The sequence below is a fragment of the Kribbella sp. NPDC026596 genome (genome assembly GCF_040638415.1).
Lineage (GTDB): Bacteria > Actinomycetota > Actinomycetes > Propionibacteriales > Kribbellaceae > Kribbella.
Genome location: NZ_JBEZYF010000007.1, coordinates 165,752 through 211,283, shown reverse-complemented (window position 1 = coordinate 211,283; position 45,532 = coordinate 165,752). Strand labels below are relative to the sequence as shown.

The following is a 45,532-nucleotide window of genomic DNA, read 5'->3' as shown; positions in this document are numbered from 1 at the left end:
TCTTGGGGCCTCCCGGCCTGGACTGAGGAGCGGAGGGAGCGAAGCGACTGGAGTGACGAGGGAAGGCCGGGAGTCAAAGCCCCATGACCCGCCGGCGCCGAAGGCCCGGCCAAAAGCACAGTCATCACGCCGCGGAGCCCTGCGCGTCGTCGGCCGGGACCACGTGGGGTTGTTCGATGGTGTGCAGGATCCGGGCGACCACCGCGCGCGGGTCGACTCCGTCGGCGAGCGCGTCGAACGTCAGGACCAGCCGGTGTGACATCACGTCGAGGGCGACGTCGTACACATCGGCCGGCAGGACGTAGTCCCGACCGCGCAGTAAGGCCAGCGCCCGCCCGGCCGCGACCAGGCCGAGCGTGGCCCGCGGGCTCGCGCCGAACTCCAGTACGCCGGCCAGATCGTCGATCCCGTACTGCGCCGGCACCCGGGTCGCGTGCACCAGGCGTACGACGTACTCCGCCACAGCGTTGTGGACGAAGACGTCGTCCGTTGCCTCCTGCAACTGTGCGACCTGCTCCGGACCAAGTACGGCGTTGGCGTGCGGCCGGTGCGCGCTCATCCGTTGCAGGATGGTCAGCTCCTCGAGCGGGCTCGGGTAGTCGACCGTGATCTTCAGCAGGAACCGATCCCGCTGCGCTTCGGGCAGCGCGTAGACGCCGTCGGACTCGATCGGGTTCTGCGTCGCGAGGACGAGGAAGGGCTCGGGCAACTGGTAGGTGGTGCCGCCAATGCTGACCTGATGCTCGGCCATCGCCTCCAGCAAGGCGGACTGCACCTTGGCGGGTGCGCGGTTGATCTCGTCCGCGAGCACCAGGTTGGCGAAGATCGGGCCGAGCTCGGTGTCGAACCCCTCGGCCGACGGCCGCCAGATCCTGGTGCCGGTGATGTCGCCGGGCACCAGGTCGGGCGTGAACTGCAGCCGTGCGAACTTCCCGCCGATCACCTCCGCCAGCGTCCGTACGGCGAGCGTCTTCGCGACACCGGGCACGCCTTCCAGCAGACAGTGTCCGCGGGCGAGCAAACCGACCAGCATCCGCTCGACCAGGTGATCCTGGCCGACAACGACCTTCTTCACCTCGAACAACGCATGTTCGAGAGTTGCCGCTGTCATGCGTTCCCGGCCGGGTTCTGCTCAGGCTGGGCCGGCTGCTCGCCCTGGTTGCCCTGGCCCTGACCGCCGTTCTTCTCGGGACAGTCCTCCCGCGTCCCGTTCTGCTGCTGGGGCGACGGTGTGGTGGCGTCCTCGTCGACGGTGACGTACCCCTGTTCGGGTGCCGGGTCGTTGCCGGCCGCGTAGGCGACCCCACCGGCACCAAGAGCTGCGACGACGACTGCTGTACCGAGGATGAGCTTCTTCATCGGATCTCCTTCGATCGATTGGTGCTCAGCTCATCAGGTGGGTGCGAAAACGGCCGGAAAGCAGAGCGAAAGTCCGCCGAAAGAGCAGGCCGGATCACGAGGACCGCTTCGCTACCTTGGTTGCGTGCGACTACTGGTGGTGGAGGACGAGGAAGGCCTGGTCAGCGCGCTGCGCTCCGGACTCGGCCGGGCCGGGTACGCAGTCGACGCGGCGACGACCGGGGCCGAGGCGATGGAGAAGCTCGCGACCACGGCGTACGACCTGGCGATCCTGGACATCACGCTGCCGGACACCAACGGCCTGGACCTGTGCCGCGCGGTCCGGCGGGGCGAGATCGAGGTGGCGTCCGGCCGGGAGCTGCGGGTGCTGATGCTGACCGCCCGGGCCTCGCTCGCCGACCGGGTCCGCGGGCTCGACGAGGGCGCGGACGACTACCTGACCAAGCCGTTCGCACTGGTCGAGCTGCTCGCCCGGATCCGCGCGCTGCTCCGCCGCGACGTGACCAACGGCAGCACGCAGTTGCACGTCGGCGACCTCGTCCTGGACTCGTCCCGCCACCTCGCCACCCGATCCGGTCGCGAACTCCCGCTGACGTTGAAGGAGTTCGGCGTACTGCGGTATCTGATGTCGCGGCCCGGTCACGTCGTCTCGGCCGAGGAACTGCTCGAGCACGTCTGGGACGAGAACGCCGATCCGTTCACCCAGAGCGTCCGGGTGACCGTCGGCACCCTGCGCCGCAAACTCACCCAGGACGGCGAAGAACCCGTGCTGGAAACCGTCATCGGCCGCGGCTACCGACTCAGAGGTGACGCATGAAACTCAAGCGGCCGCCGTGGACCCAGACGATCCGGTTCCGGCTCACGGTGACGTATTCCGCCGTACTGATCGTGCTCTCGGCGTTGCTGCTCGGCGGGGTGTACCTCGCGCTGTCGCAGATTCTCGACCCGAAGCCGCTGAACCAGATCGAGGTCCAGAAGTACTACAAGGATCCCCAGGGCAATCTCCATCTCAAGCAGGGCCAGGTGATCCAGGCCGCCGAGATCTCCAGCCTCCAGTCCGCGGTGAACTACCAGACCCTGCAGAGCCTGCGGAACTACTCGGCCGTGGGCATGGCCGGGCTGTTCCTGGTCAGCCTCGGCACCGGCTGGTGGTTGTCAGGGCGGGCGCTGCGGCCGGTACGGCGGATCACCGCGACCGCCCAGGACATCTCGGCGACCGATCTGTCCCGCCGGATCGCGCTGGACGGACCGCGGGACGAACTGCGGAACCTGGCCGACACAGTCGACGACATGCTCGGCCGGCTCGAGTCCGCATTCGTGGCGCAACGCCAACTCGTCGACGACGCGTCCCACGAGCTGCGCAACCCGCTGGCAGTCATCCAGGCGAACGTCGACGCCGTACTCGCGCATGACGACACCCCACCGGAGGACCGCGCCCAGGCGACCGCGATCGTGAGCCGCGCGATCCAGCGGATGACGCGGCTGGTCGAGGATCTGCTTGCCTCGGCGCGGCGGTCGTCACCGGCTTTCGTCGACGCGGACGTGGATCTGGCCACGATCGCGGGCGAAGCGGCCGAGGAGTACGAACTGCTCGCGGCCGATCGCGAGCTGCACGTCGTACGACGTCTCTCCCCCGGACCGACCGCGGCCGGGGACGCGTCGGCGCTGCGGCGCGCGGTCGACAACCTGCTCTCGAACGCGGTCCGGCTGGCCCGCGGTGGCAGCGAACTGGTTCTGGCCGTCGGCAGTCGCAACGGCTGGGCCTGGATCGCGGTCCGCGACGAGGGTCCGGGCATCGCGGCCGACGACGCGGACCGGGTCTTCGACCGCTTCTTCCGCGCGGGCCAACGGCAACATCCCGCGACCGTCCCGTCGACGGGTCAGCGCCGGGCCGGCCTCGGTCTCGCCATCGTCCGCCAGATCGCCGAGTCCCACGGCGGCACCGTTTCCCTCCACTCCGAGCTCGGCGTCGGCAGCACCTTCATCCTCTGGCTCCCCGAACGCTCCCTCACCAACACCACCCGCCGCACCCCCACCCCACCCGACGAAGACCCCCTCGGCCCCCGGTAACGCCGATCCCCACCGCCGCGATATCCGGGGCACACCGCCCACCGCCCCAGGAGTCGTCATGCCGAAGCTGAAGCTGGGTGCCGCGATCTACGGGCTCCTGGCGGTCGTCTGGGCAGTGGGTATCGTTCTGGTCCTTCGGCACCACGGCCCGTATGCCGAGGTCCATGGCGCGCCCCTTGCCGCAACTGTCGTCCTGCTCGCGGCAACGGCTTTGCTGCTGGCGGTCGGCGCGGTGAGCCGGCGGGGCCTCATCGCCGACGACGGACCATGGATCTGCCGGAACGGCTGGATGGCGCTGGTCGGGCTGACCGTCGCCGGTTGGATCGTTGCGTTCCTGAGCAACCAGGACGTCCCGATGTGGCCGACAGGTCCTACCCCGTTCCTCCCCCACTTCATCCGCAGGCAGCAGGAGTCGTACTACGAGGGCAGAGCCGAGGCGGAGCGCGAACTCACAGCAGAGCCTGACGAAGTGCGGCCGCCTGGGTCTTGAACCAGTGGTTGGTTCGGTCGGTGAGTTCGGCTTCGCCGGTGGTCCAGCGTTGGCGGAACCAGGGGTGGCCGGTTTCGGCGCCGCGGCGGACGTAGTCCATGCACCAGATGTGGTTGTGGGCGGCCGCATCGACCAGGCGGAGGCGGTCGGATTCGGTCAGGCCGTAGGCGTCCGCGAAACGCCGGAGACGGGTCAGCGTGCGGCCTCGTCGTACGTCGGCGATGTCCGCGTCGGGCCGAAGCGGTGCCCAGAGGCGGACCGCGGTGGCGACGTCCCACAACGCCGATCCCGGTCCGGCCAGATCGAAGTCGATCAGCGCGACCGCGACACCGTCCCGGAAGATGACGTTGTCGAGGTTCGGGTCGTTGTGGCTGATCAGGCCGGAGACGTACGCCGATGGCACCGGCTCGGCCCATTCCAGCCCGTGCGGCCTGAAGTCCGCGACCGCCTGGTGGTATGAGCGCAGCAGTACGGCGACGCTGTCGAGTGCCTCGGGCGTCATCGACCAGGCCGGGTACGGCGGGGTGACCGTCTCACCAGGGAGATACGACAACACCTCACGCCCCCGGGCGTCGATGCCCAGGAACGTCGGCGCACCGGTGAATCCGACCTGCTCCAGGTGCTTCAGCAGCGCGTGCGTGGCGGTGCTGCTGGCCCGCAGCGGCCGACGGACGGTATCGCCGACCCGCACGACCATCCCACGGTTCGCCGTACCGCCAAGCAGCAGAGTCTCGACCTCGGAAGAGGGCATAGCGCGTCAGTGTGTCTCGTCCAGGAGCGCCTTCGCCAGGGGTGAGTGGGTAACGATCCCGTTGACCAGACCGCTGCGCACGGCGGCCCGGACCGCCTCGACCTTGGCCAGGCCGTACGGAATCGCGATCACCTCGTCGATCTTGTCCATCTGCTCGGAATTGATCGCGATCACCCGGTCGGTGACCCGGCTCTGCACCGGTGCGCCGGCCGCGTCCACGAACACCCCGGAGATGTCCGCCACTACGCCCTGCTTGAGCAACTGATCGCAGGCCTTCGCGTCCATCGCGTCGTACAGCGTGGACTGCCCGGCCGCCCACGACCCGAGCCCGACCACGGCCTTCGTCACCGAGTCGAAGTGGCTGATCGCCTCGGCCACCTCCGGCTGCTGGCGCAGGGCACGCGCGGTGGCCGCATCCGGCACGACCAGCGGCGCATAGAACAGGTACGCCGGTCCGCCGGACAAGCGAGCCGTGTGCCGAACGAGCTCGACCGAGTTCGCCTCGACATCCGGCCGGGTCAGCGCTCCCGTCAACTGCACAACGGGAACGGGAGCCAACGCGATCAGCTGCTCGGTCATCGCGGTGACCGCCCGGGCCCACGCGAGCCCGAGAACGTCTTCTGCCGTGACGATCTCGGAGAGAAGGTCGGCGGCAGCCTTGCCCAGCTGGGTGCGCAGCGCGGCCTCGTCAGCCTCGGGGGTGTCGACCACAATCGCGCGGCGGAGACCGAGCGACTCCTGCAGCCGCGCGGACAGATCGAGGTCGATGGCGCCCGGGTGGCTGATCTCGATCCGCACCAGCCCACTGCTGCGCGCCTGATCAAGCAGCCGCGCCACCTTGAAGCGGCTCAGCCGGAACTCCTCGGCGATCTCCACCTTCGATCGCCCGTCGACGTAGTACCGCCGCGCGATCGACGCCGTCAGGACGAGCTGCGCCGGACCGAAGGTGTTGGTGCTCGGCTCCATGCTGCCTCCACGAATTGCACCCGCTCATATGAGCATGCCTGCGCCCTAGTGTTGCACACACTCTTGACAACGCGCTCGGGCAACAGTTGACTCATGTATGAGCAGCGTGATGCTCATCTGAGCAAGGAAGCGCCATGCCCGGGAAGACGTGCGAGGCCTTCGCGAGAGATCAACATCAGGTGGAGGTAGCTATGCGCAGCAAGTTCACGAAGTTGAGGACAATCGCCCTGGCCCTGCCGGCGGCTGCTGGGCTGGCGCTGTACGGCTGCGCAGGTGCCGGTGGCGGTGGCGGTGGCGGTGGCGACAACGGCGGTGGCGGCGGCGACAAGTCCATCAACGTCCTCATGGTCGGCAACCCGCAGATGGTGGACATCCAGAAGCTCACCGCGGACAGCTTCACCAAGGACACCGGCATCAAGGTCAACTACACCGTCCTGCCCGAGAACGAGCTGCGTGACAAAGTGACGCAGGACGTTGCGACCGGAGCCGGCCAGTACGACATCGCCACTGTGGGCGCCTACGAGGTGCCGATCTGGGCGAAGAACAACTGGCTGCACGAGCTCGGCTCGTACGCCGACGGCGACTCCAGCTTCGACAAGGCCGACCTGCTCAAGCCGATGGTGCAGTCCCTGTCCGGTGAGGACGGCAAGCTCTACGGCCTGCCCTTCTACGGAGAGTCGTCGTTCCTCATGTACCGCAAGGACATCTTCGCGAGCAAGGGCATCACGATGCCTGAGCGTCCCACCTGGCAGCAGGTCGCCGACATGGCCGCGAAGGTCGACGGCGCGGCGCCCGGTATGAAGGGCATCTGTCTGCGCGGTCTGCCGGGGTGGGGCGAGCTGGGCGCCGCGCTGACAACGGTGGTCAACACGTTCGGTGGCACCTGGTTCACCAAGGACTGGCAGGCACAGGTGAACTCCCCGGAGTTCACCGAAGCGACCAACTTCTACGTCAACCTGCTCAAGGCCCATGGCGAGGCGGGTGCCTCGCAGGCGGGCTTCACCGAGTGCCTGAACGCGATGAGCCAGAGCAAGGTCGCGATGTGGTACGACGCGACGTCGGCCGCGGGCTCGCTCGAGGACCCCAATGTCAGCAAGGTCGCCGGCAAGGTCGGCTACGTCTTCGCCCCCGTGAACAAGACCAAGGTCTCCGGGTGGCTGTGGACCTGGGCGTGGGTGATGCCGAAGACCACGAAGAAGGCTGACGACGCCGCGAAGTTCATGCTGTGGGCGTCGGGCAAGGGCTACGAGAAGCTGGCCGGCGAGAAGCTCGGTTGGTCCCGTGTTCCGGCCGGGAAGCGGGCCAGTACCTACGAGATCCCGGAATACAAGCAGGCCTCTGCCGCCTTCGGACAGATGACGCTGAAGTCGATCGAGGAGGTCGACCCGACCAACCCCGGCCTGCAGCCCCGGCCCACGATCGGCATCCAGTTCGTCGACATCCCGGAGTTCCAGGACCTCGGCACCAAGGTGACGCAGGACGTCGCCGCGGCCATCGCCGGACGAGGCACGGTCGAGCAAGCGCTCGCGAATGGTCAGAAGCTCGCCGAGCAAGCGGCGAACAAGCAGAAGTAGACCCGCCGCACGGGGCGGACCGCGCCATCCGGTCCGCCCCTAGCCCGGGACCTCCGTCAGCTGTGGGGTCCCGCACCTGGAGGAACCATGACGGCTCTGGCATCTGAACCGGCTACCACCGCGCCCACGACCCAGCCCCCCACCGCGCGCGAGAGGTGGCGTCGTCGGGGGCCGCTGCTTCCCGCGCTGGTTTTCACCATCATCATCACGCAGATCCCGTTCCTGCTGACGATCGCCATCTCGACGCTGCACTGGAACATCCTGCAACCCGGCGAGAAGAGCTTCCTGGGGCTGGGGAACTACCAATCGTTCGCCGGTTTGCAGAACTACGCGACCGTCTTCAGCGATGCCCGGCTGAGGAACGCGGTCGTCAACACCGTCGTTCTGACCGCATCGGTGGTGATCATCAGTGTGCTGATCGGGCTCGGGCTCGCGATCCTGCTGGACAAGCGCTTCCCGGGACGCGGGCTGGCGAGGACCCTGCTGATCGCACCGTTCCTGGTGATGCCGGTGGCGGCGGCGCTGCTGTGGAAGCACGCGTTGTACAACCCCGACTATGGCCTGTTCAACGGTGTCCTCAACTGGATCTGGCAACTCTTCGGCGCTGAGCAGGGGCCGACGGTGGACTACGTGTCGCGCTGGCCGATGCCCTCGGTGATCGCGGCGCTCGTGTGGCAGTGGACGCCGTTCATGATGCTGATCCTGCTGGCCGGGCTGCAGTCACAACCCGGCGACGTGCTCGAGGCCGCCAAGATCGACCGTGCCGGCAGCTTCCAGACCTTCCGTTTCATCACGCTGCCGCACCTTCGGCAGTACATCGAGCTCTCCGCCCTGCTCGGCTCGATCTACGTCCTGCAGACGTTCGACGCCATCTACACGATCACGCAGGGCGGGCCCGGTTCCGCCACGACCAACCTGCCGTACGAGATCTATCTGACCACGTTCCGCAAGTACGAGTACGGCGAGTCCGCTGCCGCCGGCGTCGTGACGGTGATCGCCACCATCATCGTCGCCACCTTCGCCCTTCGCACCATCTCGTCGCTGTTCAAGGAGGAGATCTCCCGATGACCACCATGGTGGACAAGCCTCAGACGACAGGGCAAAGGACCAGCCGGCGCGGCCGGCGACGCGTGCACCAGGCCGAGCCGAGGAGATCGGGGTTTCCGTGGTGGGCAGTGGGCACCTGGATCGTCACTTTGATCTTCTTCCTGCCCGTTGCCTGGATGGTGCTCACCTCGTTTCACCACGAGGCCGACGCGGCGACGAACCCGCCGTCCGTGTTCGCTCCGATCACCTTCTCCAACTACGGCGATCTCTTCGACCGTGATATCGCCCCCTACCTGATCAACTCGGCGACAGCCAGCGTCGTGTCGACGATCCTGGTGCTGGTCCTGGCTGTGCCGGCGGCGTACGCGTTGTCCATCAAGCCGGTCGAGAAGTGGACCGACGTGCTGTTCTTCTTCTTGTCGACCAAGTTCCTGCCGCTCATCGCCGCGCTGCTGCCGATCTACCTGATCGTCAAGTACCTCGGGATGCTGGACAACATCTACACGCTGGTCATCCTCTACACGTCGATGAACCTGCCCATCGCGGTGTGGATGATGCGCTCGTTCCTGGCCGAGGTGCCCTTCGAGATCCTCGAGGCCGCGCAGGTGGACGGCGCGGGCTTCGTCCGCACCCTGGTCTCGATCATCACGCCCATCGCGATGCCGGGGCTCGCGGCCACCAGTCTGATCTGTTTCATCTTCAGCTGGAACGAGTTCATGTTCGCCGTGAACCTCACGGCGGTGCGTGCCGCGACCTCCCCGATCTTCCTGGTGGGGTTCATCTCCAGCCAAGGCCTCTTCCTCGCCAAGCTCTGCGCGGCCGCGACCCTCGTGTCGCTCCCGGTCCTCATCGCCGGTTTCGCGGCTCAGGACAAGCTCGTCCGAGGACTCTCGCTGGGAGCGGTCAAGTGACGGCACTGACACCGGAGACGCTGGACAAGCTCGAGGTCGCCGTTCCGGAGTACGACCGTGCCCAGGTCCGGGCCGGCATCGTGCACTTCGGGGTCGGCGGGTTCCACCGGGCCCACCAGGCGATGTACCTCGACCGGCTGATGAACGACGGCAAGGCCCTGGACTGGGGCATCGTCGGCGTCGGCGTGCTCCCCCAGGACAAGCGGATGTACGACGTCCTGAACGCGCAGGATCACCTGTACACACTGGTGATCAAGCACCCGGACGGGACACTCGAGCCGCGGGTGATCGGGTCGATCGTCGACTATTTGTTCGCGCCCGACGACCCATCCGCCGTCCTGGATCGTCTGGTCGACCCGGCCACCCGGATCGTGTCGCTGACGATCACCGAGGGCGGCTACAACGTGAACCAGGTGACCGGTGAGCTCGACACCTCCGATCCCGGGCTCACCGCCGATCTCGTACCGGGCGCGGTGCCGGTCAGTGTCTTCGGGTTCATCGTCGAGGCGCTGACCCGGCGGCGGGCGGCCGGGATCCCGCCGTTCACGGTGATGTCCTGCGACAACATCCCGGGCAACGGTCACGTCGCCCGGAAGATGCTCGCCGGGTTCGCCCGGCTGAAGGATCCCGGCATCGCCGACTTCCTCGAGACCGAGGTGCGGTTCCCGAACTGCATGGTCGACCGGATCACGCCGGTGACCACGGACGCCGACCGGGCCGCGCTGACCGAGCGGTTCGGGGTCGAGGACGGCTGGCCGGTGGTGTGCGAGCCGTTCACGCAGTGGGTGCTCGAGGATGATTTCGGCGGCGACCGGCCGCCGTACGAGGATGTCGGCGTACAAATCGTCGGCGACGTGGAGCCGTACGAGCTGATGAAGCTGCGGCTGCTGAACGCGAGTCACCAGGCGCTGTGCTATCTCGGGTATCTGGCCGGCTACCGGTACGCGCACGAGGTGTGCCAGGACAAGCTGTTCGTCGACTTCCTGCTCGGCTATATGGACGCCGAAGGGGCGCCGACGCTGCCGCCGGTGCCCGGCGTTGATCTGGACCTGTACAAGCACCAGCTGATCGAGCGGTTCGCGAACCCGGAGGTCCGCGACACCCTCGCGCGGCTGTGCGCCGAGAGCTCGGACCGGATCCCGAAGTGGCTCCTGCCCGTGGTCCGCGAGCAGCTGGCGGCCGGGCGCGAGATCAAGCGCTCGGTCCTGGTCGTCGCGTCCTGGGCCCGGTACGCCGAAGCCGTCGACGAGGACGGGCAGCCGATCGAGGTCGTCGACCGCCTCCGCGACAGGCTGGTCGAGCGGGCCCAGCACAACCGCGAGGATCCGCTGGTCTTCATCTCCGACCCGGATCTCTTCGGTGACCTCGCCTCCGACGACCGCTTCGTCACCCAGTACAAGGCCGCCCTCCAGTCGCTCCACGAGATCGGCGCCCGAGCAACGCTCGAGGCGCTCTAGTCTGGGAGCCATGACTGAGCTGAGGTTGGTCGCCGGTGTGGACTGCTCCACCCAGGCGACCAAGGTCGTTGTGTGCGATGCCGAGACCGGAGCCGTACTGCGGGAAGGCCGGGCACCGCACCCGGACGGGACCCAGGTGGACCCGGCCGAGTGGTGGAAGGCGTGGGAGATCGCGTCCGACGGCCTGCTCGACGGGGTCGAGGCGATCTCGGTCGGCGGCCAGCAGCACGGCATGGTCCTGCTGGACGAGGCCGGCGAGGTCGTCCACCCGGCAGTGTTGTGGAACGACACCAGCTCGGCGGACGCCACGGACGAGCTCGTCGACGAGCTCGGTGGCCCGGGCGCGTGGGCCGAGGCGGTCGGTTCGGTGCCGGTGCCGAGCTTCACGGTGACCAAGCTGCGCTGGGTGCGCGACAAGGAGGCCGCTGCCCGTGCGGCGGCCGTCGTCCTGCCGCACGACTGGATGACGCAGCGGCTGGCGGCCGACCGGCACGGCATCGAGGGCATCACCACCGACCGCGGCGACGCGTCCGGGACCGGCTGGTGGTCGCCGGCCACGAACAGCTACCGGCCCGACCTGGTCGAGCTCGCCTTCGGTCGGCAGCTCGCCCTGCCGCGCGTGGCCGGCCCGGCCGAGGTCGTCGGGCAGACCGCGTTCGGCGCCGCCATCGCGGCCGGCACCGGAGACAACGCGGCCGCCGCGCTCGGCCTCGATCTGCAGCCGGGTGACGTGGCCGTCTCCCTCGGCACGAGTGGTACGGCGTTCGCCCGGTCGGCGCACCCGACCGCCGACGCGAGCGGCCTGGTGGCCGGGTTCGCCGACGCAACCGGCGAGTACCTGCCGCTGGTCTGCACCCTGAACGCGGCCCGGGTGCTGTCCGCCACCGCGGAGCTGCTCGGCCTCGACCTCGATGCCTTCAACGACGCCGCCCTGGCGTCCCCCGGGAGCGACGGTCTGGTCCTGCTGCCCTACCTCGACGGTGAGCGCACCCCCGACCTCCCCCACTCGACCGGCCTGATCTACGGCCTCACCCGTGCCACGATGCAGCCCGCGACGATGGCCCGCGCTGCCGTCGAAGGTCTGCTCTGCGGTCTGGCCGACGCGGTCGACGCGCTCCGCGCGCAAGGCCTGCCTGTCCAGCGGATCCTCCTGCTCGGCGGTGCAGCCCGGTCACGCGCCGTCCAGGCGCTCGCTCCGGCCCTGCTGGGCGCCGAGGTCACGCTCCCCGAGCCGGCCGAGTACGTCGCCTTGGGCGCCGCCCGGCAGGCCGCCTGGGCGCTGTCCGGCGCGGACACCCCGCCGACCTGGCAGGTCCCGGTCGGCAAGCCCGAGCCCTCGGTCATGACGGACACCCAGGCCGCCGAGGTCCGGGCGCTGTACGAGCAGGTCCTGACGAACACCCGGCCCCTGCTCTCAGCGCCGTACCACCACTAGCCAGGGCAGTGTCAGAATGCTCCGGTGAGTTCACGGGTGGTGTTGCTGGCGGGGCCGTCGGGGGCGGGAAAATCCCGGCTGGCCGAGCTGGTGGGGCTGCCTGTGGTGCGGCTGGACGACTTCTACCGCGATGGCGACGACGATGCGATGCCGCGGTCGCCGCTCGGGATCGTGGACTGGGACGATCCCCGCTCGTGGGACGGCGACCGGGCGGTCGCGGCACTGGAGCAGCTGTGTACGACGGGTGCCGCCGAGCTGCCCATCTACGACATCGCCGCCGACGGTACCGTCGGTCACCGGCCGGTCACCACCGAGGGCTCCCCGCTGATCGTTGCCGAGGGCATCTTTGCCGACCAGATCACCGGTGCGCTTCGTGATCGCGGCCTGCTCGCTGCCGCGATCTGCGTCCGGCACCACCGCCTCGTCACGTTCGTACGGCGTTTCCAGCGCGATCTCCGTGAGCGTCGCAAACCCCCGCTGACGCTGCTCCGCCGCGGCTTGCTGCTGCTCCGTGACGATCCCCAGGTGGTCCGCCGCTGCGTCGAAGCCGGCTGCGAACCCCTGCACCCCAAGGCCGCCCGCCGCCGCATCGAGACCCTTCTCACGCAGACCCGGTCGCAATAGTTGGTTCGTTGTTAACTTTTGTCTGATGGCATCTGGCCCGGAGCCATCTGCGCTCTCGGGGGCGAGTGGCCGGACGGAGAAGAACCGTGAAGCGGACTGCGCCAGGCGTTGCCGCTGTAGTGAGCCTGCTGTTGCTCGGCGTGACCTCCTGCGGGAACCACACCGGCACCTCGGCCGGCACCCTGCAGACGCCCGCCGCGAAGAAGTCGGCGCTGGCGGGTTCGGCGGACAAGGTGTCGCCGAAGGGCACACTGGCCGGCCTGGCCGTGCTCCCCCGCGGCTACGTTGACGACACACAGAACACCACGGGACCGTTCACCGCCACCGCCTTCCTGAACAGCTGGTCCGCCGAGCCCGCGATCGACCGGGCGCTGCTGCTGAACGCGAGCTTCGTCGAGGGCTACCGCGTGACCCGGCTCAGCCCGGACAAGAAGAAGCGCTTCACGCTCCAACTGTTCAAGACCGGCTCCGTGGCCAAGGCCAGGAACCTGCAGCAAGGCTTCTGGGGCCAGGACACCCATGAGCGGTCCTTCGGCGTACCGGGCGCGCTCAGCGACGCCCAGGTCCAGTACGACGGCGGCGCGGGGCAGAACGTGGCCATCGCCGAAGTCAGCTTCGTCGTCGGCGCCCTGGTCGCCGAGCTCAGCGTCCGCGAGACCGGCGCCCTCGGCACCAACCTCGAGCCCGACACCCACCTGCTCACCAACCTGGCCAAGCAGCAACGAGCCCGCCTCACCGCCACCTCCAGCTGACCTCAGCCGACGCGGTCGATCACCAACGGTCCTGGCTGGTACGACGTCGAGACGCCCACCGCGTCCGTCAGTGACTCCAGAGCTCGCTCGATGCGGGCAGGGTCGTCGGTGTGCAGAGTGAGAAGCGGCTGCCCCTCAGAAACCTGGTCGCCCGGCTTCGCGTGCAGCTCCACGCCCGCGACGGCAGACACCGGGTCCTCCTTGCGAGCCCGGCCGGCACCGAGGCGCCACGCGGCCACACCGACGGCGAGTGCGTCCAGTTTCGACAGCACCCCGGACGCGGGCGCGGGTACGACGTGTTGCTCGGGAGCGACCGGGAGTTCGGCGGCCAGGTCTCCGCCCTGGGCCGCGATCATCGTGCGCCAGACGTCCATCGCCGTACCGTCGCGGAGTTTCTCGGCCGGGTCCACGTCGGTCACACCCGCCGCCGCGAGCATCTCGGTGGCCAGGGCAACGGTCAGCTCGACCACGTCGGCGGGACCGCCGCCGGCCAGCACCTCGACGGACTCGCGAACCTCCAGCGCGTTCCCGGCGGTCAGGCCGAGCGGGACGGACATATCGGTGAGCAGGGCAACCGTCTTCACGCCGGCGTCGGTGCCCAGCGCAACCATGGTCTCGGCGAGCTCACGGGCGTCGGCCAGGTCCTTCATGAACGCGCCCGAGCCGACCTTCACGTCGAGCACCAGCGCGCCGGTCCCCTCGGCGATCTTCTTGCTCATGATCGAGCTGGCGATCAGCGGGATCGCCTCGACCGTGCCGGTCACGTCCCGCAGCGCGTAGAGCTTCTTGTCGGCCGGCGCGAGCCCGTCACCGGCCGCGCAGATCACCGCCCCGACCTCGTCCAGCTGACGCATCAGCTCGTCGTTCGAGAGCGCCGCCCGCCAGCCCGGGATCGACTCCAGCTTGTCCAGCGTGCCGCCGGTGTGACCGAGACCGCGACCGGACAGCTGCGGTACGGCGACCCCGCACGCCGCCACCAAAGGGGCCAACGGCAACGTGATCTTGTCGCCGACACCGCCGGTCGAGTGCTTGTCCGCGGTCGGCCGGGACAGCTTGCCGAAGTCCATCCGCTCGCCGGACGCGATCATCGCCGCCGTCCAGCGGGCGATCTCGCGGCGGTTCATCCCGTTCAGCAGGATCGCCATCGCCAGCGCCGACATCTGCTCGTCCGCGACGTCGCCCTTGGTGTAGGCGTCGATGACCCAGTCGATCTGGCCGTCGCTCAGCTCACCCTGGTCCCGCTTGGTGCGGATCACGTCGACGGCGTCGAAGCTCATCAGTTCTCCAGATCGTCCGGCCCGAACGCGTCGGGCAACAACTCACGCAGCGGCCGGGGTCCGGTCGGCGTCTCGAGCAGCAGGCCGGGCCCGCCGTTCTCGTGCAGCAATTGCCGGCAGCGCCCGCACGGCGTGAGCAGATCACCGTGCCGATCCACACAGCTGAACGCGACCAGCCGCCCACCGCCGGATCGGTGCAGCTCGGACACCAATCCGCATTCCGCACACAGTGTCAACCCGTACGACGCGTTCTCCACGTTGCACCCGGCAACGATCCGGCCGTCGTCGACCAGCGCCGCGGCCCCGACCGCGAACCCGGAGTACGGCGCGTAGGCGCGGCCCATCACCTCGAGGGCGACGGCACGCAACGTCTTCCAGTCGATCTCATTCGGTGACGTAGGGCTCACCATCGGCCTTCGGGGCTCTGACCCGGCCGACCAGGCCGGCGACCGCGATGATCGTCGCGAGGTACGGCGCCATCAGCAGCAACTCGCCCGGGATCGGGGTCTGGATGATCTGCAACTGCGACTGCAACTGGGTGGCGAAACCGAAGAACAGCGCGGCGACCATCGCGCCGATCGGGTGCCAGCGGCCCATGATCAGCGCGGCCAGCGCGATGAACCCGTTGCCGGCGGTCATCTCCTTGCTGAACGAACCGGCGTACCCGACCGTGAAGAAGGCGCCGCCGAGGCCGGCCAGCACGCCGCCCCACAGGACCGCGGAGTACCGGACCCGCTTGACCCTGATGCCGACCGTGTCGGCCGCCTTCGGGTGCTCGCCGACGGCGCGGACCCGCAGGCCCCACCGGGTCTGGAACAGCACGAAGGTGACGGCCGCGACCGCCAGGTAGGTCAGGTAGACCAGGATCGTCTGGTTGAACAGGATCGGCCCGATGAACGGGATGTCGCCGAGGCCCGGGATCTTGATCGCCGACAACACGGTCGGCGTGTTCAGCCTCTCCGCGTCGCTTTGCAGGAACTGGTCGAACAGGAAGCCGGTGATACCGGTCGCGAACACCACCAGGACGACGCCGAGGACGACCTGGTTGACCAGGTACTTGATCGAGAACACCGCGAGCAGTGCCGCCATCAGCACCCCGGTCACCGCGGCCGCGATCAGGGCTGCTGTCGCGCTCCCCGTCGTACTGGCGACCACTGCCGCGGTGAACGCGCCGACCAGGAACTGGCCCTCGATCGCGATGTTGATGACGCCGGAGCGCTCGCACAGCACGCCGGAGAGCGCGCCGAGGATCAGCGGGGTGGCGAAGTTCAGCGTGCCCTGGAACTGGTTGGCCAGCGGGAAGGTCTTGCCCGCGGCGGCCCAGCACAGGAACGAGCCGATGAAGCAGATCCCGAGCAGGGCGGCCAGGTAGCCGGAGTACGACTGCGGGACGCGGCGCAGCAGGTACGCCCCCGCGGCGATCACACCAAAGATCCCGAGAACCAGCGCGGTGAACTGCGCGGGGACGCCGAGCAGGTTGTTCTGCAGGTCGCCGGAGACCAGCTGGAACGTCGCCTTGCCACCCTTGGTGAAGATCGCCAGGCCGAGGCCGATCAGGGCGAACACCAGCATCACACCGCCGACCCGCAACCTGCGGGTCCGGTCGGCCGGAGCCTCGATCGCCGCCGGCGCCGGCACCCGAACGGTGTCCGCAGTCGTCTCGCTCATCCGTTCCAGCCTTTCGCGAGGACCGGGCCGGTTCCACGTTCCTTCGGCAGGAACCGGAAGATCGAGCGCACCAGCGCCGGAGCCGCGACGAACAGCACGATCACGGCCTGCAGGACGGTGGTCAGGGTCAACGGCGTCTGGGTGATCAGCTGCATCTGCAGACCGCCCGCGTTCAGCGCGCCGAACAGCAATCCGGCCAGCACCGTGCCGAGCGGCGTACCGCGGCCGAGCAGCGCGACCGTGATCGCGTCGAACCCGACCGAGGCGGCGACGCCGTCGGTCAGTGGCAGGTCGGTGCCGAGCACCTGCTGGGTGCCGGCCAGACCGGCGAGCGCACCGGCCACGACCATCGCGATGATGTACGCGCGGCCGACCGACATCCCCGCGGTCCGCGAGGCATCGGGGTTCGCACCGACGGCGCGCAGCTCGAAGCCGATCGTGGACCGGTTCAGCAGCCACCAGACGAAGACCGCGGCGAGCAGGGAGAGGATGAAGCCCCCGTGCAGCCGGGTGTCGCCGAACTGCGGGTACTGCGCGTTCGAGTCGACGACCGGCGAGATCGGGTCGGTCCGCCCGGGCCGCCGGAAGGTCGTGGTCGTGAGCAACCACGACAGCAGATAGATGGCGACGTAGTTGAGCATGATCGTGACGATCACCTCGTGCGCGCCGGTCCGGGCCTTCAGCAGGCCGACCACACCGCCCCAGATCGCACCACCGATCAGGCCGGCGAGGATCGCGACCAGGAGGTGGATCACCGGCGGCATGGGCCAGGCGAACCCGACGTACGCGGCGAGGATGGCGCCCATGATCAGCTGGCCCTGGGCACCGATGTTGAACAGCCCGGTGCGGAAGGCCAGCGAGACCGCGAGGCCGCCGCAGATCAGTGGAGTTGCCTGGGTCAACGATTCGGTGATCGCGGTGACCGAGCCGAACGCGCCGAGGGCGAGCGCCTTGTAGGCCTCACCGACGGCACTCGCGGCGGCCGAGATGGTGTCCATCGGCGCGGCGCCGAAGTACCCCATGGCGGTCTTCACCTGCTCGTCGCTGATGATGATCAGGATCGCGCCGACCACCAGGGCCAGCACGATCGCGCTCAGCGAGACCAGGCCCTGGACCACCCACGACGGCAGGCCGGACCCCCGCGGTTCCTTGGCCGGAGCGGGCGCCGCCGGCGCCGGCTCGACCGGAGTTTCTGTGCTCATCTAGATGGTTCCCAACGTGGTCGGGTTCTCGATCGCGACGTCGTGCGCCTCGGACTTGGAGGCGCCGGCCATCATCAGGCCCAGTTCGTCGCGCGGGGTGTCGGCCGGTACGACGCCGACCACCTTGCCGCGGTACATCACCGCGACCCGGTCGGTCAGGGCCGCGATCTCGTCCAGTTCGGTGGACACGATCAGCACCGCGGTGCCGTTGTCGCGCTCCTTGACGATCCGGCTGTGCAGGAACTCGATCGAGCCGACGTCGACACCCCGGGTCGGCTGCGAGGCGACCAGCAGCTTCAGCGGCCGGGACAGCTCGCGGGCCAGCACCACCTTCTGCTGGTTGCCGCCGGACAGCGTCGACACCGGCAGGTCGATGCTCTGGGTGCGGATGTCGAACTCCTCCACCCGGGCGGTCGCGTTCTTCTCGATCTCGTCGGTCCGCAGCGCCAGCCGGTTGCCGAACGGCGCCTGCCGGAACAGGTCCAGGATCAGGTTCTCGGCGACCGTGAACGAGCCGACGAAGCCGTCGTGGGCGCGGTCCTCCGGGACGTACCCGATGCCGGCGTCCAGCCGGTGCCGCGTCGACGTACCGGTCAGGTCGTTGCCGTCGAGCGAGATCTTGCCGGCCGCGATCGGCGTCAGCCCGAGCAATGCCTCGGCGAGCTCGGTCTGACCGTTGCCCTGGACACCGGCCACCGCGAGGATCTCGCCGGCCCGGACTTCCAGGTCCACGTTGTCGACGGCGGTGAAACCACGCTCGTCGATCACCGTCAGGCCCTCGACCCGCAGGACGACGTCCTTCGGCTGGGCCGGTTCCTTGTCGACGACCAGGTCGACCGCGCGGCCGACCATCAGCTCGGCGAGCTCTTCCTCACTGGCCGTGGGCGCGGCGTTGCCGACTACCTTGCCGCGCCGGATCACGGTGATCTTGTCCGCGATCGCCTTGACCTCTTTGAGCTTGTGGGTGATGAAGACGATCGACGTGCCGCTCTCCTTGAGCTGGCGCATCACGCCGATCAGCTCGTCGATCTCGGCCGGGGTGAGCACGGCTGTCGGCTCGTCCAGGATCAGCACGCTGGCGTCGTTGGTGAGCGCCTTGATGATCTCCACCCGCTGCTGCACACCGACCGGGATGTTCTCCACCAGCGCCTCGGGGTCGACCTCGAAGCCGTACCGGTCGGACATCTCGGTGACCAGGGCGTGCGCCTTCTTGCGGTCCAGCACGCCGCCGGGGTGGGTGTTCTCCCGGCCGAGCATGATGTTCTCGGCCACGGTGAACACCGGGACCAGCATGAAGTGCTGATGGACCATGCCGATGCCGTGCTTGATCGCGTCGCTCGGCGAGGTGATCTGCACCTTCTCGCCGTCGATCACGATCTCACCGGAGTCGGGCTGCAGCAGCCCGTAGAGCATGTTCATCAGCGTGCTCTTGCCGGCCCCGTTCTCACCGAGCAGGCAATGGATCTCACCCGGCTCGATCACCAGGTCGATGTGGTCGTTGGCGACCAGCGAGCCGAAGCTCTTGGTCAGGCCGGACAGCTCGAGATGCATGCGGGCAGCCTTCCCTCTCAGACGGAGAGCCAGGAAGGCGCGACCTGTAGGTCTGCCTTCCTGGCTCGCACCGTACTACGCGATGTCGCCGTGACTCAGGACGCCGTCGGCTGTGCCTTCGACTGGACCTTGATCTTGCCGCTGATGATGTCGGCCTTGATCTGGTCCAGTTCCTTCTTCGTGTCGGCCGTGACCTTGCTGTCGAAGTCGTGGAACGGGGCCAGCGACGTACCGCCGTTGTCCAGGGTGCCGGTGAACTGGGTGTTGTCGAACTTGTTGTCGACGACGGAGACGATCGCGTCCTTGACGGCGACGTCCATGCCCTTCTGCACACTCGACATCAGCACCGGGCAGTACTCCGCCGCGCTCACGCAGCCGTCGGTGTCGACCCAGATCGCGTTGACCTTGCCGTTGCTCGCCTTGGCCGCCTGCAGACCGCCGAGACCGGCCGGGCCGGCCACCGGGAAGAGAACGTCGGCGCCCTGGGTGATCAGGTTCTGCGCGTTCGTCTGGCCCTTGGCCTTGTCCTCGAAGTCGTTCGTGAACAGACCGGTCTGCTTGGCGTCGTCCCAGCCGAGCACCTGGACGTTCTTGCCCTTCTGCGTGTTGTAGTACTTCACGCCCTCGGCGAAGCCGTCCATGAAGATCGTCACGGTCGGGATCTTGATGCCGCCGAACGTACCGACCTTGCCGGACTGGCTCATCGCCGCGGCCAGGTAACCGGCCTGGAAGCTGGACTGCGCCGTGTTGAACAGCAGCGGCTTCAGGTTCGGGAGCTCCTTGCCCGGGGCCGGGGCCGAGTCGACGATCGCGAACTTGATGTCCGGGTTCGCCTTGGCGGCCGCCTCGGTGGCGTCTTCGAGCTTGAAGCCGACGGCGACGATGACGTTGCACTTGGCGTTGACCATCGCGGTCATGTTCGTCGGGTAGTCGTTGTCGGACTTCGACTCCGCCTTGACCTCGGTCAGGCCCTTCTCCTTGACGGCGTCCTGCAGACCCTTGTACGAGGTCTGGTTGAACGACTTGTCGTCGAAGCCTCCGGAGTCGGAGACCATGCAGGCCTTGAAGTCCTTGTTGGCACTGCCGCCTGCGTTTTCCTCGGTCGGCTTACTGCCACAAGCAGCGACGGCGAGCGTCAGTACGCCCACGATCGCCGTTCCCCGCACGTACTTCTTCACCGGACGTCTCCTTCGTCGACCAGATTGTCTACCCGGCACGCCTGCCCCCACGTGCCGCATCCGCAGACTATAGGGGCGGTCCGTCCTTCTTTGAACGTCAAGAGGGCCTCGATACCGGAAAGTGACCGGCACTTTCGTCACATTTCGACAACTCCTCCTGTGTGGTCACGCCCCGCACCACGGGGGTCACTGTCAGCACGCTCCGTGGTTTCATTTACCGTCTGTGATCATCACGCTGGGTGACCGGCGGGGTGCACCGTGCTCGGAGGTGGTTGCGGGATGAAACAATCGCCGGATGAGTCATCAGTTGCTGGTCGCGGACGTCCTGGCGCGGGTCGAGGCGGTACGCGAGGAGACGGTCGAGGTACGACGCGACCTGCACGCCCATCCGGAGCTCGGCTGGCACGAGGTCCGTACGACGGAAGTCCTCGAGCGGAGACTGGTCGAGGCCGGGCTGTCACCGCGGGTGCTGCCGACCGGGACCGGACTCATCTGTGACATCGGCTCCGGCGACACGTGCGTCGCGCTGCGGGCCGACATCGACGCACTGCCTGTGCCGGACGCGGTCGAGGCGCCATGGCGGTCGACCATCGACGGAGTCGCGCACGCTTGCGGTCACGACGTACACACCTCGGCTCTGCTCGGCGCGGGGCTGGTGCTGGCGGGGATGGCGCGCGACGGGCAGCTGGACCGGCGGGTGCGGCTGATCTTCCAGCCGGCGGAGGAGGTGATGCCGGGCGGAGCCCTTGGCGTCATCGCGGCCGGCGGACTCGACGGGGTCCGCCGTATTTATGGGCTGCACTGTGACCCGCGGCTGCAGGTCGGCCAGGTCGGCCTGCGCACCGGGGCCCTGACCGCGGCCGCCGACCGGATCCTGGTCCGGCTGACCGGGCCGGGCGGTCACACGTCCCGTCCGCACCTGACCGGCGACCTCGTCTACGCGCTCGCCAATCTCGTCGCCGAGCTCCCCGCCGCCCTGTCCCGGCGGGTCGACCCGCGCGCCGGCATGTCGCTGGTCTGGGGCCGCATCACGTCAGGCTCCGCCGCCAACGCGATCCCCGCCCGCGGCGAGGCGGAAGGCACGCTGCGGTGCCTCGACGTCAGCGCGTGGCGCCTGGCCGCGGAGCTCATCCCCACGCTGGCGTCTCAGCTCGTCGCGCCGTACGGCCTCGAGGTCGACACCGAGGTCACCCACGGCGTGCCCCCGGTGATGAACGACGCCGCCGCGGTCGACGTACTCCACAACGCCGTCCACCAGACCCTCGGCGCCGGCGCCATCGCCCCCACCGACCAGTCCCTCGGCGGCGAAGACTTCGCCTGGTACCTCGAACACGTCCCCGGCGCCATGGCCCGCCTAGGAGTCCGCCCACCCAGCCAGGACACCGCCGCAGACCTCCACACCCCCGGCTTCGACCCCTCCGAAGAATCCATCCCCCTAGGCACCACAATCCTCACCTCAACCGCCCTCCTGGACTGAAGGCACACCGCCCGCGAAAGGACACCGCTCCGCGGCGGCTGTCTCGTGCCGCCTCCGGCGGGTGCGCGTCATGCGATAACGCCAGACGGCCGTTGGCGCCAGGTGATGTGTCAGGGAACGGGAAGGACACCGCTGCGCGGCGGCTGCCCTGTCGGCCGCCTTCGGCGGTGTGCGCAGATCCAGTCGCCGGACGGATGCGTTAGGGCGCGAGGCAACGCGCGCCGAGCAGGGTGGCATCTGCAACCGCGAGACCCTTAGGCACCCCGGTACGCCCAGCAGGTGGCTCGGTGTCAGTCCGCAAACCGCCCGGAGCTCGAATTCCGCGTCGACCAGCCGCGGCCGATGGGGCCAGCACCCACTTGCCTGCTGGTCGCCCTGCAGCTGCGCCCAGGGCCGGTCGCTCGAGCGTGCTCGAGCCGGCGCTTCCGCAGGCTGATGTGGAAGTAGACCGGCTCCGCCCGCAGCTCCGGACACCTGCGAGGACGCCAGCCCCAGTGCGTGAGCTCCGCGTTCCACTGGGGCTTTTTACCGAACTGCGACGGCGCCCCGATGCTGCGCAGTCGCCAAGTCCTCTGAAAGGCTGACGGCATGGCAGGACGGCATCGAGATTTCCCTCGGGCTGGCACTTTGGCGCGCGCTGCGGTGCGAGCGTTCCGCGTTGTGCGCGACTTGCCATATGCCACCAATGCTGCGCACGACGCTGATGCGCTGAGAGCTGTGGGTCGTGGGGACTGCCTGGCTAAGTCGGCCCTGCTGATCGAGGAACTCGAGCGTATCGGCCTGCGCGCGCGTCAGGTTCGCTGGCGTTATCTGTTGCCGGAGGAACCGGTCGAGGTCCGTCTGCTTCCCTCGAGGCACGACGTACATTCGGCGGTGCAGGTGCAACTAGGTGAACGCTGGACTCTGGTGGATGCAACACACGATCCGCTGCTGTCAGCGAAGCTGACGGTTGCTGATTGGGATGGGTCGAGCGACACCCCGCCGGCATATGAGCCGGTTGGGCCGATCTGGATCGACGGTCAGCATGACGCTGAGATCCGCGCCGAGATCGAGGAAATCACTCGACATCGGCACGGTGTCTCGCCCCGTGTCGGACCTATCTACCAGCGGGCGTTCAACAGATGGCTCGACGGGCTCCGCTCATCCTGCAGATGAGCTCTTCGCCTTGGCGAGCCTCGTAGTGGCACCACTCGATGCTCGTGATTCAGGTGTCCCGGATGACTGGCATCCCGATATTCGTGAGTCCAGGCTGCTCCGTCCGGGACACGCGGTCGAGCCCCCTTTAGCTTCGTCTTGGCTGCGTCGAGGCTGCTTCCCGGTCATCGGATTCACCGTGCCAGCCGTAGCTGCCGAATGGGTCCGGGCAGTGCTTCGCGATTTGGTGGCCCGCTGCAACCACAGGACGTAGTCCCGTACTTCGTCCACCCTCGCGTGAGACCAGACGACCTTCACCACGTGCAGCCATCGCCACCATCTCAACAGATCGTAGGCATAGCCGCGGACGCGGCCCGGCCGGTTGCCGCAAGCGATGAAGTCGCTGAGATGCGTCCAAACCAGAAGCCCAAGGTCTATCCCGCACATCACGGAACCACTCACGGACGCCGCGGCGTGTCGTCGCGTAGTCCGGTCAACAGGCTGCTGTCGTTCTGGGCGATGGACGTGAAGTCGGCGCGAAGACTCTCCGCACTGGTCAGGCTGTCGTAGAAGAGGTCAGCGGTGCGTGACGGCGTAGTGGAGGCGGACTGAGCCGCCGGTGTCTGTGTGCGCCGAGAGCAACTGCAGTGGGGTCGGGGACTCGCCTACGGCAAGGGGTGGCCCGTCCATGACTGACGGCGTTCCGAGTCCGCCGATCAGAGCTGGCGCCAGCGTGAGGTGCAGCTCGTCGATCAGACCTGCCCGCAGTAACGCACCGTTGAGGCCGCCACCGGCGGCCGACAGGACGCAGCTGATGCCGAGCTCGGTGCCCATCGCGGCCAGCCCTTGCGCCAGGTCGACCCGCTCATCGCCGACGACGAGATAGCAGATGCGTTCCCGGCGGAGATAGCCGAGATAGTCGGCCGGGGTCGACCGCGCCACCAGGACCAGCGCGTCCCAGTTCTCATGTTTCTCGGTCCAGCGCACTCTTCCGCGGCTGTCGACGACGGTGAACCACATGCGCGGTGGCGATGGTAGTCCGGTGATCTCCGGTGGAAGGAAGTGTTGGTAGAGCCCGGCCGTGTCACCGTTGTGAGTGGGCAGTTTCTCCGGAATCTCGCCCTCGGGCACCAGGCTGCCGCTGCCTTCCAGGATGGCGTTGCAGCCGTACTGCTGCCTGACCAACTCGATGACGTCGATCGCCACCGGATCGGCGGCACGCGGCGTCATCTGAGCCCACAGATCCGAACTTGGCTGATGCATCAAGAGCGCATCTCGGGCGAGCGCGACCTTCCCGTCGACACTGGCCCCCACGCTGACCACCACACGCGGTCGCTTCGGCATCACAGCCTCCTTCGGTTCGCTGGACGGCGGACACCAGCTCTACCAGCGGCCACCGACAAGCCGGCCAGGCTGCCGTAGGGCTCTGCCCGAGGAGGACCCGCATCGGACCGTTCCGAACTTGTCCACAGGAGGTCGCACGTGTGGTTGCCCGGGGACCACCTGCTCAGGCAGGCTGACGCCACGAACAGCTGCTGCGGATGCTGGTGGGATCAGAGTAGGATGATGGTGTGACGGAGAAGGACAAGCTCTCGGTGACGGTCGACCACGAGGTCGTGGAGGCCGCACGGGTCGCGGTCTCTTCGGGGCGGGTCGGCAGTGTGAGCGCCTGGGTGAACGAGGCTTTGCACCGGCAGATGGATCACGAGCGGAGGCTCCAAGGGCTCGACCGCTTCCTGGCTGCCTACGAATCCGAGCACGGGGCGATCGGCGAAGAGGAAATGGCGGAGGCCGTGCGCTCGACCCGAGCGGCGGCGATCGTTGTCCGGGGCAAGCGTTCGCACGGCGCCGCATGACGCTGATCCTCGACGCGGGCGCGTTCGTCGCGGTTGAGCGTCGCGACCGGACACTCATGGCTCTCCTCAAAGCCGAACTGTTGGCCGGCCGTACGCCGGTGACCCACGGCGGTGTCGTCGGTCAGGTCTGGCGCGGAGGTTCCGGTCGTCAGGCACCGATAGCTCAACTGCTCGACGGCGTCGAGGTCGAGCCGCTGGACGACAACCTCGGCCGGAAGGCCGGCGTACTGCTGAAGCTCACCGGCCGGCGAGATGTGATCGACGCAGCCGTGATCCTGCTGGCGCGCGACGGCGACCTCGTCCTCACCTCCCACCCCGCCGACCTCACCGCACTCGCAGCCGAGGCAGACATCCACCTGGATCTTGCGGTTGTCTGATCAGGTGTCGGCGGGCATGTAGATGCCCCAGACAGCAGCCGCGCAGCGGTGTGCTTTTTCAGAAGGTGTCGGCGGGGATGTAGTTGCCCCAGACTTCGCGGAGGGTGTTGGAGACTTCGCCTACGGTGGCTCGGGCTTTTAGGGCTTGTTTCATGGGGTAGAGGCAGTTGTCGGTGCCTTCCGCGGCCTTTTTCAGCGCGGCTAGGGCTTCGTCTACGGCGGACTGGTCTCGGGTGGCTCGGAGCGTCGTGAGGCGGTCTACTTGCTGGGCTTCGATGGCGGGGTCTACGCGGAGGGGTTCGTAGGGTTCTTCGGCGGAGATCTTGAACTTGTTCATGCCGACGACAACCCGCTCGGCCGCATCGATCTCCTGGGCGATGCGGTACGCGGACTGCTCGATCTCCTGTTTCTGGAAGCCCTTCTCGATCGCGGCGACGGCACCGCCGTACTCCTCGACCTGGTCCATCAGCTCGACCGAGGCGGCTTCGACCTCGTCGGTGAGGGACTCGACCACATACGAACCCGCGAAGGGGTCGACGGTCGCGGTGATGTCGGTTTCGTAGGCGAGGACCTGTTGCGTGCGGAGGGCGAGTCGGGCGGCCTTCTCAGTGGGGAGCGCGATCGCCTCGTCGTACGAGTTGGTGTGCAGCGACTGCGTCCCACCCAGTACGGCGGCCAGTCCCTGGATCGCAACGCGGACGAGATTGACCTCTGGCTGCTGCGCGGTCAACTGCACGCCGGCCGTCTGCGTGTGGAACCGCAGCATCAGCGACTTGGGATTCTTGGCACCAAAGGAGTCCCGCATCACCCGCGCCCAGATCCGCCGCGCCGCCCGGAACTTCGCCACCTCTTCGAGCAGCGTCGTACGAGCGACGAAGAAGAACGACAGCCGCGGCGCGAACTTGTCCACGTCGAGCCCGGCCGCGAGCGCAGCCCGGACGTACTCGATCCCGTTCGCGAGCGTGAACGCGATCTCCTGCGCGGGCGTCGCCCCGGCCTCGGCCATGTGGTAGCCGGAGATCGAGATCGTGTTCCAGCGCGGCAATTCCGCCTGGCAGTACGCGAAGATGTCGCTGATCAACCGCAGCGACTCCTTCGGCGGGTAGATGTAGGTGCCGCGGGCGATGTACTCCTTGAGTACGTCGTTCTGGATCGTCCCGGTGAGCTTGTCACCGGCGACCCCCTGCTCCTCGGCCACCAGTTGGTACAGCAGCAACAGCACCGAGCCCGGCGCGTTGATCGTCATCGAAGTGGACACCTGGTCCAGCGGGATCTTGTCGAACAGCACCCGCATGTCGTCGATCGAGTCGATCGCCACTCCGACCTTGCCGACCTCGCCGTGCGCGATCGGCGCGTCGGAGTCGTACCCCATCTGGGTGGGCAGGTCGAACGCGACCGACAGGCCCATGGTGCCGTGGTCGATCAGCTGGTGGTACCGCTGGTTCGACTCCGCCGCCGTACCGAATCCGGCGTACTGGCGCATGGTCCACGGCCGCTGGGTGTACATCGTCGGGTACACGCCGCGGGTGAACGGGAACTCCCCCGGCGCACCCAGCTTCTCGTCCGGCTCGAACCCGTCCAGTGCCTCGGCCCCGTACACCGGCGCGAACTCGAACCCCGACTCACTCCGATGACTCATCCCCCAACGGTAGGCCGAACCACACCCGCACTGGTATGACCAGCCGGGTGAGATCCAGCACGCCGTGTGACCGACCACACCCGGCACGCATCAACCTGGCCGCGAGCTGTTGACTTGTGACCTGGGTCACAGGACGCTTCGACAGTATGCACCGTCGACCGGGGAGGGGCGACATGCGTAGATCTCCTGTTCTCATCGCTGTACTGGCCGTCGTGGCGGGGGCACTGGCCGCGGGACCGGCGGCGACCGCCGCACCAGGCCAGGGGGGTGACGGCCTGGAGGTCTACGTCGGCGAACTGGACGCGCAACAGCTGCAGAAGCTCGCGGACATCGGCGTGGACCGCGACGAGCTGATCACCGGCGAGAAGGCGGCCAGCGGCAAGTCGAAGGTCGAGGTCGTCATCACCGACCGGCAGGCCGACAAACTCCGGTCCGACGGCGTCGACCTGAAGGTCAAGAAGGTGAAGGGCCGCGACGCCTCCGACGAGGCCGCCCGGCTCGCGCTGGCCGGCCAGACGGTGTTCCGCACGTACAGCGGGGCCGGCGGCCTCGCAGAAGAGCTGAGCACGACCGCGGCCGCGCATCCGGGTCTGGTCAAGCTGGTCCGGATCGGTACGACGGTCCAGGGCAAGCCGATGCTCGCCGTCAAGGTGACCAAGAACGCCCGCCAGCTCAAGGACGGCGCGCGTACGTCGGTGCTCTACATGGGCGCCCAGCACGCACGTGAGTGGATCACCCCCGAGATGGTGCGCCGGCTGATGCACCAGGTGATCGACAACTACGGCAGCAATGCCGAGATCACCAAGCTGCTCAACACCACCGAGCTCTGGTTCCTACCGGTGGCCAACCCCGACGGGTACGACTACACGTTCACCGGGGACCGGCTGTGGCGGAAGAACCTGCGGGACAACAACGGTGACGGGGTCATCGCCCCCGGCGACGGCGTCGACCTGAACCGCAACCTCGCGACCAAGTGGGGCTACGACAACGAGGGTTCGTCCCCCGATCCGAACAGCGACACCTACCGCGGCACCGGCCCGAACTCCGAGCCGGAGACCCAGGCTCTCGACGGCCTGTTCCGGCAGATCCGCTTCACCGAGATGATCAACTACCACTCGGCCGCGGAGCTCATCCTGTACGGCGTCGGCTGGCAGGTCAGCACTCCGTCACCGGACGACGTGATCTCCGCGGCGATGGCCGGCGACGACGCGAATCCCGCGGTGCCCGGCTACGACCCGGACATCTCCGCCGAGCTCTACACCACCAACGGCGAGACCGACGGACACGCGACGAACAAGTACGGCACGCTCGCCTTCACGCCGGAGATGTCGACCTGCCAGACCGTGTCGGCCATCGATCCAGGAGACCAGTGGCTGCCCGAGGACTGCGTCAGCGTCTTCACCTTCCCCGACGACGAGGGCCTGATCCAGGCCGAGTTCGCCAAGAACGTTCCGTTCGCACTGTCGGTCGCGAAGTCCGCCCACGATCCCGACGATCCGGTCTCCGTGGTCGGCCAGAAGGCCGCGGACCTGGTCGCCGATCCGTTCGAGGTCTCGTACGGCACCACGCAGCCGGTCGCGGTGACGGCCAAGCGGGCCTTGCAGAGCCTGCAGCTCAACTACAAGGTCAACGGCGGTCGCACTGTGACCGACAAGGTGTCGGAGTGGAACGGCGGTGAGCGGTACGGCGACAGCGACGACCACTACTACGCCGAGTTCCGCGGGACAGTACGCGGTACCAAGCCCGGCGACTCGGTCGAGGTGTGGTTCAGCGGCGTCAAGCCGGGGACCGGACCGGTCGCGAGCGATCACTTCACCTACAAGGTTTCCACCGACATCGGCGGGACGGTGCTGATCCTCGCCGCCGAGGACGTCACCGGGATCAGCCCGGCCCAGGGCGTCACGACCGCCAAGTACGCCGACGAGTACGCCGCCACACTCACCGCGGCCGGGATCTCTTCGGACGTGTACGACGTGGACGCGAACAACCGGACCGCACCACACCACCTGGGCGTGCTGTCCCACTACAAGGCCGTCGTGTGGGAGACCGGCGACGACATCATCACGCGGGAGGCCGGCCAGGTCCCTGGCACAGCGGCCGAACTGGCGCTCGACCTCGAGCTGTCCGTCCGTGACTACCTCAACGAGGGCGGCAAGCTGCTCTACACGGGCAAGTACGCCGCGTTCGCGAGCAGTGCGGACGGCGCGTACTTCTACAACCCGTTCGAGGAGCAGCAGGGCGAGTGCACGACGCCTAACCAGTACCCCTGCCTCCCACTGCTGAACGACTTCGAGCAGTACTGGCTGGGTGCCTACAGCTACGTCGACAACAGCGGTAGCGACGTCAACGGGGACCCGGTCCCGATCCGCGGGGAGAGCGGCGCCTTCGACGGGTTCGCCGCAACGCTCAACGGCGGCGACTCGGCGAACAACCAGAACCACACGGCGGCGTTCGTACTGACGTCGAGTGTGTTGCCGAGGGCCCAGTTCCCGCAGTTCGCCAGCTCAGCACCGCTGAAGTGGAACCGGCCTGGAGGTGCGCCGTTCGAGCCGTTCACCGGTTCGCAGTACGTGTACAGCCAGCGCGCGGACATCAGCTACAAGCGGCTGCTCCGGACCGTGGACCTCACCGGAGCGACGTCCGGTTCGCTGTCGTTCAAGTTCTCCTACAACACCGAGGCGGACTGGGACTTCGTGTTCGTCGAGGCCCACACCGTCGGACAGGACGACTGGACGACGCTGCCGGACAGGAACGGCCACACGGCGCAAGACACCGGCCAGAGCTGTCCGGCCGGCTGGGTGGCGGACCTGCATCCGCAACTGGCGCACTACCAGGGCACGGACTGCTCACCCACCGGCACCACCGGAAGCTGGAACGCGTCATCCGGATCCAGCGCGGGCTGGCAGGACTGGAGCATCGACCTCACGCCGTACGCCGGCAAGCAGGTCGAGCTCTCGATCAGCTACGTCAGTGACTGGGGCACGCAGGGCCTTGGTGCGTTCGTCGACGACACCACGGTCACCGGCGCCACCACGGAGCAGACCTCGTTCGAGACCGACTTCGGCGGCTGGACGGTGGCCGGTCCGCCGCCTGGCTCGGCGGCGAACCCGAACGACTGGATCCGCACGACCACCGCCTTCAACGAGGGCGCCGGCGTCACCACGACAGACACGGTGTACGTCGGGTTCGGAGCCGAAGGCCTGACCACACAGGCGATGCGGACCGACCTGGTCCGTCGCTCGATGGCGCACCTGCTCGGATCGCCGTAACCAGACCACCGGCAACCCCGATCACCACCTGGATCGGGGTTGCCGGTGAACCTGAAGTGAACACGAAGTTTGGCGGAGCCGGGATGCCGGTCACCTGACGGCCATCCACCGGCCCCGGACCCGTCGACAGGGCATCCACGCGGGGTCACGAGAGTGTCGCCGAGGGTTCATGCGCGGTGGGGAACCTCCGAGGTGTGCGCATCGTGATGGTGGCTGAGACCTTCCTGCCGCAGATCAATGGCGTGGCGAACACGGCTCGCCACGTCGCCGATCGGCTGCGTGCCCGCGGGCACGAGCTGCTGATCATTGCCCCCGGCCCCGGCCCGGACAGCTACGGCGACGTCGCGGTGATCCGCGCCCGCAGCTTCCGGACGCCCGGCTACAAGGAGTTCCCGGTCGGCCTGCCCGATCCGTCGATCGAGCGGGCGATGGCCGACTTCAAGCCGGACCTGGTCCATCTCGCCTCGCCGTTCATCATCGGCGCCTACGGGCTGCGGGCCGCGCGCCGGCTCGGGCTGCCGACGGTGGCGATCTTCCAGACCGACATCGCCGGGTTCGCCCGCCAGTACCCCTGGTTCGCCGCCGCGGACCGCGGGATCTGGCGCTGGGTACGGCGTACGCACTCGCGGGCCGATCGCACACTCGCACCGTCGACCGCGTCGGTGGAGGCGCTGGTCCAGGGCGGCGTACCCCGGGTTCACCTGTGGGGGCGCGGCGTGAACCTGGATCTGTTCGATCCCCAGCACCGCAACGAGAGCTGGCGCCGGGAGATCTCTCCGGACGGCAGGCCGATCGTCGGGTACGTCGGCCGCCTGGCCGCGGAGAAGAAGGTCCGCCGGCTCGCCGAGCTGACCGACCTGGGCTGCCGGATCGTCATCGTCGGCGACGGCCCGGACCGCGCGTCGCTGGAGCATACGTTGCCCGGCGCAACCTTCCTCGGGATGCGCCGGGGCGCCGACCTGGCCTCGATCTTCGCGTGCCTGGACGTGTTCGTGCACACGGGGGAACACGAGACGTTCTGCCAGACGATCCAGGAGGCGCAGGCGTCCGGCGTCGCGACCGTCGGCCCGGCCGCGGGCGGCCCGCTCGACCTGATCCGCCCGGGCGAGAACGGCCTGCTGTTCGAGCCCGGTCAGCCCGGATCGCTGCGGCAGGCGGTCAAGACCCTGCTCGACCACCCGACAGCTCGCAGCCGGATGGCCGCCGCCGGCCTGGAACGCGTGCAGTCCCGAACCTGGCCGGCGGTAGTCGACGACCTGGTCGACCGCCACTACGCCGAGGTCCGCGAGGCAGCCGCCGTACGGCGGGTCGCATGACAGTACTTTTGGCCGGGCCTCCGGCGCCGGCGGGGTCATGGGGCTTTAACTCCCGGCCTTCCCTCGTCGCTCCAGTCGCTGCGCTCCCTGCGCTCCTCAGTCCAGGCCGGGAGGCCCCATGACCCAACTACGGATCGCTCAGTTGGCCAACTTCGTCGGGCCTACGTCGGGAGGGATGCGGACCGCGATCGAGCATGTCGGTCAGGGGTACGTCGAAGCCGGCGCGGAGCGGATCGTGATCACGCCGGGCGAACGGGACGTGGTGATCGAGACCGAGTTCGGCACGGTGGTCCGGATGAAGGCCCCGAAGGTCGGCGGTGGCTACCGGCTGATCACCGATCCCTGGAAGGTGATCGAGACCCTCGAACGCTTCCGGCCGACGACCGTGGAGATCTCGGACAAGTCGACGTTGCTGCCCGTGGCCCGGTGGGCGCGCAGGAACGACATCGGCTCGGTCCTGTTCAGCCACGAACGCCTGGACGCGATGCTGTCCTTGCGCACCGGCCGGCAGCTCGGCGTTGCGGCCGGAGTGGGCGCGCTCTACAAACTCCTCAGCCGGACGTACGACGCCGTCGTGGTGACGTCCCGCTACGCCGCGGCCGAGTTCGACGAGGTGACCACGCCGCTGGTCCGGATCCCGCTCGGCGTCGACCTGGACACCTTCCACCCGTCACTCGCCGAGCCGGTGGACGACGGCGTACTCAAGCTGGTGCACGCCGGCCGGCTGTCCCGCGAGAAGAGCCCGCACCTCGCGGTCGCCACGGCCGCCGAGCTGTACCGCCGGGGCGTGAACCTGCGGATGGACGTCTACGGCACCGGCCCGCATCTCGACGAGCTCCTCGAGATCGCCGGCTCCGCGCCGGTGACCTTCCACGGGTACGTCGACGGCCGCCGGACGCTGGCCACGCACCTGGCCGAGGCCGACGTCGCCCTGTCCGTGTGTCCGGGCGAGACCTTCGGCCTGGCCGTACTGGAAGCCCTGGCCGCCGGCACCCCGGTCGTCACCGCGAACACCGGCGGCGCCCGCGAACTCGTCGACGAAACCTGCGGCCGCTGGGCACCGGCCAACCCCGGCGCCCTGGCGAACGCCGTACTGGCTCTCGCCCAGCTCCCCGGCCGCAGAGCCGCGGCCCGCCGCCGGGCCGAGCTCTACGACTGGACCACCTGCATCCGCCACATGCTCGCCCTCCACACCCGCCTCGCCGAGGGCCGCCTCGCCGCCTGATTGCACAAAGCTGCAACAGACTTGCGGTCTGGTCCGTTTCCCGATAGTTCTTTGCCTTTCGCCGGTGCGATCTCGGGGTGCGCCGGAGTCCCCTGCCCTGGAGATTCAATGCGCCGCGCCCGCAAACCCGCCCTGTTCCGTGCTGCCCTGGCCGCCGCCCTCGCGGCCATCACGGTCCCCTTCATCGCCCACGCCGCATTCGGTGACGAGACCGCGATGGGCGTCATCACGACGGACGTCCTGCTCCTCGACAACTCCTTTGGCGTCAAGCGGATCACCGACGACACCGAGATCATCTCGGCCACCACCAAGGACGACGGGGAGCTCCACCTGTCGAACACGTGGTTCGGACCACCCATCGGCCAGCGCTTCGCCAACGGGACGACGTACGACGTGGCGGCGGTGCGCACCACATCGGTGGGCAGCATCGGCAACGTGTGCCGTACGTTCCAGAACCAACACGCGGCCGTGAAGTCCGGCACCCTCACCGTCGACAGCGTGGAGTACGACGGCGACACCGTCACCAGCATCGCCGCCAGCTGGATCGTCGAGTGTGCCGCCTCGAACGGCTCGACCTCGTCGCAGGGCTTCCTCCGATTCGCCGGCGACGGCCCGCACCCGCTGGTCACCCCGGCGCCGGTCACCATGCCCGAGGCAGGCCGGTCGAATCCGGTCGAGGCGACGGTGACGCTGACCAACGCCGGCGACGCGGCCACCGGGACACTCGGTGCGGCCACCGTCGACCCGGCCGTCGCCAGCGGCCAGTACTACAAGGTCGCCACCGACCGGTGCGCCGGGACCATCCTCGCGCCGAGCCAGGCCTGCACGGTCGACGTCGTCTACGAGCGGGACACCGCAGGGTACGCGCAGGCCCGCATCGCCGTGGCCGCTCCGGGTTACCCAGGCGGCAAGATCCTGGCGGGCGTGGGCGGGACCGCGGTCGCCGCACCGACTGACGCTCCCATCGCCACGCCGTACCCGATCCTGAACGGGCAGGGCATCAGCTGGTTCGGAGTCCTGCGCGCCGCCTGGTTCCAGGTCGAGCGACGACTTCCCACGGAAGACTGGCAGAACGTCTCCGGCCGGATCAGCGGCAATGCGATGAGTTGGGCGGATCACACCCTTCCGGCAGGCAGCACAGCGGAGTACCGCGTCACCGCCGGTAACGCCGACGGTGCCTCACCGCCCAGTGCGATCGTGACAGCGACGAGGCCGTCCGCCGCCGTCGACACCGGATCCGTGAACGCATTGTCGGTCGATGCCGACGGCGCCGGCCGGACGCTCGACCAGGTGACGACCTCGTTCGACGAGACCTGGGCCTACACGCGTCATCGCACGCTTCACTCCGTCGACTTGTCGGTCACCCTGCCCGATCTCCCCGGCCCGGGGGTGTACGAGGTGGCCCCCGAAGCGGCTCGGCATGTGTCGATTCGCCAGTCAGCCTTCGAATGCCCGTTCGCCGGGACCCTGCGGGTTGATCAGCTCGCCTACGCCGACGACTTCCGGCCGATCACTACGCTGACAGCGACGGCCGATGGCGTCTGCCGGACGGACGAGGGCGACAGTCCGCGCGTGGTCCTGGAACTCAGAGTGAACAGTGCTCAGCCGCTCGCAGCGGTCGCCGTCAGCCCGATCGACGCCGGCCGTGTCGCCGTGGGCCAGCAGTCGGAGCCGAAGGCGGTCACCATCCGGAACACCGGTACCACGCAGGTCGAGCTCGGCCAGCCGTCCGTCGTCGGAACGACGTCAGGCGACTGGACGATCCAAACGAACCACTGCCCGGCAACTCTTGCCGCTGGCGCGACCTGCACCGTTGACGTGGTCGCACGGCCATCGGCAGCCGGAACTCGGTCTGCTCAGTTGGAAATGACGGACAGCACGACCCGAGGGCGGCACCACGCTGCCCTGACCGTCACCGGTCTGGGTACGGCGGGACCGCCGAAGAACTTGAAGGCCATCGGAACGCTCACCGGTGTCGATTTGAGCTGGGACCTGCCCGCCGACAACGGCGAGAGCGAGGTCACCGGCTACACCGTGCACCGCTTGGTCGACGGGATCGAGACGACATTCCAGGCGGCTCGGGTCGAGGAGGAGACGACATCACGCTGGACGGACTCAAACCCGCCGGCCGGCGCGACGTACGCCGTCTCCGCCCGGAACCAGATCGGCGACGGCGAACCGACCACGGCTCAGGCGCCGCGGCGGACCTCGGATGTTCTTGCCTATAGCAACGGTGGGCTGTACCAGTGGGCGTTGCCGGACGGAACACAACCGGTCCCGGTCGGCTCGGGCACCCCGTCGCAGGACGTCGGCGAGATGGCCGCCTCGAGCGACGGCCGGTACCTGGCGTACGCGGCGGACGGAGCTCTGTGGACCGTCAGGGCAGACTCGTCGGCCGTCTCGACGCCGGTCAGGGTGGCGTCGGCCGGCACTGTCTGGGACATCGCCTGGTCGCCCGACCGGAGCAGACTGGCTTACGCACAGGGCGGGAACGGGGAGGAGATCTGCGTCTGGGTGGTCACCCTCCCCACCGGCGACCCCGTCAAGGTCCGCTGCGGTGTCTGGCAGCCGAGCTGGTTGCCCGACATGCAGGCACTGGTGGTCGCGGACGCAGACCATGGCATGTTGGAACGGGTCGAGGCCAAGGCCAACGGCGCCGTGCTCGGCACCTACGCCGGCACGGAAGCTGGGACGACTCCAGTGGTTTCTCCCGACGGGCGCTGGATCGCGTACACGAGCGTCTTGCCGACACACCACGTGAGCCTCGTCCCCCTGGCCGGCGGCGTATCGCCATCGGTGACGGTGTCCTACGCACCGCAGCGGTTGTCCTGGTCGCCCGGTGCCGATCGCCTTCTCCTCTGGGGACACCCCAACGCCTACAGCACGATCGCGGTGGCTGCTGACGGCACGCTCGGAAAGGAGGTCTCGCTCTTCGCAGGCTATGTCGAAGGGATCCGGGCTCCCGTGTGGCAGGGCCTGAGCGTGACGATTCCGCCGACCGCGGCCGTGACGGGTAGGACGGTCAGCATCCCGTTCGACGTCTCCGCCTTGAGCTCCGGCACGCAGACCACGTGCCGTCTCGACGCGGGCGCCTGGGCACCCTGCACGACGCCGTACCGCGCCACCGGCGTGATCGGCGGCGCTCACACCCTCATCGTGAAGGCCACCGAGCCCAGCGGCCGTACGGTCGTGAGCTCCCGCTTCTTCACCGTCGACGCCACCGGGCCGGTGGCTCGGATGATGGGGCCGGCGTATCAGTCGTCGGTCGCCGCGACGGCGACGCTGACGGTGTCGGCCACGGATGCCGGCGGGGTCGCGTCGTACGACGTGCGCTACCGCCGGGCCACCTCCGCCGGGCCGTACGGCGACTATGTGCAGCCGTGGACGAACACGACCGCTACGTCGATGAACCTCGCGGTCGCGGCCGGGTACGAGTACTGCGCCTCCGTTCGGGCGAAGGACAAGTTCGGGAACGTCGGTGGGTGGAGTGCCGACCGGTGCTTCTCCCGGCCGCTCGACGACCGATCGCTGACAATGGCCTCGACCGGCTGGACCCGGGCGACCGGATCGACGTTCTACTACGGCACGACGACGCAGACCACGGCGTACGGCAAGTCCCTGACGCGGAGCGTGCAAGGCAAGCGGTTCTTCCTGGTCGCCACTCGCTGCCCAACCTGTGGGTCGGTCGCGGTGTACGCCGGGAACACCCGCCTGACCACGGTGAACCTGGCCTACCCAACCACGCACCGCCAAGTCCTGCTCGGCCTCCCGGTCCTGAGCACGCTCTTCAGCGGCACGCTGAAGTTCGTCTCCGCATCCAGCGGCAAGCTCGTCCAGATCGACGGCCTCGCAGTCGGCCGCACCTGAGCAGAAGGAAGGAGGTAGTGCCGATTCCCGTGCCCCGGCAGGTCACTCCGAGCGTGATCTGCCGGCCAGTGGGCGTATACGTCCTGTCCTTCTGCGCCGATCAGGTCAGGTGGTCGTAGTCGCCGCGGGTCCAGGCGGCGTGGCGGTCGGCGGAGCGGCGTACGACGGCCTTGGCGTCGACCGGGATCGTGGAGCCGAAGTTGTTGTAGAGGCGGTCGTACTCGAACGGGTCGAGGGCGCGGGCGACCCGGTCGACGACCGCGCCGGACAGCGGGATCCGGTTCGGGTAGCTGCGCATGAAGCTGACCGAGGTGCGGTCCGGGTTGGCGAAGATCGTGTCGCCGGACAGGATCACCCCCTTGCCCTCGGCACCGTTCGCCCAGTGCACGACCGCGCTGCCCGGGAAGTGCCCGCCCGGCTGGATCACGGTCACGCTCGGTAGCGGGATGAGTTTGCCCGACCAGGTCCGGATCACCGGATCCTGCCGGGCCACCCACTCCGCGTCCGGCTCGGACACGTAGACCGGTACGTCGCCGAGCCGGTGGCTCCACTCGACCTGGACGCCGTACATGTGCGGGTGGCTCGCGATGATCCCGACCACGTCGCCGAGCTCACGAACCCGGCGTACGGCGTCGTCGTCGATGTACCCGATCGGGTCCCAGAGCAGGTTGCCCTCGGCCGTCCGGAGCAGCATCGACTGCTGGCCGATCCCGACCGGCGGTTTCGAGCGGACGCCGTACAGATCCGGCTCGACCTCGTCGATGGTGACCTGGGTGCCGGCCGCGGCCAGCTCCTCGAGCGTGGTCCAGTGCTGGCCGTCGGCCGGCACCCACTGGCGCTCGTCGGCGCAGATCGCGCAGACCTCCACCTGCTCGGAGTGCTCGACCGCACAGGTCGCACAGATCCAGAAACTCACCGTAGTTTCTCCCCTCAGCTGTGATGTGCCGTAAGCCAACGCGTTCAAGCTCAGTTGAAGTCAAGAGCATCGAAGGCTCACCGTCGAGGGCCACTGCGGGCCCCGCCCGATGGGCCACTACGCGACCGATCTCACACACATCGCGACCGATGTCACATCTGTCAGGACATTCCACCTCGACGAGCGGGTCTAGCATCGGAACGATTTGGTGTTCTCGACGAGGAGGATCTGGTGCCCAGCAAACCAGCCGGCACGCTCTACCGCGGCCGGGAGGGTATGTGGTCATGGGTCGCGCACCGGATCACCGGTGTGGGGATCTTCTTCTTCCTGCTGGTGCACGTGCTGGACACCGCGCTGGTCCGGGTCTCCCCGGAGGCCTACAACGAGGTGATCGGCACCTACAAGAACCCGATCGTCGGCCTCCTCGAGGTCGGCCTGGTGGCCGCGATCCTGTTCCACGCGTTCAACGGCATCCGGCTGATCCTGGTCGACTTCTGGGCCAAGGGCCCGCGCTACCAGCGCCAGATGATGATCGGCGTCGGGGTGATCTGGGTCGTTCTGTTCGTCCCGTTCGTCATCCGCCATCTGACCCACGTGTTCGGAGGCTGAGATGAGTGAGATCGCGGCTCCCCGGTCGAGCAGCCGGTCGCGAAGCCTGAAGGGCGGCGGCCGGAACCGGTCCGGGCAGACCAACTTCGAGCTGTACAGCTGGCTGTTCATGCGGCTTTCCGGCCTGGCCCTCGTCGTCCTGGTGCTCGGCCACCTGTTCGTGAACCTGATGCTCGGCGGCGGGATCACCGCGCTGGACTTCGGCTTCGTGGCCGGCAAGTGGGCCAACCCGCTGTGGCAGGTCTGGGACCTGCTGATGCTGTGGCTGGCGATGCTGCACGGCACCAACGGGCTGCGCACGATCGTCAACGACTACGCCGAGAAGGACCAGACCCGGTTCTGGCTCAAGGCCTTGCTGATCACGGCGGCGATCGTCATCGTCGTCCTCGGCACCCTGGTGATTTTCACCTTCGACCCCTGCCTCGACCCCAACTCCACGTTGTCGGTCTGCAAATAAAGGAAGTCATGCAGCAGCATCAGTACGACGTCATCATCGTCGGCGCGGGTGGTGCGGGAATGCGCGCCGCCCTCGAGTCCAGCAAGCGGACCCGGACCGCGGTGCTCACCAAGCTCTACCCGACCCGGTCGCACACCGGCGCGGCCCAGGGCGGCATGTGCGCCGCGCTGGCCAACGTCGAGGAGGACAACTGGGAGTGGCACACCTTCGACACGGTCAAGGGTGGTGACTTCCTGGTCGACCAGGACGCGGCCGAGGTGATGTGCCGCGAGGCCGTCGACGCGGTCCTCGACCTGGAGAAGATGGGCCTGCCGTTCAACCGGACCGCCGAGGGCAAGATCGACCAGCGGTTCTTCGGCGGCCACACCCGCAACCACGGTGAGGCCGTCGTACGGCGTTCCTGCTTCGCCGCCGACCGCACCGGTCACATGATCCTGCAGACGCTCTACCAGCAGTGCATCAAGCAGAACGTCGAATTCTTCAACGAGTTCTACGTCCTCGACCTGCTGATGACCGACGGCAAGGCGAGCGGCGTGGTCGCCTACGAGCTGGCCACCGGCGAGCTGCACGTGTTCTCGGCCAAGTCCGTGATCTTCGCGTCCGGCGGCTTCGGCAAGGTCTTCCGTACGACGTCCAACGCGCACACGCTGACCGGTGACGGGATGGGCATCGTCTGGCGCAAGGGCCTGCCGCTGGAGGACATGGAGTTCTTCCAGTTCCACCCGACCGGCCTGGCAGGTCTCGGCGTACTGCTGTCCGAGGCCGCGCGTGGTGAGGGCGGCATCCTGCGGAACAAGGACAACGAGCGCTTCATGGAGCGCTACGCCCCGACCGTGAAGGACCTGGCGCCCCGGGACATGGTCGCCCGCGCGATGGCGAACGAGGTTCGCGAGGGTCGCGGCTGCGGTCCGGACGGCGCGTACGTGATGCTCGACCTGACCCACCTGGAGCCCGCGCACATCGACGCGAAGCTGCCGGACATCACCGAGTTCGCGCGGACCTACCTGGGTGTGGAGCCGTACACCGAGCAGATCCCGGTCTTCCCGACCGCGCACTACGCGATGGGCGGCATCCCGACCAACATCAAGGGCGAGGCGCTGGCCAACAACGACGACGTGATCCCGGGCCTGTACGCCGCGGGTGAGGTCGCCTGCGTATCCGTGCACGGCGCGAATCGGCTCGGCACGAACTCGCTGCTCGACATCAACGTGTTCGGCCGGCGCGCGGGGATCGCGGCCGCGGAGTACGCGGAGACGGCGGTCTTCGAGGAACTGCCTGCCCAGCCCGAGGCGTACGTCGTCGACCTGGTCGAGGGACTGCGGAACTCGGCCGGCGAGGAGCGGATCGCGGCGATCCGGTCCGATCTGCAGGCGACCATGGACCTGAACGCGCAGGTGTACCGGACCGAGGGTTCGCTGAAGCAGGCGCTGGTCGACATCGAGGCGCTGAAGCAGCGGTTCGCCCAGGTCGGGGTCCAGGACAAGGGCAAGCGGTTCAACACCGATCTGCTCGAGGCGGTCGAGCTCGGCTTCCTGATCGACCTGGCCGAGGTGCTGGTGGAGGGCGCACTTGCCCGCAAGGAGTCGCGCGGCGGGCACTTCCGGGAGGACTACGCGACCCGGGACGACGTCAACTTCATGCGGCACACGATGGCGTACCGCGAGATCTCAGTTGCCGAGGACGGTAGCGAAACAGTCAACATCAGGCTCGACTACAAACCGGTGATCCAGACCCGCTACAAGCCGATGGAGCGGAAGTACTGATGGACGTCAAGGTCAAGATCCTGCGGTACAACCCCGAGGTCGTCGACGAGGCCGAGTGGAAGACGTACGCCGTCACCCTGCAGCCGACCGACCGGGTCCTGGACGCCCTGCACAAGATCAAGTGGGAGCAGGACGGCACGCTGACCTTCCGGCGGTCCTGCGCGCACGGCGTCTGCGGCTCGGACGCGATGCGGATCAACGGCCGGAACCGGCTGGCCTGCAAGACGCTGATCAAGGACCTGAACCCGGACAAGGAGATCACCGTCGAGCCCATCAAGGGCCTGCCGGTGCTCAAGGACCTGGTCGTCGACATGGAGCCGTTCTTCGACGCCTACCGCTCGGTGATGCCGTTCCTGGTCACCAGCGGCCACGAGCCGACCCGGGAGCGGATCCAGTCCCAGGCCGACCGGGACCGCTTCGACGACACCACCAAGTGCATCCTGTGCGCCGCGTGTACGACGTCCTGCCCGGTGTTCTGGTCCGACGGCCAGTACTTCGGCCCGCAGGCGATCGTCGGCGCGCACCGGTTCATCTTCGACAGCCGCGACGAGGGCACCGAGCAGCGGCTGGAGATCCTGAACGACAAGGAAGGCGTCTGGCGCTGCCGGACCACCTTCAACTGCACCGACGCCTGCCCCCGCGGCATCGAGGTCACGAAGGCCATTCAGGAAGTGAAGCGAGCGCTCATTTTCCGCCGCGTGTGACGTGATCTAAACTTCACTCCGCAACCAGCCTCTGCCCCCGGGACGTCGAAGGGGGCGGAGGCTGCTGGCTACCCCGGGGGTGACTGTGCCGCGCGTGCGCGCGATCGTCGACCGCTCCTACGCTCACCTGGTCGAGCGGCTGGAGCGTCTCGGCGTACCCCGGCGCTGGCCACCGCTGCTGATCGTCGGCATCGCGGCCGCCACCACAGCCGTCGTACTCGCGCTCGTCGTCGGGATCACCGGCCGGACCGGGGGCATTGACCCACCGACCGCCATCCTTCCCGCGTCCGCCGTGAAGGACGGGTCCACCGTCGTGAACGCGGCGTCGGCCCAGGTGCGGTCGATCACGATGGTGACGCCGAACCGCTGGGCGGCCGGCTGGGCCGACTGCTCCACCGGTCCGAGGTGCCGCTACTCGGCGGTGATCGACCGGGACGGCGCCAAGGCCATCGCTCCGGAGTGGTCGGTGCCGTACGTAACACTACGCACCGGCGATGAGGCGATCGCGGTGGCCCCGCCGCGGGAGGGCACGCTGACCGGAGACACGACCGTGCTGTTCCGGCTGACCTACGACGGCCCGGTGACGTCGCGGCTGCGGTACGTCCTGCCGACCAGGACCTTCCAGCGTGGCGAGATCCTCACCGACCGGATCGTGCCGGGACGGATCGTCGTCGTGAACCCCGAGGAGTGGACCGTCCGCATGCTGCAGACGCAGGGCACGAGGTCACCCTTCTGCGACACCACCGGCCGTTGCTGGATGCTGTCGGGGATCGGCCGGACGGACATCATCTGGACCGACGACGGTGGAACGTCCTGGGAGTCGGCACCGCTCGACGAGACCAACCAGCGCGGACGACTGACGGTCAGCCCGGACGGCAGCACCCTGGTGGCGACCGCGGTCGCCATCGACAGCCGGAGCGAGACGGTCGCATCGATGCGGCTCTCGACCGATCGAGGCGCCCACTGGACGACGGTCCAGCAAGTTCCCCAGAACCTGAAGGCCGCGCCGGTCGCCTTCGACGACGGCACCGCGGTCATGCTCGGCGCCCGATCCGGCCACCGAACACCCCAGCTCTACCGAATCACCACCGACGGCGCCGAACCGGAGCCCGGAACCCCCGGCACCTTCACCCACCTGACCGGCGACACCCAACTCCTCTACGGCCCGAGAGTCTCCAACCAGCGAGCCATCCAGGTAGCCACCAGCACCGACCGAGGCAAAACCTGGCAAACCTTCATCCCCCGCTAGTCCAGCTGGGACGCCAGACAGGCCAGGTAGATGGTGAGGGTGCCGCGGTGATCCCGCCAGGGCCGGCCGGTCAGGCGTTCGACCTTCTCCAGCCGGTAGATCAGGGTGTTGCGGTGGATGTGCAGGGCCTCCGCGGTCCGGACCAGGTTGAAGCCGCTCTCACACCAGGCGATCAGGGTGGTCCGCAACTCCGGCCAGTCCGCGTGCGTCGCCAGGTCGCCCGCCACCAGGCTGAGCAGGCGAGCCCGGGCACGATGACCGACCGCGGCGAGCACCTGATGCCCGCGCAGGCCGTCGATCACGTACGCCGATGCGCCCGGATCGCACCCCTTGCCGAGGCGGAGCGCATCGCCGGCGTCGGCGTACGCCTCGTGCAGCGCGGAGATCCCTCGCGCCGGTCCACCCACGCCCGCCCGCGACACGAAGCCGTGCGCGCTGGTGATGGCCTGGACGGCACGCTCACCGAACTGCAGTCTGCTGTCCCGCTTCAGCACCGGCAGTACGGCGAAGCGCCCAGCGGTCATGCCCGCCACCAGGGCGGCTGACCCGAAAGTCTGCCGCAAAGTCCGGAGCACCTCTGGGCGAAGGGTGGCGACGTCGCCGGTCCCGCCCGGTAGCGGCTCGTCCATCTCGACGACCACGACAGTCCGCGGCACGGTCAGGTCGAAGCCGAGTTCCTTGGCCCGCGCGACCAGGAACGCGGGATCGACCACGTCCGGGTCGAACGAGCCGATGTCGCGGACCAGTTCCTCGAGGGCACGTTCGCGCAGCAGCAGAGACCGGAGCTCGACGGACTCCTGCAGCAGGATCTCGGTCTGCCTGCGGACCACCAGCCCGAACCGGCGGACCTGGCGCGGCGACCCGGTGATGCCGACCGTGCCGACCGCCTCGCCGTCGATCACGATCGGCAGTGTCATCCCGGGCTTCACCCCGCGCAGCCGCTGGGCCTCGGCCGCCGTGTGCCAGGCCGCTTGCTGCGACGCGAGTACGTCGACCGACGCCTCGTGGAAACTACCCAGCCGACTCGGGTCACCGCTGCCGATGACGATGCCATGGTCGTCGGTGATGAGCACGTTGTAGCCGATCACCTCGGAGGTGTCCCGGGCGATCTGCTGGGCCAACGGAGCGGAAAGCATCTTGTACGAAGCGTACGACGCGGGCCGCAGATTTGCGACGAATCATGGATCAGTCGTCCAATGACTCTGGCGACCTGCCTTTCTAGCCTGGAAGAAATCGGGGTCAGGCACGGAAAGGTACGCCATGTCGAGAACCTTCTTGGCCCGCTCCCGGGTCGTCTCCTCACTCACTGCCGCCGCCTTGGTGGTCGCCACGCTGACCGCGTGCGGGGGTGAGTCCAAAGCCCCGGTCTCGGACGCCGCCGCCGCGCTCGGCACGATCGAGCCCGGGGTGCTCAAGGTCGCGATCCAGCCGTACGCGCCGTACACCTCGCTGGTGGGCGACAAGATGGCCGGACTGGACGCCGACATCCTGAATGCCGTGGCCGGCAAGCTCGGGTTGACGGTCAAGCCCGAGGTCACCGACTTCGCCGGCATGCTGGCCAACGTCCAGTCCCGGCGGGTCGACATCACCATCGGCGGGGTCGCCTGGACCGCGGAACGGCAGAAACAGGGGCTGTTCACGGATCCGCCGTACTACTCGCCGCCCGCGATGGCGGTCCGCTCCGGTGAGCACTACCAGACCGTGGAAGACCTTCAGGGTAAGGATCTCGGGACGGTCGAGGGCTATGTCTGGGTGAAGTCGATCCAGGCCGTACCCGGCGCCAAGCTGCACGCGTACCCGGACGGGAACGGTGTCTTCGACGATCTCGGCGCCGGCCGGATCAACGCGGGCTTCCTGGATCCGCTGCTGGTCCTCGCGGCGCAGAAGGAACGGCCCGAGCTCAAGGTGGAGACGCAGTACCTCACTCCCCCGTCGGACGCGGAGGTGAAGGAGCATCCGCAGTACGAGTACTTCCGTTCGTACATGACCGCGTTCTACCTGCCCAAGCAGGCGACCGCGCTGGAGAAGGCGATCTCGGAACAGATCCGGGCCATGTACGGATCAGGCGAGATGACCAAGCTGATCGAGAAGTACGGCGGCGCGCCGGACCAGTTCCTGAAGCCGGCACGGGAGATCGCCGCCACCCGGCGCGGGGTCGACCGGCCCGCCGACTGGCAGCCGCCGAGCATCTCATGATCACCCAACTCTTCGAGGTGCCCTGGTCCGACTACGCGCCCGCTCTGCTGGACGGGCTCGAACGGACGGTCCTCTACACGATCGCCGGCTTCGCGGGCGCCGCCGTACTGGGTCTGGCACTCGCGCTGCTCCGGGTGAGCCGGCATCGCCTGCTCCGGATCCCAGCTGCGATCTACACCGAGCTGTTCAAGAACATCCCGCTGCTCGCGATCATCTTCGTGACGTACTTCGGCCTGGCATCGGCCGGCCTGAAGCTGGACGTCTTCAGCGCCGGCTGTGTGAGCCTGATCGTGTTCTACGCGGCGTACCTGTCGGAGATCTTCCGGTCCGCGATAGCCGGCGTCCACAGCGGTCAGCAGGAGGCGTCGGAGGCGCTCGGCCTGAGCCGGGTCAGCACCTTCGCGTACGTCGTGTTTCCGCAGGCACTGCGGTCCGCGCTGCCAGGCACGAACACGATGCTGGTGGATCTGCTCAAGTCAACGTCGTTGCTGGTCACCATCTCGGCAGCGGAGCTGATGTCAGAGGGCCGATTGATCACCTCGGCGACGTTCCGGGCGCTGGAGGTCTATCTGGTCATCGCGGCCATCTACTTCGTGCTGTGCTACCCGCTGTCGCAGGGCCTGCTGTGGCTGGAGCGGCGGATCCGCGCCGGAGTGCCGTTGACCCCAAGGCGCCGGCGGCGGCTCAAGGCCGCACGTGCTCTGCTGGAAGGGGCCTCGGCATGACCGTGCGCGCGTTGAGCGATGTCGTCGTACGGATCGAGAACCTGAGCAAGTCCTTCGACGGACGACTGGTGCTCGACGGTGTGAGCCTGACCGTCCGGCACCAGAAGATCGTCGCGATCATCGGCCAGAGTGGTGGCGGCAAGACCACATTGCTGCGGTGCCTGAACCTGCTCGAGCGACCGGACCACGGTCTGCTGGAGGTAGCGGGCGAGACGATCTTCAGCGGAGACGACGTGCAGTGCCGTGATCTCGCGCGGTTGCGGCAGTCGGTCGGCATGGTGTTCCAGCGGTTCAACCTCTTCCCGCATCTGACCGCGGTCGAGAACGTGATGCTCGCGCAACTGCGGGCCGGCGTACCCGAGCAGGCCGCGTTGGAGCGGGCCGTGCAGTTGCTGCGCCGGGTCGGGCTCGCTCATCGCGGAGTGGCGTACCCGGAGCAGA

41 protein-coding genes (1 of these 41 only partly in view) are annotated in these 45,532 nt (G+C 68.2%); 26 read left to right on the top strand and 15 right to left on the bottom strand.

Going from position 1 to position 45,532, the window contains the following annotated elements; translation table 11 throughout:
- Nucleotides 1-124: 124 nt before the first annotated feature.
- Both AB0E63_RS08615 and AB0E63_RS08610 read right to left on the bottom strand, forming a co-directional pair.
- Nucleotides 125-1,111 (bottom strand): MoxR family ATPase, encoded by a 987-nt coding sequence (locus AB0E63_RS08615; protein ID WP_360363267.1) that lies wholly within the window; start codon nucleotides 1,109-1,111, stop codon nucleotides 125-127.
- A complete protein-coding gene (locus AB0E63_RS08610) occupies nucleotides 1,108-1,359 on the bottom strand; it encodes a hypothetical protein (protein ID WP_360363265.1) in 252 nt (83 codons plus the stop codon). The genes AB0E63_RS08615 and AB0E63_RS08610 overlap by 4 nt, the downstream gene beginning before the upstream one ends.
- Nucleotides 1,360-1,483: 124 nt before the next feature.
- Here AB0E63_RS08610 and AB0E63_RS08605 point away from each other — a divergent pair, with 124 nt between their 5' ends.
- Genes AB0E63_RS08605 through AB0E63_RS08595 form a run of 3 tightly spaced genes read left to right on the top strand, consistent with a single transcriptional unit; the run spans nucleotide 1,484 to nucleotide 3,919 of the window.
- Nucleotides 1,484-2,176 carry a response regulator transcription factor gene (locus tag AB0E63_RS08605; protein ID WP_360363263.1) on the top strand — a complete coding sequence of 231 codons (693 nt, stop codon included), beginning with the start codon at nucleotides 1,484-1,486 and terminating at the stop codon, nucleotides 2,174-2,176.
- Complete coding sequence (locus tag AB0E63_RS08600; RefSeq protein WP_360363262.1) at nucleotides 2,173-3,429, top strand: HAMP domain-containing sensor histidine kinase; 1,257 nt, start codon at nucleotides 2,173-2,175, stop codon at nucleotides 3,427-3,429. The genes AB0E63_RS08605 and AB0E63_RS08600 overlap by 4 nt, the downstream gene beginning before the upstream one ends.
- A gap of 58 nt (nucleotides 3,430-3,487) precedes the next feature.
- Nucleotides 3,488-3,919 (top strand): hypothetical protein, encoded by a 432-nt coding sequence (locus tag AB0E63_RS08595; protein WP_360363260.1) that lies wholly within the window; start codon nucleotides 3,488-3,490, stop codon nucleotides 3,917-3,919.
- On the opposite strand, the gene AB0E63_RS08590 is transcribed toward AB0E63_RS08595, so the two are convergent.
- Together AB0E63_RS08590 and AB0E63_RS08585 are read right to left on the bottom strand one after the other, a co-directional pair.
- Nucleotides 3,879-4,670, bottom strand: a complete 792-nt coding sequence (locus AB0E63_RS08590; protein ID WP_360363258.1) for a phosphotransferase — start codon at nucleotides 4,668-4,670, stop codon at nucleotides 3,879-3,881. The two genes, AB0E63_RS08595 and AB0E63_RS08590, sit on opposite strands and share 41 nt — an antisense overlap.
- 6 nt (nucleotides 4,671-4,676) lie before the next feature.
- A complete protein-coding gene (locus AB0E63_RS08585) occupies nucleotides 4,677-5,636 on the bottom strand; it encodes a sugar-binding domain-containing protein (protein WP_360363257.1) in 960 nt (319 codons plus the stop codon).
- A gap of 191 nt (nucleotides 5,637-5,827) precedes the next feature.
- Here AB0E63_RS08585 and AB0E63_RS08580 point away from each other — a divergent pair, with 191 nt between their 5' ends.
- From AB0E63_RS08580 to AB0E63_RS08550, 7 genes are all read left to right on the top strand, one after another.
- Nucleotides 5,828-7,210: a sugar ABC transporter substrate-binding protein gene (locus AB0E63_RS08580; RefSeq protein WP_360363255.1), complete on the top strand. Its 1,383-nt coding sequence runs from the start codon at nucleotides 5,828-5,830 to the stop codon at nucleotides 7,208-7,210.
- A gap of 87 nt (nucleotides 7,211-7,297) precedes the next feature.
- Nucleotides 7,298-8,278: a sugar ABC transporter permease gene (locus AB0E63_RS08575; protein WP_360363253.1), complete on the top strand. Its 981-nt coding sequence runs from the start codon at nucleotides 7,298-7,300 to the stop codon at nucleotides 8,276-8,278.
- Entirely contained in the window at nucleotides 8,275-9,168 is an 894-nt protein-coding gene (locus tag AB0E63_RS08570; protein WP_360363251.1) for a carbohydrate ABC transporter permease, read from the top strand. Before AB0E63_RS08575 ends, AB0E63_RS08570 begins: the two co-directional genes overlap by 4 nt.
- Entirely contained in the window at nucleotides 9,165-10,625 is a 1,461-nt protein-coding gene (locus AB0E63_RS08565) for a mannitol dehydrogenase family protein (RefSeq protein WP_360363249.1), read from the top strand. The genes AB0E63_RS08570 and AB0E63_RS08565 overlap by 4 nt, the downstream gene beginning before the upstream one ends.
- Before the next feature lie 10 nt (nucleotides 10,626-10,635).
- The gene (gene xylB / locus AB0E63_RS08560) at nucleotides 10,636-12,060 is read left to right on the top strand and encodes a xylulokinase (RefSeq protein WP_360363247.1); all 1,425 of its coding nucleotides are present in this window, start codon (nucleotides 10,636-10,638) and stop codon (nucleotides 12,058-12,060) included.
- Between the two features lie 24 nt (nucleotides 12,061-12,084).
- The gene (locus tag AB0E63_RS08555) at nucleotides 12,085-12,684 is read left to right on the top strand and encodes an ATP-binding protein (protein ID WP_360363245.1); all 600 of its coding nucleotides are present in this window, start codon (nucleotides 12,085-12,087) and stop codon (nucleotides 12,682-12,684) included.
- 86 nt (nucleotides 12,685-12,770) lie between these two features.
- A complete protein-coding gene (locus tag AB0E63_RS08550) occupies nucleotides 12,771-13,436 on the top strand; it encodes a hypothetical protein (protein WP_360363243.1) in 666 nt (221 codons plus the stop codon).
- A 2-nt stretch (nucleotides 13,437-13,438) separates the two neighbouring features.
- Here the strand turns inward: AB0E63_RS08550 and AB0E63_RS08545 are convergent, their stop codons facing one another.
- From AB0E63_RS08545 to AB0E63_RS08520, 6 genes are all read right to left on the bottom strand, one after another.
- Nucleotides 13,439-14,713: a thymidine phosphorylase gene (locus AB0E63_RS08545; protein ID WP_360363241.1), complete on the bottom strand. Its 1,275-nt coding sequence runs from the start codon at nucleotides 14,711-14,713 to the stop codon at nucleotides 13,439-13,441.
- Nucleotides 14,713-15,123 (bottom strand): cytidine deaminase, encoded by a 411-nt coding sequence (locus tag AB0E63_RS08540; protein WP_360363239.1) that lies wholly within the window; start codon nucleotides 15,121-15,123, stop codon nucleotides 14,713-14,715. Before AB0E63_RS08540 ends, AB0E63_RS08545 begins: the two co-directional genes overlap by 1 nt.
- On the bottom strand, nucleotides 15,098-16,381 hold the full coding sequence (locus AB0E63_RS08535) for an ABC transporter permease (protein ID WP_360363237.1): 1,284 nt from the start codon (nucleotides 16,379-16,381) through the stop codon (nucleotides 15,098-15,100). Before AB0E63_RS08535 ends, AB0E63_RS08540 begins: the two co-directional genes overlap by 26 nt.
- Nucleotides 16,378-17,583, bottom strand: coding sequence for an ABC transporter permease (locus AB0E63_RS08530; RefSeq protein ID WP_360363235.1), 1,206 nt, complete (start codon nucleotides 17,581-17,583; stop codon nucleotides 16,378-16,380). The genes AB0E63_RS08535 and AB0E63_RS08530 overlap by 4 nt, the downstream gene beginning before the upstream one ends.
- On the bottom strand, nucleotides 17,584-19,134 hold the full coding sequence (locus tag AB0E63_RS08525) for an ABC transporter ATP-binding protein (protein ID WP_360363233.1): 1,551 nt from the start codon (nucleotides 19,132-19,134) through the stop codon (nucleotides 17,584-17,586).
- Between the two features lie 95 nt (nucleotides 19,135-19,229).
- On the bottom strand, nucleotides 19,230-20,312 hold the full coding sequence (locus tag AB0E63_RS08520; protein WP_360363231.1) for a BMP family ABC transporter substrate-binding protein: 1,083 nt from the start codon (nucleotides 20,310-20,312) through the stop codon (nucleotides 19,230-19,232).
- A gap of 295 nt (nucleotides 20,313-20,607) precedes the next feature.
- On the opposite strand from AB0E63_RS08520, the gene AB0E63_RS08515 reads away from it, so the two are divergent.
- Together AB0E63_RS08515 and AB0E63_RS08510 are read left to right on the top strand one after the other, a co-directional pair.
- Nucleotides 20,608-21,789 (top strand): amidohydrolase, encoded by a 1,182-nt coding sequence (locus tag AB0E63_RS08515; protein WP_360363229.1) that lies wholly within the window; start codon nucleotides 20,608-20,610, stop codon nucleotides 21,787-21,789.
- A gap of 660 nt (nucleotides 21,790-22,449) precedes the next feature.
- A complete protein-coding gene (locus tag AB0E63_RS08510) occupies nucleotides 22,450-22,944 on the top strand; it encodes a hypothetical protein (protein ID WP_360363227.1) in 495 nt (164 codons plus the stop codon).
- Here the strand turns inward: AB0E63_RS08510 and AB0E63_RS08505 are convergent.
- The gene (locus AB0E63_RS08505; protein ID WP_360363225.1) at nucleotides 22,930-23,370 is read right to left on the bottom strand and encodes a site-specific integrase; all 441 of its coding nucleotides are present in this window, start codon (nucleotides 23,368-23,370) and stop codon (nucleotides 22,930-22,932) included. The genes AB0E63_RS08510 and AB0E63_RS08505 overlap by 15 nt on opposite strands.
- Before the next feature lie 129 nt (nucleotides 23,371-23,499).
- Nucleotides 23,500-24,267, bottom strand: a complete 768-nt coding sequence (locus AB0E63_RS08500; protein WP_360363223.1) for a RibD family protein — start codon at nucleotides 24,265-24,267, stop codon at nucleotides 23,500-23,502.
- A gap of 227 nt (nucleotides 24,268-24,494) precedes the next feature.
- Here AB0E63_RS08500 and AB0E63_RS08495 point away from each other — a divergent pair, with 227 nt between their 5' ends.
- Both AB0E63_RS08495 and AB0E63_RS08490 read left to right on the top strand, forming a co-directional pair.
- Complete coding sequence (locus tag AB0E63_RS08495) at nucleotides 24,495-24,779, top strand: hypothetical protein (protein ID WP_360363221.1); 285 nt, start codon at nucleotides 24,495-24,497, stop codon at nucleotides 24,777-24,779.
- Nucleotides 24,776-25,156 carry a hypothetical protein gene (locus tag AB0E63_RS08490; protein ID WP_360363219.1) on the top strand — a complete coding sequence of 127 codons (381 nt, stop codon included), beginning with the start codon at nucleotides 24,776-24,778 and terminating at the stop codon, nucleotides 25,154-25,156. Before AB0E63_RS08495 ends, AB0E63_RS08490 begins: the two co-directional genes overlap by 4 nt.
- 58 nt (nucleotides 25,157-25,214) lie before the next feature.
- Here AB0E63_RS08490 and AB0E63_RS08485 read toward each other — a convergent pair whose 3' ends face one another.
- Nucleotides 25,215-26,795: a methylmalonyl-CoA mutase family protein gene (locus AB0E63_RS08485; protein ID WP_360363217.1), complete on the bottom strand. Its 1,581-nt coding sequence runs from the start codon at nucleotides 26,793-26,795 to the stop codon at nucleotides 25,215-25,217.
- Nucleotides 26,796-26,968: 173 nt separating this feature from the next.
- Between AB0E63_RS08485 and AB0E63_RS08480 the strand changes: the two genes are divergently transcribed.
- The 4 genes from AB0E63_RS08480 (at nucleotide 26,969) to AB0E63_RS08465 (ending at nucleotide 36,472) form a co-directional block, all read left to right on the top strand.
- Entirely contained in the window at nucleotides 26,969-30,064 is a 3,096-nt protein-coding gene (locus AB0E63_RS08480; protein ID WP_360363215.1) for a M14 family zinc carboxypeptidase, read from the top strand.
- A 194-nt stretch (nucleotides 30,065-30,258) separates the two neighbouring features.
- Nucleotides 30,259-31,380, top strand: coding sequence for a glycosyltransferase family 1 protein (locus tag AB0E63_RS08475; RefSeq protein ID WP_360363214.1), 1,122 nt, complete (start codon nucleotides 30,259-30,261; stop codon nucleotides 31,378-31,380).
- A gap of 118 nt (nucleotides 31,381-31,498) precedes the next feature.
- Complete coding sequence (locus AB0E63_RS08470; protein ID WP_360363212.1) at nucleotides 31,499-32,605, top strand: glycosyltransferase; 1,107 nt, start codon at nucleotides 31,499-31,501, stop codon at nucleotides 32,603-32,605.
- 108 nt (nucleotides 32,606-32,713) lie between these two features.
- Nucleotides 32,714-36,472, top strand: a complete 3,759-nt coding sequence (locus AB0E63_RS08465) for a choice-of-anchor D domain-containing protein (RefSeq protein ID WP_360363210.1) — start codon at nucleotides 32,714-32,716, stop codon at nucleotides 36,470-36,472.
- A gap of 100 nt (nucleotides 36,473-36,572) precedes the next feature.
- Here AB0E63_RS08465 and AB0E63_RS08460 read toward each other — a convergent pair whose 3' ends face one another.
- Nucleotides 36,573-37,388: an MBL fold metallo-hydrolase gene (locus AB0E63_RS08460; RefSeq protein ID WP_360363208.1), complete on the bottom strand. Its 816-nt coding sequence runs from the start codon at nucleotides 37,386-37,388 to the stop codon at nucleotides 36,573-36,575.
- 231 nt (nucleotides 37,389-37,619) lie between these two features.
- Here AB0E63_RS08460 and sdhC point away from each other — a divergent pair, with 231 nt between their 5' ends.
- The 5 genes from sdhC (at nucleotide 37,620) to AB0E63_RS08435 (ending at nucleotide 42,170) form a co-directional block, all read left to right on the top strand.
- Nucleotides 37,620-37,997: a succinate dehydrogenase, cytochrome b556 subunit gene (gene sdhC / locus AB0E63_RS08455; protein ID WP_360363206.1), complete on the top strand. Its 378-nt coding sequence runs from the start codon at nucleotides 37,620-37,622 to the stop codon at nucleotides 37,995-37,997.
- 1 nt (nucleotide 37,998) lies between these two features.
- A complete protein-coding gene (locus AB0E63_RS08450; protein ID WP_360363204.1) occupies nucleotides 37,999-38,454 on the top strand; it encodes a succinate dehydrogenase hydrophobic membrane anchor subunit in 456 nt (151 codons plus the stop codon).
- 8 nt (nucleotides 38,455-38,462) lie between these two features.
- Entirely contained in the window at nucleotides 38,463-40,217 is a 1,755-nt protein-coding gene (gene sdhA / locus AB0E63_RS08445) for a succinate dehydrogenase flavoprotein subunit (RefSeq protein WP_360363202.1), read from the top strand.
- Nucleotides 40,217-40,921, top strand: a complete 705-nt coding sequence (locus tag AB0E63_RS08440) for a succinate dehydrogenase iron-sulfur subunit (RefSeq protein WP_360363200.1) — start codon at nucleotides 40,217-40,219, stop codon at nucleotides 40,919-40,921. Before sdhA ends, AB0E63_RS08440 begins: the two co-directional genes overlap by 1 nt.
- A 94-nt stretch (nucleotides 40,922-41,015) precedes the next feature.
- Nucleotides 41,016-42,170, top strand: a complete 1,155-nt coding sequence (locus tag AB0E63_RS08435) for a sialidase family protein (RefSeq protein ID WP_360363198.1) — start codon at nucleotides 41,016-41,018, stop codon at nucleotides 42,168-42,170.
- Here AB0E63_RS08435 and AB0E63_RS08430 read toward each other — a convergent pair.
- Nucleotides 42,167-43,306: a sugar diacid recognition domain-containing protein gene (locus AB0E63_RS08430; protein WP_360363196.1), complete on the bottom strand. Its 1,140-nt coding sequence runs from the start codon at nucleotides 43,304-43,306 to the stop codon at nucleotides 42,167-42,169. The genes AB0E63_RS08435 and AB0E63_RS08430 overlap by 4 nt on opposite strands.
- Nucleotides 43,307-43,430: 124 nt before the next feature.
- On the opposite strand from AB0E63_RS08430, the gene AB0E63_RS08425 reads away from it, so the two are divergent.
- The 3 genes in view from AB0E63_RS08425 to AB0E63_RS08415 are tightly spaced (each overlapping or abutting the next) and all read left to right on the top strand, a layout consistent with a single transcriptional unit that may run on beyond the window.
- Nucleotides 43,431-44,366, top strand: coding sequence for a transporter substrate-binding domain-containing protein (locus tag AB0E63_RS08425; protein ID WP_360363194.1), 936 nt, complete (start codon nucleotides 43,431-43,433; stop codon nucleotides 44,364-44,366).
- On the top strand, nucleotides 44,363-45,091 hold the full coding sequence (locus AB0E63_RS08420; RefSeq protein ID WP_360363192.1) for an amino acid ABC transporter permease: 729 nt from the start codon (nucleotides 44,363-44,365) through the stop codon (nucleotides 45,089-45,091). The genes AB0E63_RS08425 and AB0E63_RS08420 overlap by 4 nt, the downstream gene beginning before the upstream one ends.
- On the top strand, nucleotides 45,088-45,532 hold the 5' portion of the coding sequence (locus tag AB0E63_RS08415) for an amino acid ABC transporter ATP-binding protein (protein ID WP_360363190.1). It continues 323 nt past the right edge of the window; 445 of the gene's 768 nt are visible here — the first part of the coding sequence; its start codon is at nucleotides 45,088-45,090; its stop codon lies off the right edge, out of view. Before AB0E63_RS08420 ends, AB0E63_RS08415 begins: the two co-directional genes overlap by 4 nt.

What these genes read in the sequence shown, in the direction of transcription:
- AB0E63_RS08545 (WP_360363241.1), bottom strand. Translation starts at nt 14,713, where the DNA reads ATGAGCTTCGACGCCGTCGACGTGATCCGCACCAAGCGGGACCAGGGT.
- AB0E63_RS08590 (WP_360363258.1), bottom strand. Translation starts at nt 4,670, where the DNA reads ATGCCCTCTTCCGAGGTCGAGACTCTGCTGCTTGGCGGTACGGCGAAC.
- AB0E63_RS08430 (WP_360363196.1), bottom strand. Translation starts at nt 43,306, where the DNA reads ATGCTTTCCGCTCCGTTGGCCCAGCAGATCGCCCGGGACACCTCCGAG.
- AB0E63_RS08500 (WP_360363223.1), bottom strand. Translation starts at nt 24,267, where the DNA reads ATGCCGAAGCGACCGCGTGTGGTGGTCAGCGTGGGGGCCAGTGTCGAC.
- AB0E63_RS08485 (WP_360363217.1), bottom strand. Translation starts at nt 26,795, where the DNA reads ATGAGTCATCGGAGTGAGTCGGGGTTCGAGTTCGCGCCGGTGTACGGG.
- AB0E63_RS08470 (WP_360363212.1), top strand. Translation starts at nt 31,499, where the DNA reads ATGACCCAACTACGGATCGCTCAGTTGGCCAACTTCGTCGGGCCTACG.
- AB0E63_RS08515 (WP_360363229.1), top strand. Translation starts at nt 20,608, where the DNA reads ATGAGTCATCAGTTGCTGGTCGCGGACGTCCTGGCGCGGGTCGAGGCG.
- AB0E63_RS08490 (WP_360363219.1), top strand. Translation starts at nt 24,776, where the DNA reads ATGACGCTGATCCTCGACGCGGGCGCGTTCGTCGCGGTTGAGCGTCGC.
- AB0E63_RS08465 (WP_360363210.1), top strand. Translation starts at nt 32,714, where the DNA reads ATGCGCCGCGCCCGCAAACCCGCCCTGTTCCGTGCTGCCCTGGCCGCC.
- AB0E63_RS08580 (WP_360363255.1), top strand. Translation starts at nt 5,828, where the DNA reads ATGCGCAGCAAGTTCACGAAGTTGAGGACAATCGCCCTGGCCCTGCCG.
- AB0E63_RS08505 (WP_360363225.1), bottom strand. Translation starts at nt 23,370, where the DNA reads ATGTGCGGGATAGACCTTGGGCTTCTGGTTTGGACGCATCTCAGCGAC.
- AB0E63_RS08450 (WP_360363204.1), top strand. Translation starts at nt 37,999, where the DNA reads ATGAGTGAGATCGCGGCTCCCCGGTCGAGCAGCCGGTCGCGAAGCCTG.
- AB0E63_RS08440 (WP_360363200.1), top strand. Translation starts at nt 40,217, where the DNA reads ATGGACGTCAAGGTCAAGATCCTGCGGTACAACCCCGAGGTCGTCGAC.
- AB0E63_RS08425 (WP_360363194.1), top strand. Translation starts at nt 43,431, where the DNA reads ATGTCGAGAACCTTCTTGGCCCGCTCCCGGGTCGTCTCCTCACTCACT.
- xylB (WP_360363247.1), top strand. Translation starts at nt 10,636, where the DNA reads ATGACTGAGCTGAGGTTGGTCGCCGGTGTGGACTGCTCCACCCAGGCG.
- AB0E63_RS08610 (WP_360363265.1), bottom strand. Translation starts at nt 1,359, where the DNA reads ATGAAGAAGCTCATCCTCGGTACAGCAGTCGTCGTCGCAGCTCTTGGT.
- AB0E63_RS08535 (WP_360363237.1), bottom strand. Translation starts at nt 16,381, where the DNA reads ATGAGCGAGACGACTGCGGACACCGTTCGGGTGCCGGCGCCGGCGGCG.
- AB0E63_RS08540 (WP_360363239.1), bottom strand. Translation starts at nt 15,123, where the DNA reads ATGGTGAGCCCTACGTCACCGAATGAGATCGACTGGAAGACGTTGCGT.
- AB0E63_RS08595 (WP_360363260.1), top strand. Translation starts at nt 3,488, where the DNA reads ATGCCGAAGCTGAAGCTGGGTGCCGCGATCTACGGGCTCCTGGCGGTC.
- AB0E63_RS08480 (WP_360363215.1), top strand. Translation starts at nt 26,969, where the DNA reads ATGCGTAGATCTCCTGTTCTCATCGCTGTACTGGCCGTCGTGGCGGGG.
- AB0E63_RS08525 (WP_360363233.1), bottom strand. Translation starts at nt 19,134, where the DNA reads ATGCATCTCGAGCTGTCCGGCCTGACCAAGAGCTTCGGCTCGCTGGTC.
- AB0E63_RS08615 (WP_360363267.1), bottom strand. Translation starts at nt 1,111, where the DNA reads ATGACAGCGGCAACTCTCGAACATGCGTTGTTCGAGGTGAAGAAGGTC.
- sdhA (WP_360363202.1), top strand. Translation starts at nt 38,463, where the DNA reads ATGCAGCAGCATCAGTACGACGTCATCATCGTCGGCGCGGGTGGTGCG.
- AB0E63_RS08530 (WP_360363235.1), bottom strand. Translation starts at nt 17,583, where the DNA reads ATGAGCACAGAAACTCCGGTCGAGCCGGCGCCGGCGGCGCCCGCTCCG.
- AB0E63_RS08420 (WP_360363192.1), top strand. Translation starts at nt 44,363, where the DNA reads ATGATCACCCAACTCTTCGAGGTGCCCTGGTCCGACTACGCGCCCGCT.
- AB0E63_RS08575 (WP_360363253.1), top strand. Translation starts at nt 7,298, where the DNA reads ATGACGGCTCTGGCATCTGAACCGGCTACCACCGCGCCCACGACCCAG.
- AB0E63_RS08570 (WP_360363251.1), top strand. Translation starts at nt 8,275, where the DNA reads ATGACCACCATGGTGGACAAGCCTCAGACGACAGGGCAAAGGACCAGC.
- AB0E63_RS08585 (WP_360363257.1), bottom strand. Translation starts at nt 5,636, where the DNA reads ATGGAGCCGAGCACCAACACCTTCGGTCCGGCGCAGCTCGTCCTGACG.
- AB0E63_RS08600 (WP_360363262.1), top strand. Translation starts at nt 2,173, where the DNA reads ATGAAACTCAAGCGGCCGCCGTGGACCCAGACGATCCGGTTCCGGCTC.